The sequence below is a fragment of the Catellatospora paridis genome, assembly GCF_009720365.1.
Taxonomy (GTDB): Bacteria; Actinomycetota; Actinomycetes; order Mycobacteriales; family Micromonosporaceae; genus Catellatospora; species Catellatospora paridis.
The window spans coordinates 1-57,671 of the sequence record NZ_WBZD01000037.1 but is presented as its reverse complement, the minus strand read 5'-3'; the positions used below and the strand labels follow the sequence as shown (position 1 = coordinate 57,671).

Below are 57,671 nucleotides of genomic sequence, written 5' to 3'. Positions count from 1 at the left end.
TGGAAGTTCAGCGCGAGCTTCGCGCCGTCCGGGAAGGCCTCGGCGACCAGCCGCTGCCGGTCGATGGCGTACGCGATCGCCTGGCGCACCTCGGGTTTGGCCAGGGCCGGGTTGCCGCGCTGGTTGATCCCCAGGTACAGGGTGTTGAACGCGGGCCGGGTGAGCACGTGGAAGCCCTGCTCGGCCAGCGGCTTGCGGTCCTCGACCGCGACCAGGTCGTACCCGTCGATCTTCCCGTCGAGCAGCGCCTGCTTGCGCAGCCCCGCCTCGACGGTCTGGAAGACCAGGTGCCGCACCTTGGCGGCCGTGCCGTGGTAACCGTCGAACGCCTCCAGCTCCACCTTGCGGGCCGCCTTGTCCCACGACACGAAGCGGTAGGGGCCGGTGCCCACGGGCTTGTTCCCGTACGCCGGGTAGCGGCTGCCCCCGACGGGCTTGTCGGCCGCCTGCTCACGCAGCGCCTTGGGGCTGGAGATCGCGAACGACGGCAGCGTGAAGGCCGCCGGGAAGCGGCTGCTGGCCCGGGTCAGCGCGATCTCCGCGGTGGCCGGGTCGCGGGCCGTGCAGGACTTGAACAGGCTCGCCCCGAGCCGGCTGGACGCGTTCTTGGCGAACCCGCCGAAGACCACCTGCCAGGCCGCGCTGATGTCGCCGGCCTGCAGCGCGGCGGGCAGGCGATACCACCGGTCGAAGTTGGCGCAGACCGCCGCGGCGTCCAGCGCGGTGCCGTCGTGGAACGTCACCCCCGGCTTGAGGCGGAAGGTCCAGACCGTGCCCGTGCCGTCCACGGAGAAGGTCTCGGCCAGGCCCGGAGCCGCCACCGCGCCGCCCGGCTCCGCCTGCACCAGGGTCTCCAGCACCTGCCGGGTGACGCGCAGCGATTCGGCGTCCGGGGACAGGGCCGGGTCCAGGATGCGGACCTGCCCCATGGCGAAGACCAGGGTGTCCTCGGTGCTCACGGCCGGCGGCGGGCTGGACGCGGTGACCGGCGGGCCGCCCTTGTCGCCGGTGCAGCCCGCGGCGAGCAGCAGTGCCCCCGCCGAGACCGCCGCCGACCAGATCCGCCATCGTCGCGTGCGCATCGCGGCCACCTCTGTCCTATATGCGTGATTACTCGACGACACAGGGTCACCCGAGGCCGACCCTAACGGCGGTCGATGTGTCGTGGCACGCATGAGCGGGCAGTTGATACCGAACCGTTGTCCGCCCGCGGGTGGGACAGCACACGACATATCGCCCGACCGCACCGCAGCGCGCGCCGGTCCAGCAGGCCGGCGGTCATACCTGCGCGGTACGGTAGCGGGCGACGTTCGTAGGAGGTGTACGCCCCGTGGCACTGGCGCTGTATCGCAGGTACCGGCCTCGCACCTTCGCCGAGGTGATCGGCCAGGACCATGTCACCGAGCCGCTCATCCAGGCGCTCAAGAGTGGCCGGCTCAATCACGCATACCTCTTCTCCGGCCCTCGCGGCTGCGGCAAGACCACCAGCGCGCGCATCCTGGCCCGCTCGCTGAACTGCGCCAAGGGGCCGACCCCCGAGCCATGCGGCGAGTGCGAGTCCTGCAAGGCGCTCGCCCTCGACGGCCCCGGCTCGATCGACGTGATCGAGATCGACGCGGCCAGCCACGGCGGTGTCGACGACGCCCGCGAGCTGCGCGAGCGCGCGTTCTTCGCGCCCGCCATCAGCCGCTACAAGATCTACATCATCGACGAGGCGCACATGGTCTCGTCGGCCGGTTTCAACGCGCTGCTGAAGCTCGTCGAGGAACCGCCGGACTACGTCAAGTTCATCTTCGCCACCACCGAGCCGGAGAAGGTGCTCGGCACCATCCGCTCGCGCACCCACCACTACCCGTTCCGCCTCATCCCGCCCAGCGCGCTCCGGCCATACCTGGAGCTGCTCTGCAAGCTCGAAGAAGTCGTGGTGGAGCCGCTGGTGCTGCCGCTGGTGGTGCGGGCGGGCGGCGGCTCGGCCCGAGACAGCCTCTCCGTGCTCGACCAGCTCATCGCGGGCTCCGGACCGGGCGGGGTGACCTACGCCCGCGCGGTGGCGCTGCTCGGGGTCACCGACAACGCGCTGATCGACGAGATGGTCGACGCGCTGGCCGCGGGCGACGGCGCCGCCGCGTTCGGCGCCATCGACCGCGTCGCCGAGGCCGGGCACGACTCCCGCCGATACGCCAACGACCTGCTGGAGCGGCTGCGCGACCTGATCATCCTGCGGCAGGTGCCGGACGCCGCCGGCAAGGGCCTGGTCGACGTGCCGGAGGAGCAGCTGGCGCGGATGCAGGCGCAGGCCGCCCAGCTCGGCCCGGCCACCCTGTCCCGCTGCGCGGACATCGTGGCCAACGGGCTGGTGGAGATGCGCGGCGCGACGTCGCCGCGGCTGCTGCTGGAGCTGATCGCGGCCCGCATGATGCTGCCCGCCGCGGACGAGTCCGGCACCGCCCTGCTCCAGCGCCTGGAGCGGCTGGAGACCGGCTTCGTGCCCGGCGCGGCCGCCGAAGCCCCGGTCCGGCCCCAGGCCGAGGCGGGTCACGCCCAGCGTGACACCGGCCCGGCCCAGCGGGCCGCCCACGATGCTCCGAGCGCCGCCCCGGCCGCCACCGGCCGGGAGGCCGCACGGGCAGCCGCGGCCAGCGCCGCTGCGCACGACAAGGCCGGCTCCGGTCGCGAGGCCGCGCGGGCGGCCGCGGCCGAGAACACCGGCCCGGCCCAGCCGGACGATGGCCCGGCCCCCCAGGCCGCCGACCCTTGGACCTCGGCCGAACCGGCCCGCACGCCCGAGACTGCCCGTGCCGCACAACCCGCCCGTGCCGCCGAACCGACCCGGATGCCCGCGCCCGCCACGGCGAGCGCACCGGCGGCCGCCACGGAGGACGCGGCGGCGGTGCGCCGGTCCTGGGACGAGATCGTGCGGCTGGTCGGCCGCAGCAGCAAGAAGGCGGCGGCGTTCGCCCGCGAGGCGGTGGTGCGCGACATCGACGGCAACACGCTGGTGCTGCTGTTCAAGCACAAGATCCACGCGAACGGGGTGGAGAACGACCCCGCGCCGCTGATGGAGGCGGTGCACCAGGTGCTCGGCGGCAAGTGGCAGCTGCGCTGCGAGGTCGGCGGGGACCCCCGCGCCGCGTCGCGGGCCGCCGCCGCGGCCCCGGCCTCCGCGCCGCCGCGCAGCACCGCACCCAAGGCCGCCCCTGCGACCCGCGCGCCCGCGCCCACCGGCGACGACTGGCCGACCCCGGCCCGGGTCGGCGGCGCCGCACCGGCCGCTGCTCCCACGCAGGCCACGGGTCGGCGCGCACCGGCCGTCGACGACGGCCCTCCGCTGGAGGAACCGCCGTACGATCCCGAGTACGACGGCCCGCCGCCGCGCACCATCGAAGGGTTCGACCCCGGCGACGAGCCCACCGACGAGATCGTCGACGCCGCCGTCGCCCGGCAGACCACCGAGCAGGCTGCCGTCGAGTCCCTGCGCCGCAGTTTCAACCTCGAAAAACTCGACTGATCGGAACGCACACGAGCAGGGCCCCGAGAGGCGGACTCTCGGGGCCCTGCTCGTTCGTGCGGGACGGTCAGCGCTGCTCGCCGAGTGCCATCGGGAAGTGGCAGGCGGCCAGGTGACCGGCGTTGTCGTCGCCGTGGCGGACCAGCGGCGGCGGCGTGGTGGCGCAGATGTCCTGCGCCTTCCAGCACCGGGTGCGGAACCGGCAGCCCGACGGCGGGTTGATCGGGCTGGGCACGTCACCGGTGAGCAGGATGCGCTCGCGCTGGCCGCTCTCGCGCCGGCGCGGATCGGGCACGGGCACCGCCGACAGCAGCGCGGCCGTGTACGGGTGGCGCGGCGCGCGGTACAGCGACTCCCGGTCGGCGACCTCGACGATCTTGCCTAGGTACATCACCGCGACCCGGTCGGAGATGTGGCGCACCACCGACAGGTCGTGCGCGATCACCACGTAGGTCAGCCCGAGTTCGGTCTGCAGGTCCTCCAGCAGGTTGACCACCTGCGCCTGGATGGACACGTCCAGCGCCGAGACCGGCTCGTCCGCGATGATCATCTTCGGCTTCAGGGCCAGCGTACGGGCGATGCCGATGCGCTGGCGCTGGCCGCCGGAGAACTCGTGCGGGTAGCGGTTGTAGTGCTCGGGGTTGAGGCCCACGAGCTCCAGCAGCTTCTGCACCTCGCGCTTGACGCCGTGCTCGGTCTTCACGCCCTGGATCCGGAACGGCGCGCCGACGATGGCGCCGACCGTGTGCCGGGGGTTCAGCGACGAGTACGGGTCCTGGAAGATCATCTGCAGGTCGCGCCGGAACGGGCGGAGCCGTCCCTGCGACATGTGCGAGATGTCGCGGCCCTCGAAGTGGATGCTGCCGCCGGTCGGCTCGATGAGCCGGGTCAGCAGCCGGCCGGTGGTCGTCTTGCCACAGCCGGACTCACCGACCAGGCCGAGCGTCTCCCCCGGCAGCACGTCGAAGTCGAGGCCGTCGACGGCCTGCACCGCGCCCACCTTGCGGCGCAGCACGCCCTTGGTGATCGGGAAGTGCTTCTGCAGGCCGCGCACCGACAGCAGAGCGTTGTTGTTGTCGCTCATGCCTTCTCCTCGCTGCGCTCGTCGGCGGCATCGGCAGACGACATGATTCGCTCGCTCATGCCACCTCCTCGCTTTGCTCGTCGGAGGCGGAAGGCAGCTCTGACATGCTCGCCACGCTGTGCCCGCCGGTGCCCTCCAGGGTCGGCTTGATCTCGTTGTGCCAGATCTGCTGACGCACGTGTGCGGGCATGTGGCAGCGCACCCGGTGACCGCTGGTGCCGGTGAGCTCCAGCTCGGGCACGACCGTGTCGCTGGCTCCGCCGGTGCGCCCGTCGAAGGCGCAGCGCGGGTGGAAGGAGCAGCCGGACGGCACGTTGATCAGCGACGGCGGGGTGCCCTTGATGGGCAGCAGCCGCTCGGTGACCGGCTGGTCCAGCCGGGGCATCGAGCCGAGCAGGCCCCAGGTGTACGGGTGCTCGGGGTTGTCGAAGATCTCCGTGGCCGCGCCGTACTCGATGCACTTGCCGCCGTACATGACCAGCACGTCGTCGGCGAGTTCGGCGGTGACGCCCAGGTCGTGGGTGATGATGATCAGCGCGGAGTTGAACTCCTGCTGCAGATCGCGCATCAGGTCCAGGATCTGCGCCTGCACCGTCACGTCGAGCGCGGTGGTCGGCTCGTCGGCGATCAGCAACTCCGGGTCGCAGGACAGCGCCATCGCGATCATCGCGCGCTGCCGCATACCGCCGGAGAACTGGTGCGGGTAGTCGTCGACGCGCTTGTCCGGCTGCGGGATGCCGACCCGGGCCAGCAGGTCGATCGCGTGCTTGCGGGCGACCTTCTTGGACACCTTGTGGTGCACCCGGTACGCCTCGATGATCTGGTCACCGATGGTGTAGTAGGGGTGCATCGCCGACAGCGGGTCCTGGAAGATCATCGCCATCCGCTTGCCGCGCAGGCCGCGCACGGTCTCCGGCGACGCACCGACCAGTTCCTGGCCGTCCAGCCAGATCTCGCCCGACACGTTCGCGTTGCGGCGGTGGTAGATGCCGAGGATGCCCAGGCTGGACACCGACTTGCCGGAGCCCGACTCGCCCACGATGCCGAGCGTCTTGCCCCGCTCCAGCGAGAAGGACAGCCCGTCCACGGACTTGACCAGGCCGTCGTCGGTCGGGAAGTGGATCTTCAGGTCGCGCAGCTCGAGGAACGGCCGGGCGGTGGGATCCTGCCGAGGAGAGATCACGTTGTTCATGACAGCCTCACCCGCGGGTCGACCACCGCGTAGAGCATATCGACGATCAGGTTGGCGACGACGACGAAGAACGCCGCGAACATCGTCACGCCCATGATCTGTGGGAAGTCCTGCTTGTTGATGGCGTCGATGGCGAGGTAGCCGAGGCCCTTGAGCCCGAAGGTGCTCTCCGTGAGGATCGCGCCGCCGAGCAGCAGACCGACGTCCAGGCCGAAGATCGTGATGATGGGGGTCAGCGCGGCGCGCAGGCCGTGCTTGGTGACCACCACCCGTTCGTGCAGGCCCTTGGCCCGCGCGGTGCGGATGAAGTCCTCGCCCATCGTGTCGAGCATGCCCGCTCGGGTGAACCGCGCATAGGCCGCGGCGTTCAGCATCGCCAGCGTGATCCACGGCAGGATCAGGCTGTACGCCCACTCACCTGGATTGTCGGTGAAGTCGACGTAGGTGCCGCCGGGCGCGGTCAGGTCGAACTGGTAGCTGAAGAAGTAGAGGAACATCAGGCCGGTGAAGTACGGCGGCAGCGACACACCCGCCAGCGCGCCCGTCATCGCCGCCCGGTCGAAGAAGCTGCCCTTGCGCAGGGCGCTCAGCACGCCGACCGCGACACCCGTGACCAGCCAGAGGATCGACGCGCCCACGGTCAGCGAGACGGTGACCGGAAGCCGGTCCAGCAGGTCGTCCCAGACCGCGTGGTTGGTGCGGAAGGAGTAGCCGAAGCAGGGTGCGGCGCAGTGTTCGATGCCGGTGCCGTAGTCGTAGTCGGTGCCGACGAAGATCGCCTTGATCCAGTTCCAGTACTGCAGCCAGAGCGGGTCGTAGAAGCCCAGTTTCTCGGCGAACAGCTGCTGAGTGTGCTCGTCGGCGGTGCGGCCGAGGTATCGCGCGGCGAAGGTCTCGGGCGTGGCGCCGGCGAGGCGGGGCAACCCGAAGAAGATCAAGAAAGTCGCGATGCTGACGACGAGGAGCATCAGCGCCGCGCCGATGGTCCGGCGGATGAAGAAAGTGACCACGATTTCGGCTTGGGCAGCCGGTCCGGCCGGGCAAACGAGCCCGGCCGGACCGGCCACCCTGCGCCTTCACCTACCTTTGATGATTGCCAGGTGGGTTGGAGCAGGTGTGCTGGTTACTGCGCCACACCCATGGAGAGGTAGTCGTACTGACCGAACGCCTCGTTGACGAAGACGTTGGTCACGTTCTTGCCACGCAGCGTCAGGGCCTTCGCCCAGACACCGGGCAGGATGACCGCCTCTTCCATGACGCGCTTGTCGATCTGCGCCCAGAGCGCTTCGCGCTTCTTGACGTCGGTCTCGGCCAGCGCCTGGTCGATCATGGTGTCGACCTCGGGGATCATGACGGACAGGTTGGACGAGCCACCCGAGTCACGGATGACCCGGCTGTCCACGATCTGCGACAGGAAGCCGTAGCCGTCCGGCCAGTCCGCACCCCAGCCGTTGACCATCAGGCCCAGGCCGGTGGACGGGCTGTTGCGGTAGGACGGCTTGCCCGCGTACAGCGAGAAGTAGTCACCGGTCGGGAAGCCCTTCAGGGTGACCTTGATGCCCACGCGGGCCAGCGACTGCTGGAACGCCTCGGCGGTCGCCTTCTCCTTGGGACGCTCGGCCCGGAAGCCCATCGTCACCTCGAAGCCGTCGGCCTTGCCGCAAGCCTGCAGCGCCGCCTTGGCCTTGTCGAGGTCACCCTTGTTGTCCGCACCCGCCGGGTAGACGTTGGTCGGCGCGTAGCCCGGGATCTGCGGCGGCATGATGCTCGTGGCGATCTGGCCACCGGCGAACTCGCCACCGAAGGCGGCCTGGTACGAGGTGCGGTCCACCGCGTACATGACGGCCTCGCGGCACTCCTTCTTGTCGAAGGGAGCGACCTTGGGGTTGATCGAGGTGTACCACAGGCGGGCGACCGCCGGGTTGTCGGCGTACGCCTTGAGGGCGTTGTCCTGCAGCACCTTCGGCAGCGCGGCCGGCTGCACACCGGTGCCCGCGATGTCGACGTGCAGGTCACCCGAGATCAGCTGGTTGTCGATGTCGTCGGCGTTCAGGCCGATCTTGACGTCGTACGCGTCCGGCAGCGCCTTGCGGTTCGGGTCGGTCGCCTTGTCCCAGTTCGGGTTGCGCTTGAGCGTGAAGCCCTTGCCCGCCTCGTACTTGTCGAACATGTACGGGCCGGAGGAGACGACGTGCTCCTTGTACTTCACACCGGTGTCCTTCGCGGCCGGCACCGGCACGGTGGCCGGCAGCATCGCGAAGTAGTCGAAGCCGCCGAAGGCCTGCTTCAGGTGGAAGACGATGGTCTGGTCGTCCGGGGTCGTGATCGCCTTGGTGTCGGCGGCCTTGTCCTTGAACGGGCCCTTGTAGCCGGCCTCGAGGTCCAGGAAGTCGTTGAAGTAGGTGTAGCCGTTGACCAGCACCTCCTTGTCCATCGACCGCATGACCCCGTACTTCACGTCCTTGGACGTGATCGGGGTGCCGTCCTCGAACTTGACGCCGGCCCGCAGCTTGTAGGTCCAGGTCTTGCCGCCGTCGCTGGGCACGCCCAGGCTCTCGGCGAGGTCCGGAATGAGCTCGGCACTGGCAGCGCCCGGAGCCGCCTTGAACATGACCAGCGACCGGCCGTACAGGCGGAGCAGGTTCCAGGAGAGGCCGTAGTAGGTGTCGCCGGGGTCGACAGAGTCCCAGTCGGACGAGATGGCCATCTTGAGCGTGCCACCCGGCTTGTCAGACGGGTTGAACACCGAGGTGAGCGCCGCGTTGAACTCCGGCTTCACCTCCGGGGTCTTCGTGGTGTCATCACCGGAGCCGCAGGCTGCGGTCACCGCGAGTGCGAAGACGGCCGAGGCCGCCGCCAGCACCCTTCCCTTGTTTCTCACTAACTTCCTCCCTGGGGGGAGCGGTTCGTGTCTCGAACCGCGCTGTGGGTGGTGTTGCGTGGCTCGGGTCAGCGCTTGCTCTTGGGATCGAGCGCGTCGCGGAGTCCGTCGCCGAAGAGGTTGAAGGCCAGCACGGTGATGAAGATCGCCATGCCGGGGAAGAACATGAAGTGGACCACCGAGTTGCGTGCCGCGTCCGAGAGCAGCCCGCCCCAGGTGACTCCGGGCTCGCCGACGACCTGCCGCTGCACGCCGACGCCGAGGAAGGACAGCGCCGCCTCGAACAGGATGTTCGTCGGGATGAGCAGGGTGGCGTAGACCAGGATGGGCGCCACCAGGTTCGGCAGCATCTCCTTGACGATGATGTACGGCCCCCGGGCACCCAGGCTGCGGGCGGCGTCGACGAACTCGCGCTCACGCAGCGACAGCGTCTGGCCGCGCACGATGCGGGCGATGTACGGCCAGTTGAAGAAGCCGATGATGAAGATCAGCAGGGCGATGCGCAGCGAGTTGCCGGACAGCCCGAACGCCGTGTCGGGCAGCACGCCGACCAGCGCGATCGCGAACAGCAGCAGCGGGAACGCCAGGAAGACGTTCATCAGGAAGCTGATCACGGTGTCCGCGAGGCCGCCGAAGAAGCCGGCGATGACGCCGAGGGCGGACCCGATGACCACCGACACCAGGGTGGCCAGGAAGGCGATCAGCAGCGAGACCCGGGCGCCGTAGACGATCTCGCTGAACAGGTCGCGGCCGTTCTGCGGCTCCAGGCCGAAGAGGAAGTCGCCGCTGATGCCGCTGCTCTCGAAGAACAGGAAGTCGCCGCGGGGCAGGCCGCCCAGCTCCGCCGCCAGCAGGCTGTTGTCCTGGTGGAACTCGTTCGGCGGGTGGCCGAGCCAGCCCACGATCAGCGGGGCGAAGACCGCCATGAGGATCAGCAGGATCACCGTTATGCCGCCGGCCATGGCCGCCTTGTCGCGCTTGAGGCGCGTCCAGGCGATGCGGCCGAGGGAACGCCCCTCGATCGCCTTCGCGGGCGCCTTGATCCCCTCGGGGGCCGAGGTGTCGGTTCGCGTGGCCATATACCGGCTGCCTCCCTGCGGAGGCGACGACGTCGCACCGGTACGCCCGGACGGGCGGGTGGCGGTGCGCCGCGCGCGACATCCGCTCGGTTGTTACCTGCGTGATTCGCGCCGCCCGACCCTCTCTCCACCGTGGGGGCGGTCGGATGACAGGGCGACAGCGGTGGAGTGTGGTGCACGCCACCGCATGATCAGAGCATTCTTCGCAAGTTCGCCCGGCGTCAAGCTCACAGGGTGCCTGTAACCAAGTTCAGGCCGGTCCGTGATGAGGGCGTTATAAAAATAGGACGCCAGGTACGAAGAAAATCGCAGGTAAAAGCCAAGAAGGCATCGAGTTATGCGAATCTTTGTCGGACAGGGAGGCCGCTCAGAGGGTCCGTCGGCCCTCGAAAGCACGACCGAGAGTGATCTCATCGGCGTACTCGAGGTCGCCGCCGACGGGCAGGCCGCTCGCCAGCCGGGACACCGTGATGCCCATCGGCTTGACCAGCAGTGCGAGATACGTCGCCGTCGCCTCGCCCTCGGTGTTCGGGTCCGTCGCGAGGATCAGCTCGGTCACCTGACCCGAGCTGAGCCGGGCCATCAGCTCACGGATGCGCAGGTGATCGGGGCCGATGCCCTCCAGCGGATTGATCGCCCCGCCGAGCACGTGGTAGCGGCCGCGGAACTCGTTGGTCCGCTCGATCGCGACGACGTCCTTGGGCTCCTCGACCACGCAGAGCGCGTCGTCACGCCGCCGCGGGTCGCGGCAGATGCGGCACTTCTCCTCCTCGGCGACGTTGAAGCAGAGCACACAGAAGCGCACCTGCTCCTTGACCCGGGTAAGGGCGGCGGCCAGCCGCTTGATATCGGTCGGATCGGCCGCCAGCACGTGGAACGCGATGCGCTGGGCGCTCTTGGGCCCCACTCCGGGAAGCCGGCCGAGCTCGTCGATGAGGTCCTGGATCGCGCCTTCGTACACGGTCGGCCGGGCCTAGAAGGGGAGGCCCATGCCGCCGAGACCGGCGGACAGGGGACCCATCTTCTGCTCGGTGAGCTTGCGCACCTCGTCGGCGGCGTTGGTGAACGCGGCGGACACCAGGTCCTCCAGGGTCTCCACGTCCTCCGGGTCGACCGCCTTGGGGTCGATGGAGATGCCGCGGAACTCGCCGGAGCCGGTCATCGTCACGGTGACCAGGCCGCCCCCGGCCTTGCCGGTGACCTCGGCCTCCGCCAGCGCCGCCTGCGCCGAGGCGAGCTGCGCCTGCATCTTCTGCGCCTGCTTCATCAGCTGCTGCATGTTCGGCTGTCCACCCGGCCGCATCGCCGCACTCCCCTACCAGTCACCCGTCGGATTCGCCCTCAGCGTAGTCCCCGCCACCGTCACCGTCATTGATCATGAAGATGCGCGGCGTCGGGCGGGCGCGGGCATGAAAGGGCCCCCGTGCACCCGGTATTGCCTGCTTATCCTTGCTGCCTTCCGGCCCTGGGGAGGTTCACAGGGTGCCGCCGCACGGGGGCTACGCAACTGTACCCGGCGGGGGTGCACGTGCCGACCCCGACCCCGGTATGTATCCTTCTCGACGGAGGATTCGCCTAGAGGCCTAGGGCGCACGCTTGGAAAGCGTGTTGGGATAAAACCCTCACGAGTTCGAATCTCGTATCCTCCGCCACCAGCGCACCATACGCGCTACGCGAAGCCCCGGTCCCCTGTGGATCCGGGGCTTCCGCCGTTTCGGGGCTCCATCGTCACCGGCAGCCCGAGGCCGCAGTTCTGTTCCATGCGGGCCTTCTCCGGTGGACGGCCCTGCCGCAGTTTTCCGAGTGCGGACTTTCATCCCCCTCTGGGGACTTTCACCCGTTTAGCAGTGCATAAAACATCGCGAGACTGGATATAAACGGGCAAGGTGCAATGTGAATCGACCTCAGCGTGAGGTGGCAGTCACGGAATGTAGTCGTATAGTCGAGGACACGACCTCACCCCCGGTGGGAGTCGCCTCACAGGCCGGTGTCTTTAGGGGGACAGCCATGCGCGGAGCTTTCGCCCTCGCGACCGTCATGATGCTGGGTGCCGCGTGCGCCCAGGCGACACAGGCCCCGGCCACCCCCGAGCAGGGGGCGGTCGTCAGCGCCACGCCGGTCGTGCAGGGCCCGGACATCGTCCACCTGCAGGGTGTGCGGGACGTGCGCTTCGGGACCAAGCGCGCCGACCTCGAGCCCCGCCTGGACAGGTCGCGCTCCGGCTGCAGCACGCAGGTCACCGGCATGCCCCAGGGCAACCTGGTCTTCGCCGCCGACGACCGCCTGGTGATGATGTGGTTCGACGCGCCGCTGCGCACCCCGGAGGGCGTGCACACCGGCAGCTCGCTGGGGGACGTGCGGGCCGCGTACCCGGACGCCACGGTGCTGACGGCCCCCGCGGACAGCCACCGCTTCGACGGACTGCTGGTCACCCGGGGCGACCGGGGCTACCTGTTCCTGCACGACGGAACCGCCGTGCAGAAGGCCGTGGCCGGTTACGGCGAGTATCTGAGCCGGCTCTTCAATACCGGTTTCGGGGCCTGCTGAATCCTCGTGTAGAGTCTTCGGCGGTGGCGTGTCCGAGCGGCCTAAGGAGCACGCCTCGAAAGCGTGTGAGGGGGTAACTCCTCCGAGGGTTCAAATCCCTCCGCCACCGCCAACGGTGCAACGCCCGGCAGTCCTCCACGGACAGCCGGGCGTTCTCCTTTTCCCGCAGGACTTTCGGGCTCCCGGGCACGGTGCGCCGCGCCTATGATGCGCCTCACCCTCCGACGAAGGAGCGTTGTGCTGGCACAGGCCGCCCCGCCGCACCACCCGTCCCCGCCGCCCCGGTGACCCGCCGGCTGCACGGATACCAACTGCTCCTCGACTGGGACACCGACGAGCTCAACTACCTCTTCTACGAGACGGCGCGCGCCGAGTTCATCGCCCTGCGCGGCGAGGTGGAGGTCGTGAAGCCCGTCTCCGAGTGGTGATCTGCCGCCTGGGCCTCACCGCAGCGTGGGAAGATCGCCCTTATGAGTACGCATATCGGCGCCAAGCCTGGTGAGATCGCGGACCGGGTCCTCATGCCGGGCGACCCACTACGGGCCAAATGGATCGCGGAGAACTACCTCGAGGACGCCAAGTGCTACTCGACGGTCCGCAACATGTTCGGTTTCACCGGCACCTACCAGGGCACCCGGGTGTCGGTGCAGGGTTCGGGGATGGGGATGCCCTCGGCCTCCATCTACGCCCACGAGCTGATCAACGAGTACGGCGTGAAGACGCTGATCCGGGTCGGGTCCTGTGGAGCCCTGGCGGAGTCGCTGAACCTGCGTGACGTGGTCGCCGCGATCGGATCGAGCACCGACTCGAACATGAACCGGATGCGCTTCGACGGCCTGATCGACTACGCGCCGGTGGCGGACTTCGGGCTGCTGCGCAAGGCCGTCGAGGTGGCCGAGCAGCGCGGCGTCACCATGCGCGTCGGCCCTATCCTGGCCGCGGACGCCTTCTACACCGACCGTCCCGACCTGTACGACACCCTCGCCGACTACGGCGTGCTCGCGGTGGAGATGGAGTCGGCGGCCCTGTACACGATCGCGGCGCGCTACAACGCCCGCGCGCTGACCATCCTCACCGTCAGCGACCACATCAAGCGCGGCGAGGCCACCACGGCGCAGGAGCGCGAGCAGACGTTCTCGCAGATGGTCGAGATCGCGCTCGACACCGTCGTCGCCGCCTGACCCCACCCCGCACATACGACAAGGCCCCCGGCCGCGGAACGCTCCGCGGCCGGGGGCCTTCGATCTGCTCAGATCCTGTGCTCGAGGATCTTCATGTCGGGTGCCCGCAGCTTGGGCGAGTCGACGTACACCAGGTCGATCACCGGGTCGGTGAAGAAGACCAGCGGCGGCGTCAGCAGCGGAGGCTCGTCGGGCGTGTAGTCGACGTCCAGCACGCCGAGGGCCTTGCCCCGGAACCGGCTGGTGTAGAAGTACACCCGGTCGCCCTCCACCGTGAGCTTGGGCGTGGTGATGTCGGTGACCGCACCGTCCTTGCCGTACACCCGCAGCCGGAAGTCGTCGGTGTCCGACCTGTCCATGGAGAAGCGGAGGGTCCGCACGGTCCCGCCGTCCTTCGTGGGCAGTTCGACGATCCCGTCGAAGGTGAGCCCGACCATCGTCACCCGGCTGCCGGTCATCAGCCCCGGCCGCTCCGCGACCGCCTGCTGGCCGCGGGCGGCCTTGAGGGTCGGCGCGGGCGACGGGGTCGGGCTGCCGGACGGTTCGGCCGAGGCCGACCCGCTCGGCGACGGGCTGCCGGACGGCTGCGGGCTGCTGGACGGTTCCGGCTTCGGGGAGGCCGACGGCTTCGGCCCCCCGGTCGGCGACGGGTCCGGCTCCTCCGGGGAGGGGCACGGCTCCGGCGAGGCCGACGGGCTCGGCGACGCCTGGTCGGCGCCGAGCAGGCCGCCGACCGCGTCGAGGAGCCCGCCGACGACCTCGCGCACCGGCCCGGTCCGGGCCGCGGACTGCGGACCGCAGTCCGCGGCCCGCGCGGGCTGCTGCGCCACGACCAGGCTGAGCGCGCTGGCCGTCAGTGTCGCCACGGCGATCACCATGGCGGCGTGGCGCGGGCCGCCGCGGCGCTCGTCGACGACGGTCTCGTCGACGACGGTCTCGTCGACGGCGGGCTGCCGCGGGCCGGGCACACCGTCGCGCAGCGGGTTCACCGCGGGCGGCAGGGTGTCCGTCATCGGCCCGTCGAGCAGGCCGTCCATGTCCGCATGCTGGTCACCGTCGTCACCGGAATCCGGCTCGCCGTCAGTTGCCGGGTCGCCGTCGGCCGGGTTCCACGCGAAGATCAGGCCGCCGCCGGCGATGCCGAGCAGCGTCCCCAGGAACCAGCCGCCCAGGTTGACGGCCAGCAGCGAGTAGATCGCGACGAACACGGCGATCAGGCCGTAGAACATCCGCTGTGCGGGCGTGAACCAGGCCAGCAGGCCTGCCAGCACCAGCATCAGCGGGATGAGCAGCGCCTGGAAGCCGTTGATGCCGACACTGAGAGTGGCCCCGTCGAGGGTCATCTTCGTGGTGGCGATGATCTCCACACCGGCCAGTGCGGCCAGCAGCCCACCCCAGAACGGCCGGCTGCGCCGCCAGGCGCTGAACCGCTGAGATTGCCACAACCACAGGGTCACGGGTGCCTCCAAGAATCCCGGTGACCGGGAACGTGCCTAGCCAACACGTCCCCGGTCGAGAACAGCTCAGTCAGCGAAGCAGCCAGTGCTGTCCATGGAAACCGTCAGCGACAGCCCGTTCAGCGCGAAGGTGCCGGCCTGGGTCAGTCGCGCGACCTGCTTGACGCCCGCGATGTCGGCGCGGTCGGCCTCCTGGCCGAACAGGCCGGCCTGGCCGTGGTGCGGACCGCCGGCGGTCAGCTCGGAGGCGTCCGCACCAATGTTGATATTGGTGAAGACGGCGTCGCCCTCCAGCTTGTCCATGCCGATGAGCAGGTTCTTCGCCGTCACTGGCGCGTCCTTCTCGCGGCCGGCCCGGATGAACAGCGTGACGTCGCCCAGGCCCGGGATCGGCGTGGTCACCGACTGGCACAGGTTGGTCAGCGTCGCGTCCTTGATCGCCGACATCGCCACCGGGTGCGGCGTGCCGTTCTTCTCTTGGACCACGCTGCCGTACTGGCTGAAGCCCTTGGCCACCAGGACGTCCGCCGAGATCTTGGCGGTCTGCCCGGAGACGTGGAAGGTGACCGGGACGGCGCCGTTGGCCACGCCGGCCATCAGGCCGGAGACCGCGATGGTCGCCGGGATCACCACGGCGGCGAAGCGCCGCCATCTGGTACGCCCCAGTACCAGATTGCCTTGCGAGTCCTTCACAGGGACCTCCTCGCGATGGGGTTTGCCCCGCGGCGCACCGCCTGCGGGGTCTGTCTTCGCCGTGCGCAGGGTGAGACCGCGCTCGGGGTGCCGACGATGTTTCCGCCTTATGACGCGGACCACAAGGGCCAAGCTACTGACCAGTAACTGCGGGTGGCCGCCACGATCATTTGCAGTGACGCACCGTCGTGGAGCTCCCCGTTTTTCGCCCACGCTGTCCGCCTTGCCAGCCTCTGGCGTCACGCAGCGTCGACATTTACTGATCAGTAACGTTTTGATAACGCCGATCCGCGCAAACGGCCCCCATCGGCCGAACGGCCGGGTCCGGTCGCCGACCGGATCGAATATAGACAGCCGACCATGCGCGCGTCGCGGCCGACCCGATGACCTCGGCGTCATGGAGGGCGCGGCGGCTCACGGGCACACGCTGATGCGGCCGCCGCGCCCGGCGTACCGCCTACGCGTCCCTCGCAGCAGTCGGCACACCATCGGTCTCGACCCGTGGGGTGCGAGCCATGGGAGAGACCGTCATCACCATAAACGAGCTAGTTGACTATGTCTAGATATCCAGCTGAAGAGTTGATTCGGGGTGAGTGACGGTGATCTACTACTGAAGCGAGCCATGGGAGATGGTATGACCGCGAAGTACGAGCGGCTGGCTAACGCCATCCGCGAGAAAATCCGCTCGGGGGAGCTGAAGCCGGGCGACAAACTGCCGTCCATCAGCCAGATCCGAGAGGAGTACCAGATCAGCTACGGTTCGGTCCGCGGCGCGATGCTGGTGCTCAAGGCTGAGGGCCTGATCGAGGGACGCCAAGGGGACGGAGTCTTCGTCAAGGACCCCAACCGCAAGGACTGACCCCCTCCGCCGCCTGCACGCCCGCGCCGCCACCGGTGGTGCGGGCGCGGTGGCGTGTGCGCCGGATCAGCCGTGCCGGCGTCCTGGGCCCGGAAACGCAAACGCCCCCCTGAACATTTCTGCTCAGGGGGGCTTCTGTGCGCCCGAAGGGACTCGAACCCCTAACCTTCTGATCCGTAGTCAGATGCTCTATCCGTTGAGCTACGGGCGCTTGGTGCGGGATCAGCATACACGGCCGGATTCCCGGCCGTTCAGGTGGTCCTGCGCGGAGGCTCCGGGATTCGAACCCGGGAGGGGCTTTAAGACCCCAACCGCATTAGCAGTGCGGCGCCATAGACCGAACTAGGCGAAGCCTCCATGGCGGTCCCCAGGTTGCCCTGTTGACCACCGACGCAGAAGAATACCGTGCCCCCACGGCCTTGAGCAAAACGGATACCGTGTCGCGCGCGGGGACTTCCCCGAAGCGTGCTCAGCCATCCCTCTCACCCCACCGAGGACACATGCGCAGGACACCACTGCGCCGGCTCGGGCTCGTGTTTGCCACCGTGACGATCACCACCTTGGGATTGTCAACGCCTGCGCAGGCCGAACCCGACACCGGCACCATCAAGGGACACCTCACCGCGAACGGCCAGCCCGTCGCGGGCGTCCAGGTCGGCACGTACGGCCCTTCCTGGAGCAGCGCGGTCACCGACGCCGACGGCGCCTACGAGCTCACCGATCTCGACCCCGGCCCGTACGGGGTGCACTTCCGGGCTCCCGGGCGGCCCGAGCAGTTCGCCTACGGCGCGACCGACTGGGGCTCCGCCGCGGAGATCTGGGTGACCGCGGGCGGCGTCACCACCGTCGACGACGTACTGCTCCCGTACGCCACCTTCACGGGACGGTTCACCGACGCCAACGGCGAGGGCCTCTCGGTCAACGTCACCGCGACCAGCGACACCGGGCAGACCTCGGCGGTCTGGGCCGGTGACGGCAACTACACGCTCGGCGTCTTCCCCGGCCGGTACCGGATCCAGTTCCAGCGCGACTTCGGCGACCCGCAGTGGGCGTACGGCGCCCGCACCGCCGAGGCCGCCACGGTCTTCGACGTCACCGCCGGCCAGTCCGTGACCGTGAACGAGACGCGGCTGCCGATCGGCAGCGTCAGCGGCCGGATCACCACCGCGGACGGCGGGCCCGCCCCAGGCGTGCGCGTCGATCTGGTCGGCCGGGACGGCGTCGGCGGTCCGCTCGCGATCACCGACCAGGACGGCCAGTACCGCATCGACGACTTCGGCGGCGACTGGCGGCTGCGGTCGACCCGGGAGAACGGTCTGGTGCAGTGGTACCCGAACGCCTGGGACGAGAGTGACGCCGCCACCATCACCGTCACCCCCGGCACGGTGCTGCCGATCGACCAGCAGCTGCTGGCCACCGGCTCGCTGAGCGGCCGCTTCACCGACGCCGCCGGCACCGGGCTCGCCGGCGTCCAGGTCCAGCCCTCGTTCTCCGACGGCAGCTCCACCGTGCTGTGGACCTACACCGGTGAGGACGGCGGGTATTCCTTCCCCGAGCTGCGGCCCGCCGACTACGTCGTGCGTTTCGACGGCGCGCACGGCGTCGACCAGTACGCCCGTGGCAAGGTCACCGCGGCCGCCGCAGACCGGATCACCGTGGCCGCGGGGCAGAACGCGGTCGTCGACGACGTACGGCTGCCGACCGGCAGCCTGACGCTGCGCGCCCGCGACGCCGCCACCGGTCAGCCGATCGAGGATTTCTACGCCTCCTTCGGCGCCCAATCGCCGAACGCGGAGAACGGCGTCATCTCGGTGCCGGCGGTCCGGGCCGACACGTACCAGGCGCAGATCTTCGCCAACGGTTACCTCTCCGCCTCCGCCACCATCACCATCACGGCCGACGCCGAGACCTCGCTGACGGTCGACCTGACCCCGATGGCCCGGCTGCACACCAAGGTGGTGGACCGGGCGACCGGGAAGCCGCTGGCCGGCGTGTGCGTGCTGGCGCTCGACCTGGTGGCTCCGGCCATCGGCGACGGCTGCGAGCCGACCGACGCCTCCGGCGTGGTGAACCTCCCGGTCGACGCCGGCAAGCGGCAGCTGTTCGCGTTCCCGGCCGATGCCGCGGGCTTCGGCGCGCAGTGGGTCGGCCGGGACGGCGGCACCGGCGTGCAGCCGCGCGCCCAGGTGTTCACGTTCACGGCGGGCACCGTGACGACGGCGCCGACGATCCGGATGGACCGTGCGGGCGTCATCTCCGGCACGGTGACCAGCGAGACCGGGCAGCTGCCCGGGGGCACCGTCTGGGTGGTCGACCAGGAGTACAACACCGGTGGCGGCTTCGGCTACGCGAACTTCGAGGCGGACGGCCGGTACACGATCGACTTCCTCGGGCCGTACGAGTGGCCGCTGCTTTTCAAGGTGGACGGGCATGCACCGCAGTGGAGCGGCACCACCGGCAACCGGCTGCTCGCCGACAAGGTGAAGGTCAAGGCCGGCAAGAACACCCGGTACGACCACCGCATGGTGCGGGGCACCGAGGTCACCGTGAAGCTGCCCGGCGTGCAGGGCAACGGCTACATGGCGATGGAGAACACGGTGACCGGCGACTTCTCCGGGGGCACCTGGTCGGAGGCGCCGTTCGCGCAGGGCGTGACGTTCCGGGTGCTCGGCCCGCAGTTCGTGCGGGTGCGCTGGAACCAGGGCCCGCAGTGGCACTGGTACGGCGGGGCCGACCGCGAGCACGCGAAGACCGTGTTCGTCCCGGCGACCGGCAGCAAGGAGTTCGTGCTCAGCTAGGCGGGAGCGCGACAGTCGAGGGCCGGGGCCGAAGGGTCGCCGGCCCTCGTTCGTGCCGGGCGGCGCATCGACGGACCCGTTCGCTAGTGTGCGAGCCACATTCACGGGACCCTTCATCACCCGTGTGTGCACATCCCCTCTCACACCTTTGAGGACGTATGCGCAGACACACGCTGCGCCGGATCGGGTTGACGCTGCTCACCGTCGCGGTCGCCACCATGGGACTGACCGCGCCGGCACATGCCGAACCCGATACGGGCACCATCTCCGGCCGCCTCACCGACAACGGCGCACCCGTCCCGAACGCCTCGGTCGGCGCGTCCGGGCCGGGCTGGGGCGGCGCCGTCACGGACGCGGACGGCTACTACCGGATCACCGACCTGCCGCCGGGCGACGACTACCGGGTCGGCTTCTCCGTCGGTGTCCGCGAGACGCAGTTCGCCCACCAGACCCTCAGCTACGAGGCCGCCACCCTGTTCACGGTCACCGCGGGCGGCGAGACCGTGGTGAACGAGACCCTGCTGCCCGTCGGCACGATCACCGGCCGGATCAGCTACCCCGACGGCACCCCGCTGGCATACGGCCACCTGACCTTCCAGCGGACTGACGGATTCGGGCAGTGGCAGAGCGCGCAGGCGGACGAGGACGGCCGCTACAGCATCGAGCTGCTGGTGGCGGCCTACCGAATCTGGTTCTCCCCAGCGTTCGGCGGCGTGCGGACGCAGTACGTGCCGGGCACGCTCAACCCCGACCGGGCTGCCGCCTACCAGGTGGTCGCCCGCGAGACGGTGACCGTCGACGACACGGTGCTGGCGCTGGGCACGATCACCGGCCGGATCACCCGTCCCTACTACTTCGACACGGCGGGATACGACACGATCGTGGTGGAGGGCGTCGACGGCGAGGGCACCTTCACGGTCCACCCCGACGCCCGGGACGGGTACAGCGTCCCCGTGGCCGCCGGCTCCTACCGGGTGCGCATCGACCACAACGACCAGTTCATGCAGTACGTGCCGCGCAGCCGCACCCAAGCCGGCGCCCAGGTCTTCACCGTGGCCGCGAACGAGGTGGTCACGGTCGGCGACGAGGAGTTGCTGGGCATCGGTTCGCTGGCGGGCCGGTTCGCCGAACCCGACGGCACCGGCCTGACCGGTGTCCTCGTCACGGTCACCGACGAGTACGGCACGTCCGCGACCACCACCACCGGCGACGGCGGCACCTGGCGCGTCGACAGCCTGGTGGCCGGCGAGTACCGGGTCCACTTCACCGCCGCGGAACCGCGCGTCGACCAGTGGGCCCGCGGCAAGACGACCGCCGACGCGGCAGATCCGATCACGGTCCTGTCCGGACGCACGGTCGAGGTCGACGACACGAGGCTGACCTCGGGCAGTGTCCGGATCACCGCCCGGGACGCGGTCACCGGCGCACCGGTGCAGCACTTCGGGGTGCAGGTCGGGGAGTCGATCGGCACGACCGAGCAGGGCGCGGTGGTGCTCTCCGGCCTGCCGGCGGGCACCTGGCCGGTGACCGCGTGGGCGGACGGTTACCGGTACGCCGAGAACGCGGGCGAGGTGACGGTCTCGGCCGGGCAGGAGTCCTCGATCGAGCTGGCGCTCCAGCCGTACGCGAAGATCAAGGCGAAGGTGGTCGACGCGGCGACCGGCGCTCCGATCGCCGGTGTGTGCCTGTTCACCGCGACCGGTGACCGCTTCCGGTTGTTCCAGGGCTGCGCCGGAGAGAGCGACGGCAACGGCGACGTCCTGCTCAACGCCGTCGAGCCCGGCCGCTACCAGATCTTCGCGCTGCCCGACAACGGTTCGCCCTACGGCGCGCAGTGGGTCGGCCAGGACGGCGGCACCGGCGACCAGCGGGAGGCCAAGTCCTGGACGGTCACCGCAGGGCAGACCCGCGACATCCACCGGATCCGGATGGACCGGGCGGGCACCGTCACGGGTGTCGTCACGGGAGCCGACGGCGCCGCGGTCGGCGGGGGGCTGGTCTCGGTCACCACGCCGGTGATCGACAATGGAAGCCGCGGCGATGCCGCCATCGACGCCCAGGGCCGCTACACGATCGGTTTCCTCGGCCCGTACGAGTGGCCGCTGAGCTTCCAGACCGACTCCCATGCCTGGCAGTGGAGCGGAGGGCAGGCCAAGCGCCACGACGCGGTCACGGTGCGGGTGAGGTCCGGCCGGACGACCACGTTCGACCAGCGGCTCAAGCTCGGGACGGTGGTTCGGGTCACCGCCGCCGGCTCGCCCGCGGGCGGATTCTCGGTCGCCTACACCGTCGGCACCGGTGACGTGGCCGGCTATGCCCCCGTCCCGCAGGACGGCGGCGAGGCCGTGTATCGGGTGCTCGGCTCGCAGCACGTCAAACTCCAGTACAACGCGGGCTACGGCTACGAGCGGGGCTGGTACGGCGGCACGGACCTCGCCTCGGCGACATCGGTGCGCGTCCACGCCAACGGAACCCCGACGGTCCTGGCGTACCAGTACCACTGACAATCGGTCACGCAGGAGGGGCGGCGGCTGCCGCCCCTCCTGCGTCATCTCGCCGACAGGCGCCCGGCCAGCGCGCCGAGCACGACCGCTCCCGCCATCAGCCCGGTGAAGCACACCCAGGCAATCGGCCACGGGTTCGCGTCCGGCGCACGGTGCGTCAGGTACGACACGAGCAGCAGCGCCGACGGCACTCCCGCGCCGAGCGGCATCGCCTGCCAGGGCGGCACGCCCGAGCGGCCCAGCCACAGTCCCAGCACGAGCAGCACCAGCGCGAACACGACCACCGGCCAGGTGCGCACCGGCGTCGTCTCGATCAGCTCACCGGGGTGTTCGGGCCGGTTGCGCAGGTCCCACGGGATCAGCAGCAGGTAGGCCACGCCGGACAGCAGCGGGGCGAGCACGGTGGCGAGAGTCCGCATACCACCATGCTTACCCCGGGCCGGTGAAGATCGCTCAGATCCAGTCCAACTGGTCGGCGAGCAGGGCGTATCCGACGAAGGCGACGATGTCGAGCAGCGAGTGCGCGACGATCAGCGGACCGGTGCGCCGGTAGCGCAGGAAGAACAGCGCGAACACCACACCCATCACCGCGTTGCCGACGAACCCGCCGAAGCCCTGGTAGAGGTGGTACGCGCCGCGCAGCAGCGCGCTGGTCGCGATCACGGCGGGCACGCCCCAGGACAGCTGGCGCAGCCTGGTGATCAGGTAGCCGACGACGACCACTTCCTCCAGGATCGCGTTCTGCACCGCGGCCAGCAGCAGCACCGGCAGCGCCCACCACACCTCGCCGAGGCCTTCGGCGACGACCGTGGTGTTCAGGCCCAGCTCCCGGGCGGCCACGTAGAGGGCCAGCCCGGGGATGCCGATCGCGGCGGCGAGCAGCGCCCCGGACCCGGCGTCGAAGCCCCGGCGGGTCCCGTCGAGCCCGAGCAGGCCGCGAGCGCCGAATCGGCCGTCCCAGCCGGGCCCGCGGTTCAGCAGGTGGGCCGCGAACAGCGCCGGGACCAGCGCGAAGAAGATGCCGGCGAGCTGGAATGCCAGATCCAGCCAGGGCCGGTCCGGGGTGCGGGCGACGTTGAGTTCGGAGGCCTGCTGGTTCAGCGGGGCCGGGCGGGTCAGTTTGTCGACCAGCGACAGCGCCGACCAGACCGCGGAGTGCCCGAGCGAGACGCCGAGCAGCAACCAGACCTCGTTGCGCAGGACCGGGCGGGTGGGGGTGGAGATCCCCCGGACGAGCTCTTCAGCAGCCATGACACAAGAGGGTCGCACAGTCTGTGCGACGGGCGAACGCGCAGCGTTGACATCGTTACGAACGTGAGCGACCTTCAGCGGCTGTTGAAAGAAAGCTGGACACTTGTCGAGGAGCAACAGGACAAAGTGGCCGGCTACTTCTACGCGCGGATCTTCCTCAACAATCCGGGCGTGCGGGACATGTTCCCGGTGACCATGGACGTGCAGCGGGCGCGGTTGCTGGGGGCGATCGTGACCGCGGTGCAGTCCGTCGACGACCCGGACCGGTTCGACGAGTATCTGCGCTCGCTCGGCCGGGACCACCGCAAGTTCCAGGTGGTGCCCGAGCACTACGAGGTGGTCGGCGCAGCGCTGCTGGAGGCCATGCGCACGTTCGCCGGCCCCGAGTGGTCCTACGAGTACGACCAGGCCTGGCGCGACGCGTACGACGTCATCGCCCGCAAGATGCTCGCCGGCGCCTCGGCCGACAGCAACCCGGCCTGGTGGCACGCGGAGGTCATCGCGCACGAGCGCCGTTCGAGCGACATCGCGATGCTGACCGTGCGCCCGTTCCAGCAGCTGGAGTACCGCGCCGGGCAGTACCTGTCGGTCGAGGTGCCCAAGTTCCACCCGCGGGTGTGGCGCACCTACTCGGTGGCGAACGCGCCGCGCACCGACAACACGATGGACTTCCACGTGCGGGCGCTGGGCGCGGGCTGGGTCTCCGGTGCGCTGGTGCGCCGGGTGCAGGCGGGCGACCTGCTACGGCTGGCCGCCCCGATGGGCACCATGGTGCTGGACCGGCGGTCCACCCGCGACATCGTCTTCGTGGCCGGCGGCACCGGGCTGTCGCCCATCAAGGCGCTGCTGGAGGACCTGACCACGTTCAACCGGACCCGCTGGGTGCACGTCTTCTTCGGCGCACGCAACCGCGACGACCTGTACGACCTGGCGTCGCTGCAGGAGATGGCGGCGGCGTACCCGTGGCTGTCGATCGTGCCGGTGTGCAGCGAAGACCCGGGCTGGGGCGGCGAGGAGGGCTCGGTCACCGACACGCTGTCGCGGTTCGGCCCGTGGATGGAGCACGACTTCTTCGTGTCCGGGTCGCCGATGATGGTCCGCACCACGCTGCGCACCCTGTCGCAGCTGAAGGTGCCGCAGACCCGCGTCCGCTACGACGCCTTCAGCGAGCACTGAGCCGTTCCCGAACACACGAAGAGGCCCGCCGGTCCGGCGGGCCTCTTCGTGTCTCTCAGCGGGCCGCGACGGCCGGTGGCGCGGAGGTGAGGGCGCGGAAACGCCACTGCAGTTGGAACCGGGCGTTCAGCGACGGGTCCTCGGTGCGCCAGGTGAACACCGCGCGGTCGCCCTCCAGCTCGCGCACGATCGGCGTGCGCAGCGGGGCCTCCTCGGCCGCCATCGACGTCTCGACTCCCCACACCTGCGGGTCGAGCATGGCCGGGAACCGCATCTGCACCACCAGCCGCCGCGTGGGCAGCCGGACGGCCCGCTCGAACCAGGTGCCCCACTTCAGCTCGTCGACGCGGTAGCGGTACTCCACGGTGGTCCGTTCGCCCGGGTAGAGCGGGAAGCGGCCGTCGGCGTTCTCGAACAGCAGCCAGATCTCCTTGAACGCGTCACGGTCCTGCTTGGCCCGCCACACCATCGGCTCGGCGGCGCCGGGCTCGCCGCAGAACGCGACCAGGTTCAGCTCGTCGAGCCCGAGCGGGTAGGCCCGGTGGTGGGCGTTGGAGCGCTGTGGCTGGCCGGGATACCGGTCCACCGCGACCCGGATGAGGTAGCGCGTCACCGGCTCGTTGCCGGCGTTGTAGAGCGCGCGGCGCACGATGACGTGGTAGTCGCCGTCCACGTAGGTCAGCTGGGCTTCCTCCAGCTCGACGACGAGACCCGTGCCGGGTGGCAGCCACTGCGTGGGCACGGCGGGTTCCCTGGTGAGCAGGGTGGCCGGACCACGGGCCTGCCTGGCCTCCTCGTACTCCTGGAAGCGGCGCCAGATCGCGCCGCCGGCGTTGAGCACGGCCTCCGCCCGGCGGGCGAAGTCCTCGGTCGGCCGATGTCTTCGGCCCTCGATGTGGCTGATGTACGAGGGGTCGAACCCCATCCTGCTGGCGAGCTGCTTCTTGGTCATGCCGCGATCGATCCGCCACCGGCCGAGCTCGGCGGCGAACGCCTCGACGGCGCGTTCCACCGGCGAAACGCTCATGACCCTGCCCCGCTCCGCTCGGTCATGCCACACCTCGCCCCCTCCTCCGCTCGTCGTGACTCCTCATTCTTCGCGGCCGCTGGACCAGTTAATGAGAACTGCTGATTACCTGACAAAAACCTTGACAGGCGATCAAGAGACCAGCCGGTGCGTGAGGCCCCATAACCCCCGCAGAAAGTGACACACGGTGAGCGAAGTGGCGTAAACTGGCACCGGTCTGGTTAGCCTAGCCTTATCGGGGTACAGTGAGGTCAACCCCGTATGGGCTGGTGCATGTGCAGGAGAGGATCGGTGAGGAACGAGTGCGTACGCTGACGCCTCTGGTCCTGACCGACGCCCTGCGCCCCCTGACCGTCACCCTCAGTGCGGTGCGCCGTCGCCGAGGGTTCACGGCGGTGCACGGCCTGGCCGACCCGCTGCTGGTGACCGACGACGAAGGCTGGACCCCGGCGTCGCGGTTGCTCGACGGTTCCGCACTGCCCGCCCTGTTCGACACCGCCGTCCAGCGCTGGGGCGCGGCCCCGCACGCCGCCGCGACGCTCGCCTGGAAGTCGTACACCTACTGGGTCGCCATGCCCGCCGTGCTGAGCTGGGCCGCGGCCCGCCGGGTGCCGCTCGTCGACACCGACAGCACCCTGCTGCGCTTCGGCGGCGACGAGCCGGGCGCCGCCCTGGTGCAGGTCGGCCTGCGCGCGCCACAGGTCGCGGTGCTGCCCGACGACCCGCTGGCACATGCCGGCGTCCCCGGCATCACCGTCGTCTCCGACGAGACCCTGCTGCTCAAGACGCTGCGCAGCAGCCTGCTCGACCAGCACCTCGACCCGCTGTCCGAGCGCATCCGCGCCGAGGTCAAGGTCGGCCGGCGCACCCTGCTCGGCTCCGTCGCCTCCGGCATCGCGTACGCGGTGCTGCGCAGCGCGCCCGCCCTGCCGGGCTCGACCGCCGCCGACACCGCGCGGCAGCTGCTCGACGCGCTGGACCTGCGCGACCTGGTCGACATCGGCATCGGCGACAACGGCGAGCCCGAGGTCCACCGGCGCACCTGCTGCCTGGCCTTCACCCTGCCGCAGCCGAAGGTCTGCTCCGGCTGCTGCCTGCGCTGACCTTCGCCGTCTCCCGGCAAGGAACGCCCGTCTCACGAATCGGCTTCGTCGGGTCCGTCGACCACACCGCCGGGCAGCCCCGGCGGAATCCCCACCTGCTGATCCGCCTCGGTGCCGATCCCGGGCTTGTATCGTGGATTACCTGGTGGCACGCCCTCAGTGGGCCTCGCGGAACGGGCAACGCCATGGCTGACAGCAGCGCGCGGCAGTCCACCGCCATCAGGACACCGGACCAGCGCCTGCGGGTGTTCGTATCCTCGACCCTGGAGGAACTCGCCGCTGAGCGCGGTGCCGCCCGCGCGGCGATCGAGCAGTTGCGGCTGGCCCCGGTGATGTTCGAATCCGGTGCCCGGCCGTACCCGGCACAAGAGGTCTACCAGGCCTATCTTGCGCAGTCCGACGTCTTCATCGGTATCTACGGCGACAGCTACGGCTGGGTCGGGCCGGGCATGACGGTGTCCGGCCTCGAGGACGAGTTGCAGCGCTCGGCGGGCAAGCCGCGCCTGCTGTACGTCAGATCCCCGGCGCCGAGCCGGCAACCGGAGCTGGCCGGGATGCTCGACCGGATAAGGGCCGGCGGACAGGACGCGTACAAGAAGTTCACCGATGCCGCGCAGCTGCAGGAGCTGATCCTGACCGATCTGGCGACATTGCTCGCGGATCGATTCACCGAGCCGCGGCACGACGAGCCGCCCGGCGAAGCCCACGCCATGGCCATCCCGTCACCGGTCACGGCGCTGGTCGGCCGAGGCGACGACATCGACCGCATCGTCGGCCTGCTGGAGTCCGCCGAACGCCGCCTGGTGGTGCTCACGGGCACCGGCGGCATCGGCAAGACCCGGTTGGCGCTGGCCGCCATGGAACGCAGTGCGGGGCGGTGGCGCGACGGCGCGGCCTTCGTCGACCTGTCCACGACCACCGACCCCGAGCTGGTGCCCGACGCGATCGCGACGGCACTCGAACTGGTCGCACAGGGTCGGGAGCGGCCACTGGACACGCTGCGGCGACGGCTTTCCGACCGGGACATGCTGCTCGTGCTCGACAACTTCGAGCAGGTGCTGGACGCCGCGCCGGTGGTGTCCGAGCTGCTGCTGCAGTCACCGCGGCTGCACGTGCTGGTCACCAGCCGGGTGGTGCTGCGGGTACGCGGCGAACAGGACTGGCGGGTGGACCCGCTGCCGGTCCCGCCGGTGGACGGGTCGGTGGCGGAGCTGGCCCAGGCCCCGGCGCTGCGGCTGTTCGTCGACCGCGTACGCGACGTCCAGCCGGGATTCGAACTGACCGCCGAGAACGCATCGGCCCTGGCCGAGCTGTGCCGCCGGTTGGGCGGTCTGCCACTGGCGCTGGAACTCGCGGCCGCCTGGATGCGCCTGCTCACGGCCGAACAGATGCTCACCCAACTGTACGGGCGCCTGGAACAGCGGGGCGCTCTCGTCGACCTGCCCGACCGGCAGCAGACCCTCACCGACACGATCTCGTGGAGCTATGACCTGCTGCCCTCCTCCGCGCAGGAGCTGCTGGCACGGCTGTCGGTGTTCGCGGCGCCGTTCACGGTCGACGGGGTCGTGACCGTCTGCGGGACCGACCACGGTGACGTCGTCGCCGACCTGTCCGCGCTGCTGGACAGCAGCATGGTCGGCCCGGCGGAGCGCCCCGACGGGGAGCGCGGGTTCCAGCTGCTCGAGCCGATCCGCCGGTTCGCCGGCGCGCGGCTGGACGACCCGGACCACACCCTCGACCGTCTCCACCGGTATGTCCTCGACGTCCTCCAGGCGGCAACCGCCCGACTCGGCTCGCAGGACCTGCTCATGCGCCGGCTGGACAGCGAGCAGCCCAACCTCCAGGTCGTCATCGAGTGGGTCGGCCGCACCGGGCAGGCGTCCGGACCACTGCTGCGCGCCCTCGGCGACGTCTGGGTGTGGATGGTCGCGTGCGGCCTGCTCCGGCAGCACTCCGACCTGTGGCAGCGCATCCTGGCACTGCCGCGCAGCGGGCAGCGGACCGACGGCGACCGGCTGGCCATGCAGTGGCTGACCGCCCACCGGATGCTCAACGACGGAGCCTTCGCCGAGGCGGGCACACTGCTCGACCGGATGGTGCCGGACGCACGCCGGAGCGAGGCCCCGGCACAGGTCGCCCTCCTGCTCACGATGAGGGCGATCACCCTGCCGTACGCCGCGCGCAGGCAGGCCCGGGCACACCTGGAGGAGGCGCTGGCCCTGGCGCGCGGCGCCGACGACCCGCTCGTGTCGGGCTACGTCCTGTCCCACTACGGCCTCCTGCTGTGCGTCGGCGGCGCGACGGCACAGGCGCAGGAGCACCACCAGGAGACGCTGGACATCGCACGCTCGCTCAACGACCGGAACCTTCGCGCCGAAGCCCACTACGAACTGGCGCTGGACGTCATGCCCCGGGACGACTCGGGGCCTGCGCGTGCACACCTGGCCGTCGCGGTGGCCCACTACCGCGACCTCGATCACCTGGAAGGGCTGACCCGGTGTGTGGCCGCACTCGGCGCGCTCGCCCTCCGGCACGGAGACTGCCGGCTCGCCGCCCGCCTCCTCGGCGCGGCCGCCGCCACGCGTGACCACATCGGGCTGGCGCCCTGGCCGACCGTGCGTGAATGGGAACGCAGAACCGACGACCGGCTCAGGGCGGTCATGCCCGGTGACGCCTACCGCGGCCTGCTCGAGTCGGGCCGAAGCCTCACCATCACCGACGCACTCGCCGAGGCCGATGCACGGTGACCCCGGACGGCCGGGCGCAGGCACGCAGCCGCGTCGCATCCGCCGGCCGGCAGATTCCCTGAACTTCTGCCGCCTCGTCGGGCAATGACAGGTGTACGCAGTTCCCCGACCCACGAGGTGATCAGTGAAACTGCTCGCGTCCGCAGGGCCCGCAGTCGCGGACAACGCGGTCATCGAACGCTCCCACGCGAGTCCGGAGGAGTTCGCCGCGATCTACGACCGCCACGCCGAGGCCGTTCATCGATACCTGGCCCGCCGTGTCGGTCAAAGCGCCGCAGACGACCTCATGGCAGAGACGTTCCTCGAAGCGTTCCGTATCCGGGCACGGTACGACGCCGGTCGCGCCGACGCCCGGCCCTGGCTCTACGGCATCGCCACCAACCTCCTGCACCGCCACCACCGCGCCGAGACACGCCAGTACCGGGCGCTGGCCCGCACCGGCGTCGACCCCACCCACGACGACACCGACACGGTCGCCGCCCGGCTGGCTGCGTCGACTTCCACCCGCCGGATCGCCGCCGTGCTCGCCAAGCTCCCCATCGGCGAACGCGACGTCCTGCTCCTGGTCGCATGGGAGGACCTCGGCTACGCCGAAGTCGCCCACGCGCTGGACATCCCCATCGGCACCGTCCGCTCCCGCCTGCACAACGCACGTCGACGCCTGCGCAAGGCACTGGCCGACCTCAACCCCCTCGACCACAGCGACAAGGACTGACCGTGACTGAACTCGAACTGCTGCGCGGGCTCCGCGACGACGTCGCACCTGCGCGGCGAAGCGCCCTCGACCAGGGCCGCGCCCAGCTCCTCAACGCGATGACCGCACCCGCCCAGGCGGTCCCCCGCACGCCCGCGCCGCGATTCCGGCTGCGCTGGCGGATTGCCACCGCGGCCGCGCTAGCGCTGGTCGCCACCGCGATCGCCGCCCCCGCCGTCATCGGTGGTCGGGGCGCTGACAACCCCGACATCACCCGCACCGACGCCGTCTTCGTGCTCACCGCCGCCGCCACCGCCGCCGACGCCCAGCAGCCGGTCCCCGAACGACCGGACCAGTACGTCTACGTCGCCTCCACCGGCACCGTCCACGGCGAGACCTTCGCCTGCGAGCCTGCAGCGCGCACCGCGTGCACCACCGTCCCCGATCCCGACATGCGCATCGAGCGCCAGATCTGGGGCTCCGTCGACGGTACCCGCGACGGGCTGCTGCGTACGCGGGCCGACGGCGCACAGGGTTGGGACGAGTTCGCGCTCGAGAGCCCGGGCCCCCGCGCGTACCTCGACAACCTGCCCACCGACCCGCAGGCCATGCTCGCCCACCTGCGCGGCACCGTGTCAGGCAAGGATCGTAAGTACTCGGCCGCCGGCATGCAGGAGTTCAGCAGAGCACGCGACCTGCTCGGCGAGAACTACCTCCCGCCGGCCAGCCTGGCGGCCCTGTACCAGGCCCTCGCCACGGTCCCCGGCATCACCGTCACCCAGGACGTCACCGACGCCGCGGACCGCCTCGGCGTGGCCGTCGGCATCGACGTCCCCACCGCCCGCATCGAGCTCATCTTCGAACCCGACAGCTACACCTACCTCGGCTCGCGGGTCCTGAACCCGGACGGCACCATCGACCAGGAGACCGCCCAGCTGCGTATCGCCATCGTCGACCGGGTCGGACAGCAGCCGTAGAACACCGGTCACACCCGACCACGGTCGCACCCCGGCACGAAGTCAGGGCTGGTAGGAAGTGATCTTCCTACCAGCCCTGAGCTGAGTTTCTCGGCGGAGGGTAAGGGATTCGAACCCTTGAAGACATCGCTGCCTTAGTGGTTTTCAAGACCACCGCCATCGGCCACTAGGCGAACCCTCCAGGCGTATCGCCGACGACCAGTGTGCCAGACGAGTCGTCGGCCCGTCCGGACCGGTCTCGGGGCAAGATGGTCTGGTGCATGCCATGACGATCCCCGCCAAGGGTGAACTTTCCTGGTCAGAGGTCCCCGATCCGGTCCCGGCCGAAGGCGCGGTGCTGATCCGGACCGCCGCCACCGCGGTCAACCGGGCTGATCTGCTCCAGGTCGCCGGTGTCTACCCGCCGCCGCCGGGCGCGCCGCCCTATCCGGGGCTGGAGTGCTCAGGCGTCATCGAGCAGGGGGCCGGGCCGTGGCGGCCGGGCGACGAGGTGTGCGCGCTGCTCGGCGGGGGCGGATACGCGGAGTTGGTGGCGGTCGACGCGGCGCACGTGCTGCCGGTCCCGGACGGGGTGGACCTGGTCACCGCGGGCGGGCTGCCGGAGGTGGCCTGCACGGTGTGGTCGAACCTGACCATGGTGGCGGGGCTGCGGGCCGGGGAGACGGTGCTGATCCACGGCGGCGGCAGCGGGGTGGGCACGTTCGCGATCCAGTACGCCAAGGCACTGGGGGCGCGGGTGGTGGCCACGGCGCGGGCGGCCAAGCACGCCCAGCTTCGCGAGCTGGGCGCGGACGAGTGCCTGGACTACACCAGCGACGACTTCACCGGTGTGGGCGCGGACGTGATCCTCGACATCATCGGCGCGGCCTATCTGGAGCGCAACGTGCAGGCGCTGGCGACCGGCGGGCGGCTGGTGGTGATCGGGCTGCAGGGCGGCGCCAGGGCGGAGCTCAACCTGGGGATGCTGCTGGCCAAGCGGGCGTCCGTCGCCGCGACCGCGCTGCGCTCCCGGCCCGCGGCGGAGAAGGCCGCGATCGTGGCCGGGGTGCGGGAGGACGTGTGGCCGCTGCTGGCCTCGGGGGCGATCCGCCCGGTGGTGGATCGCGCGCTGCCGTTGACGGAGGCCGCCGCCGCACAGCGGATCGTCTCGGCCAACGAGCACGTCGGCAAGGTGCTGCTGGTGGCTAGCCCTGCTTCGGCAGCGGGCGCAGGCGCTCCCGCATGAGGATCAGCAGGGCCTCGATCCCGTCCATCGCGGTGATCTTCTTGCCCTCTTCGCGGGTGCGGGCGGTGTAGCTGATCGGCACCTCGTACGGCCGGTTCTTGCGGCGCAGGAGCTTGCCGGTGACCTCCGCCTCCATGCCGAAGCCCTTGGACTTGACGTCCAGCGAGCGGTAGAGCTCCAGCGGCATCAGCTTGAAGCAGGTCTCCAGGTCGCCGATGTACGAGTTGAACAGCACGTTGGCGAACAGCGTGACGCCCTTGTTGCCCATCACGTACCAGAACGAGAAGGCAGCGTGGCCGCCGAAGCTGCGGTTGCCGTAGACGACCTTGGCGCGGCCGTCGAGCACGGGTTCGAGCAGCTTCGGGATGTCCTTGGGGTCGTATTCGAGGTCGGCGTCCAGGATGACCATGTAGTCACCGGTCGCGGACTCGACAGCGGTCCGGATGGCCGCGCCCTTGCCGGCGTTCTTCGCGTGGTGGAAGGCCTGCAGCCGCGGGTCGTCGCAGGTGTCGAGGATCTCGGCGGTGCGGTCCTGGCTGCCGTCGTTGACCACGACCAGCTCGATCTCGCACGGATAGTCGACGGCGAGTGCCTGCTTGAGCGCCTCGCCAAGCCGGGCCTCTTCGTTGTAGACCGGCATGAGGATCGATAGCTTCACGGGGCTCTCCGCTGCTGACACTGGCTGGACCGGCCGAGTCTAGCCCTTGTGACGGGTCCCCGCACATCTGGCGAGGTCAGTACGGTGTGACAAAAAGGAAGAGCACCTTCTTAACGGCATACGCACATGAAGGTGCCCTTCCTCACTCGCGGGGTTCAGCGGGCGAGCGGGATCACGATCAGCCGGGCGGTCGGGACGTCGCCCTCCTTCGGCCCGGCCAGCGCCACCTGGGCGCCGGCCTTCAGCTCGGTGGCCTGGATCGTCGCCCGCTTCTCGACCACCCGCAGCTTCTCGCCGAAGTGCCAGGTCTGGGTGTATCCATCGGCGGACTTCACGGTGATCGAACCGGCGTCGACGGCGGTGACGACGCCGCGCTGGACGAGCACGGTGACGGGGCCCTTCTTCGTCTCCACGACGGCCTCGCCGTGCTGCACGTCGCGGCGCAGGGCGACCCGTAGCGCGTGCCGCTTGCGCCAGTTCTGCAGCCGGTTGTCGAGCTTGTCCTTGGCCGTGGGCGCGGGCGAGGCGGTGGCGTCCAGGTCGCTCTCGGCGGCGACGAGGTCGACGGGTTCGACGCCCATCGCGGCGAGCGCCTCGGCCTCGACCGAGGCGACCAGTCCGGTGGCGGCCGCCGGGATGTCCGACGGGCCGCAGGCGGTCAGGCCCAGCAGCGCGGTCAGACCCAAAGCGACGGTGAGGCTGAGTTTTCTCATGACCGCAGCCTGCCCGGCCGTCACGCGGGCGCGGTCAGGCCGACGTTCGGGGCAGGTAAACCGTGAACCGGGCCCCGCCCTCGGCCGCGTGACCTGCCTCGATGGTGCCGCCGAGGCGGCGGGCCAGCCCTGCTGCCAGGGCCAGGCCCAGGCCGCTGCCGGTCTGGCGTACGCCCTGGTAGCGCTGGTGCAGCGCGCCGCGCTGGAAGGCCACGGCCAGGTCGTCGTCGGTGAGTCCGGGGCCCCCGTCGCGGACCTCGATCGCGGTGCGGTCGGGCAGCGGGCGCACGGCGACCACGATCGGGCGGCCCGGTGGCACCACCCGCAGCGCGTTCTCGACCAGGCCGTCGACGATCTGGCGCAGGCGCAGCGGATCGGTGTGCGCCCACACCTCCCCCGGCGGGACCTCCGCGCGCACCGGCACGCCCGCCTGCGCGGCTCGCGGCCCGAACGCCCGCTCGGCGGAGGTGGCCAGGGAGACCAGTTCGACGTCGGCGAGCTGGATGGCGAAGTCGGCGGCGTCGAGCCGGGCGAGCGAGAGCAGGTCGGCGACGAGCCGGTCCAGCCGTTCGGCTTCGGCGAGCACGGTCTGCCCGACCTCCTGCGCGCTGTCGGGGCCGACGACCCCGTCGGACAGCGCCTCGGCGTACCCCTTGATGGTGGTCAGCGGGGTGCGCAGCTCGTGCGATATGGACAGCAGGAACTCGCGCTGGCGTCCCTCGCTGGTGGCCAGCGCCTCGGCCAGTTCGTTGATCGAGTGGGCGAGCCGTTCCACCTCCTGTGGCGCCTCGGCGGCCAGGCGCACCGTGCGGTCGCCGGAGCTGAGGCGGGCCGCGGCGGTGGCCGCGTTGCGGATCGGGCGGGCCAGCCGGCGGCCGAGCAGCACCCCGGCCAGCACGCCGGCCCCGAGCCCGGCCAGCAGCGGCAGCCAGAGGTTGCGCAGCACCTGGCGGCTGATGCCGGTCGCGGCGGGCCGGGCCAGCACGACGCCGTCACCGCCGCCGAGCGGGCGGCCTTCCACCATGGACAGCCGCCCGCCGACCACCGCCGGCCGCTCGCTGACCGGCTTGCCGTCCGCGATCTGCTGCACCACCCGGGCGGGCAGCCCGGGCCGGTCGGCCGCGCCTGACGTGATCAGGTATGCGCTGACGTCGCCGTCGAGCTTGCGCAGCTGCTCGATCAGCTTGGCGTCCGCGGTGGGGGCCCGGCGGGAACGCAGCACCTGGGCCACCACGTCGGTCTGCGAGGCCAGCCCTTCCTGGGCGGCCCGCTCGGTGGCACGGGCGGCCAGCGGCACCGCGATCAGCGCGGTGACCACGAGCGTGATCAGCGCGACGATCACCCCGGCGAGCACCGCCCGGGTGGTCAGCGTGCTGGTGCTGGCGGTGGGCCGCGGCGGGGCGGCGAGCACCCGGATCGGCACGGTGAGATCGGCGCGGCGGTCAGGCATCGGCGGTGTACCCCACGCCCCGGACCGTGCGCACGATGTGCGCGGCCTCGCCGAGCTTCGCGCGGACCTGCGCCACGTGCACGTCGACGGTGCGGGTGCCGCCGTGCGCGGCGTACCCCCAGACGGCGGACAGCAGTTCGTCGCGGGTGTAGACCCGGCCGGGCCGGCTCATCAGGTGCGCCAGCAGGTCGAATTCGGTGCTGGTCAGGTGCACGGTGACGCCGTCGACGGTGACCTCGCGCCGGGCGGGGTCGAGCCGCACCGGGCCGACGGCGCGGCTGCGGTCGGGCTCGGGCGTCCCACCGGAGCGGCGCAGCACCGCCTTGAGCCGGGCGACCAGCTCTCGCGGGCTGAACGGCTTGGTCAGGTAGTCGTCGGCCCCCAACTCCAACCCGACGATGCGGTCGACCTCGTCGTCCCGGGCGGTGAGAAAGATGATCGGCACCCAGATGTCCTCGGCGCGCAGCCGCCGGCAGATCTCCGTCCCGTCCATCGACGGCAGCGCGATGTCCAGCACACACGCGGTCGGCCGCAGCCGCCGCGCCGCGGCCAGCCCCGCGGCCCCATCGGACTCGACCTGCACGCCATACCCGTCACGCTGCAGGTACAGCCGGATCAGATCCGCGATGGGCCGCTCATCCTCGACAACGAGCACCAGCCCCTTCTCACTCACGCCGCCATCATGTCCGACCCGTGTACGAACCACGTAAGCCCACCGCAAACCTTGCGCCCCACCTGAAAAGACGATCTTGCGCGAGCTGTGGGTGTGACACGCCTATATCGGGCGTATCGCCAACAGTTCGCGCAAGATCGTCGGGATCTTGACGGGGTTCGGGGGGTCAGGCGCCGACGAGGTGGTCGGCGAAGGAGGCGTAGGAGGTGGCGTTCAGGCCGGCGGTGCGCTGGGCGATCAGCTTCGGCTTGAAGACGTGGGAGAACAGGGCGTCCAGGTGCCAGACCTGCTTGGGGTGCCCCGCGTGGATCCAGAAGCGCTCCCGGATGCCGTCGACGGCGGTGGCCGCGAACTCGATCGCCGACAGGCGCGGGTCCGGGTGCCAGGTGACGTTGGCGAGGTGGCGCAGGTCGGTGTTCAGGTGCAGGCGGAGCCGGCGCAGGATGCGGCTCTCCTGAGTGATCACCAGCCGGCGGTACGTCAGCAGCATCAGGAACTCGCGACCGAGCGGGCGCTCGGGGCGTAGTGCGCGGGCGACGAGCACCGTGGCGTCACCGGCCTCGACACAGCGCCGGAAGATCGGCATGTGTCGGCTGACCGTGGCCATGGGAATGCCGGCTTCGCCGGTGGCGGGAAGGAACGTACGCGAGAAGACGTCCATGTAAGGAGCAACGAGCGCGCGTGACACACGTCACGCGAGTCACTCATGCGATCGATCGCGACCCCTGTCGATGGATGCATTTTCCCTGGTCAACGCATCAACGATAGAGCCACTGTCACACCCATGAGGCCGAGGAACGTCAGCACCAGCACGGCCGTCTGCACCAGGGTGCGGTGCTCCTTCGGCGCGTACGCCAGGCCGGCGCCCACGATCGCGCCGGTGACGAGCCCTCCTAGGTGACCGGCGATGCCGATACCCGGGATGGCGAAGGAGATCGCCACGTTCACCACGATCACCGGGATGATCGCCGAGGCGTCCCGGCCCAGCCGCTTCAGCACGAAGAAGTAGATGGCGAACAGGCCGTAGATCGCGGTCGAGGCGCCCGCGCCGACCCCGTTGGCGCTGAAGATGTAGCCGGCGACGTTGCCGCCGATGCCGCAGAGCAGGTAGGCCGCCGCGAACCGGACCGGGCCCAGCGCCGCCTCCAGCGGTCGGCCGAGCACCCACAGCGCCCACATGTTCATCGCGAAATGGATGATGCCGTAGTGGATGAACATCGCGGTGAACAGCCGGTAGTAGCCGCCGTCGTCCAGTCCCGGCCAGACCGAGCCGTATTCCGGCAGGGCCCCCGCGTACACCGCGTGCTGCGGGCCGACGGTGATCGTCTCGCCGAGGACGCCGCCGATGAACTGCCACTCGGTCAGCGGCGAGAACAGGCCGCCGCCGAAGATCGCGGGCATGCCCACCAGCAGCGCGCCGGCGATGAGCGCCAGCGCGTTGAGCCCGATCAGCGTCTTGGTCACGTAGCCGTGCATGCCGACCTGTGAGCCGCCGAAGTGGGTCAGCGCCGGGCGCTGGGTGCGCCGGCCCTCGGCGACGCAGTCGGGGCAGTGGTGGCCCACCGATGCCGGGATCATGCAGTCCGGGCAGATGGGCTTCTCACATCTGCTGCATTTCAGGTGCGTCTCCCGCCCCGGGTGGCGGTAGCAGCTCGGTACGGGCGGCAGGCCACCCTGGGGTGCGGGAGACGTCATGGATGCGAGATTAGCGCTCGATGTCGATTCGTTCGATGATGATCGCTTCCCGCGGCCGGTCACCGGCGTCGGTCGGCGAGCTGGAGATCGCGTCCACGACCTTCTGCGAGTCCGCGTCGGCGACCTTGCCGAAGATCGTGTGCTTGAAGTTCAGCCAGTTCGTGGCACCGGTGGTGATGAAGAACTGCGAGCCGTTGGTCTTCGGGCCGGCGTTCGCCATCGCCAGCAGGTACGGCGCGCTGAAGCTGAGTTCCGGGTGGAACTCGTCGTCGAAGGTGTATCCCGGGCCGCCACGACCGGTGCCGGTCGGGTCGCCAGTCTGGATCATGAAACCGTCGATCACACGGTGGAACGGCGTGCCGTCGTAGTACGGACCGGTGATCGGCTGACCGGTCCGCGGGTCGGTCGCCCCCTCCTTGGTGCCCTCGGCCAGCTCCACGAAGTTCTTCACGGTCTTCGGGGCGTGGTTCGGGTAGAGCTCCAGGCGGATGGGACCGGCGCTGGTGTGCAGGACGGCGAAACGGGCGTCAGCCACGTCTAACTCCTGATATTCGAGTGGTTGGTTACCGACAGATTCTCCCATGTGCCCGTTCCGGGTGTGCGATGGCGTCCGGCGAGGCAGGATGGCAGGCAGGGACATGAACGGGGCGCGCTTTCGTCGTGACGGCGCGCCCTGCGATACCACCGCACGGGCGCGGGGGCGCCTGGAGCGATCGTCTGTCTCGCGCGGGGGTGCGGGGCAGGAAGGCGGGGGAAGATGCTCGGATTTCACAAGAAGACGCGCGCGGAGCTGATGCGCGAGGAAATGGGCCAGAGCTGGGACCATTTCCTGCAGGCGGCGACACACGCCGCCGGCGGGGTCGGGGCGTCGTTCGGCCCGACCACCGGTCGCATGCGCCGTGTCACCTCGCGCGGCATGGATTCGACGATGTCCGCCCTCACGCCGCTGGCTGCGGCATACCGGGAGGGCGCCACCGACGCCATGAACGCCGGCAAGAAGGCGCACGCCAAGGCGCGCAAGCACAAGAAGGGGGGCCACGTGTCTCGCAGTGGCAACACGGGGATGCTGATCGGGCTGCTCGCCGCGGGCGCGGCCGTCGGCATCGCCGGTGCGCTGGTCATGAAGCGCCGCCGCCAGCAGCAGTGGTCGGAGTACGACCCGAGCCAGGCGCTGGAGTCGATGCGCTCGGAGACCAAGTCGATGACGGACAAGACGGCCGGCAAGGCCGACTCGGTGATCGACAAGGCCACGCACCACACCAGCAAGGCCATGGACAAGACCGCCGAAAAGCTGCACGAGGCGGCGTCCTCGCTCAAGGGCGGCGGCCGCGACACCATGAAGTCGAAGGTCAACGACGCGGCGGAGGCGGCCAACGACGCCACCGACAGCTTCGCGTCGAAGTACTCGTCCAGCGGGTCGAAGAACAGCCGGATGTGATCGGCTGCTCGCGCTCGACTGTCAAGAAGGGCACCTTCTGCAACGCATAGCGTGCTGCGCTACTGCTCGGATCGCTGCCGCGAGCCGACGAAGGTGCCCTTCCCGTTGTCAGAGCCAGCCGGAGCGGCGGAGCATGCGGTAGACGGCGAAGGACGCCGCCAGCATCACCGACAGCGCCATCGGGTAGCCGTACTTCCAGTGGGTCTCCGGCATGAAGTCGAAGTTCATGCCGTAGATGCCCGCGATCGCGGTGATGACCGCCGCGATACTCGCCCAGGCGGCGACCTTGCGCATGTCGTTGTTCTGGTCGACGGTCACCTGCGCCAGCCGCGCCTGCATGATCGAGATCAGCAGGTCGTCGAAGGAGCTGACCTGGTCGACCACCCGGGCCAGGTGGTCCTGCACGTCCCGGAAGTACTTGCGAAGTTCCTTGGTGACCTCAGGGGTGTCGCCGATCAGCAGTTGCAGCGGCCGCTGCAGCGGCAGCACCGCCCGCTTGAACTCGACCAGTTCCCGCTTGAGCTGGTAGATGCGCTGCATCCGGCCGCTGGAGTCGCGCGCGAAGACGCTCTCCTCGATCAGGTCGACGTCCTGGCTGATCCCGTCGGCGGCCTCGACGTAGAGGTCGACCACGTGGTCGAGCACCCCGTAGGCCACCGCCCAGGGCCCCTGCTTGAGCAGTTCGGGCCGCGCCTCCAGGTGCTCGCGCACCGGCTTGAGCCGGCAGGCCTCGCCATGGCGTACGGAGATCACGAAGTCCGGCCCGATGAACAGCATGATCTGACCGGTCTCCACCACCTCGGAGTGCTCGGTCAGCTCCTTGTGCTCGACGTAGCGCGCCGCCCGCAGGGCCAGGAAGTGCACCTCGCCGAACTGCTCCAGCTTGGGCCGCTGCCCCGCGCTGACCACGTCCTCCACGGCCAGCTCGTGCAGGCCGAACGCGTCGGCGATGCCCGCCATCTGCAGCTCGTCGGGGGCGTGCAGGCCCAGCCACACGAACGCGCCCCGCTGCCGGCGCGCCTGCACCAGCGCCTCCCGGTAATCGGCGGCCGCCGGCTGGCGGATGCCGTCGAGGTAGATGGCGCAGTCCACGATCGCGTCGCGGCGCTCGCCCGCCTGCGCGGGCACCGGGTGGGCGTCGGCGTCGCCGCTCAGCCCGACCAGGCGCCCCATCACGCGGGCGGGGGCGGTGAAGGCGCGGGTCAGGCGATCGCCGTTGGAGGATCGCCGGCCGTTGTCGTCTCGCATGTCGTCAACCACGACCGCCCCCTTCACCAGGTCGCCGACTGCCGGAGACTCCGTCAGACAGGCTACTTGGCGCGAATACCGCCGGCGGTCCGACCGTGATCGTGAGTGGACCCGGCGCGGCGGAGGAAAGAGGCGCCGGGTGGACCACGTGCCGCTATCGGGGGGAATGCGGCTCGGTCCACCCGGCGCCGGAACGCCACCCGGGGTGGGGGGTGGGTGACGCTCCTTTTCATTGGGGGCGGGGGCAATGCGGGCGGGGGCCCCGCGCCACGAGGTCCGGATCACCACGGCGTGCCGTGTGCTCTTCACTCGGTCGGCGACGGGCGCCCGACGCATTGTGATCCTCGTAACCTCGCGAGGGGAACCCCACCCGCCCCCGATCTGACTGTCAGAAATGCGACAGAAGGGTGGTCGGATATCCGAACCGTCGGATCAACCGCGAACGGCGTCGATGGCCTCGGCGAGCCGGCGTACACCCTCGTCGATCTGGTCGGCGGTGACCGCGCTGAACGCGAGCCGCAGCGAGTTCTCGCCACCCTCCAGCAGGAAGTCCGAACCCTTCACCACGGCCACGCCGCGCTCGGCCGCCGCCGGCAGCACCTTGTCGACGTGCACGTCGGACGGCAGGTCGATCCAGAGGAAGTAACCGCCGTCGGGCTCGGTGAACGACACCCCGTCGATCCGCTTGCGCAGCGACTCCGCCAGCACCGTGGCGCGCTCGGCCAGCGCGGCGCTGACCGTGGCCACGGAACGGTCGATGTCGCCGGAGGCGCAGAACTCGTACACGATGCCCTGCGCGACCTGGCCCGCGGAGATGTAGAGGTTGGTCGCCTTGCCCGCGATGGCGTCGATCAGCGGCTTGTCGCCGACCAGGTAACCGACCCGGACCCCCGGGCACACCGTCTTGGTGAAGGAGCTGGCGTGCACGACGACGCCCGCGGTGTCCAGCGACAGCATCGTCGGCAGCGCGTCGCCCCGGAACCGGATGTCGACGTACGGGTCGTCCTCGAAGATCGTGAAGCCGAACTCCTGCGCCAGCGCGAGCAGCTCGTGCCGCTTGGCCTCGGACAGCGTCACGCCCGCGGGGTTCTGGTAGTTCGGGATGATGTGCGCGAGCTTCGGGCGCACCCCCGACTCCAGCAGGGCGCGCAGCTCGGCGGTGTCGATGCCGTCCGGGTGCAGCGTCACCTGGTGCACGACCGCGCCGAGGTTCTGCAGGTTCAGCAGGGTCCGGTCGTAGGTCGGCTTCTCCACGACGACGTGGTCACCGGGCTTGACGAGGTGGTTGAAGAGGAACGCGTCGGCCTGCAGGGAGCCGTTGGTGATCAGCACCTGGTCGACGGCCACCCCGTGCTTGGCGGCGATCCACTTGCGGAGCGGGCCGTAGCCGTACGAGTTGCCGTACGCGGTGAGGCCGGCCGGGTCGGTGGCGAAGGCGCGGACAGCCGCGGCGCTGAGCCCTTCGACATCGACGATGTCGAGGCTCGGAGCGCCCCGGGCGAACGAGATGAGCTGCTCGGCGGTCATGTTGACAGGTTAATGCGACCGAAATGCGAGACCGCTCCACCCGCCCCTTCGTGTCATCCGGCATGATCACGACGATCCTTGCCGGAACCGGGGTCGATCGCCGGAAGAAGGCGCGCGAAGACCCCGGTCCCCGCAAGATCGTCGTATGCGGTCAGACGGAGGCGGCGGCCTCGGCGCGGCGCAGCGCCCAGACCCGCATCAGGTCGCGGACCGAGATGATGCCGAGCACCTCGTCACCGTCGAGGACGACCAGGTGGCGGAACCCGCCGCGGGCCATCGCCATGGCGGCCTCCTCGAGGCTCCAGTGCGGCGCGGCGTAGACGACGTCCCAGGTGATGTGGTTGGCGCACTGCTCCACATCCGGGTCGAGGCCGGAGCCGATGGCGTTGAGGACGTCGCGCTCGGTCATGATGCCGAGACCCTCGCCGTCCGGATCTATCACGATCGCCGAACCCACCCGGCGCATCGCCATGAGCTGAGCCGCCTGGCGCAACGTGTGCTGTGGGCCGACCATCAGGACCGGCTTGCTCATCGCCTCACGAACGTGCATCGCGTGCGCCTGTGCAGCGTTAGCCATATGCAATCACCCCTTCGGAACGCAACCCCATTGAAACGCACCGTACGGACATCTTGGGCCGGGTTGTGGGCAACTCACAAGACTTGTTATAGGTCGCGGCTTGTGCTGGCTCAGCCGCCACGCTCGGGTGCAGTAGCCTTCACCAGCGACGAGACACCTCCACGACCCCCCTCGAAGGAGCCACCATGATCGGTATGGTGCTGGCCGCCGGCGCTGGACGCAGGCTGCGCCCCTACACCGACACGCTGCCCAAGGCCCTGGTGCCGGTGGACGGCGAAACGACGATCTTCGACATCGCCCTGCGCAACCTGGCCAAGGTCGGGCTGACCGAGGTCGTGGTCGTGGTGGGTTACCGCGCGGAGGCCGTCGAGGCCCGCCAGGCGGCGCTGGAGAGCAAGTACGGCGTCACCCTCACCCTCGTGCACAACGACAAGGCCGAGGAGTGGAACAACGCGTACTCCCTCTGGCTGGCACGCGAGCACTTCGCCCGGGGTGTGCTGCTGGTCAACGGCGACACCGTGCACCCGGTCTCGGTCGAGCAGACCCTGCTGACCGCCATGGCCAGCGACGAGCACGCCGACGCGGGCATCGTGCTGGCGCTCGACGACCACAAGACGCTCGCCGACGAGGAGATGAAGGCGATCTTCACGGCGGACGGCCGCTTGGAGAAGATCACCAAGCTGATGGACCCCGCCACCGCGCACGGCGAGTACATCGGCGCGACCCTGATCCGCCCTGAGGCCGCCGAGGCGCTGGCCGACGCGCTGCAGGCCACGTTCGAGCGGGACCCGAACCTCTACTACGAGGACGGCTACCAGGAGCTGGCGAACCGGGGCGGGGTCATCCGCGGCGCGTCCATCGGGCAGATCCCCTGGGTAGAAGTCGACAACCACGCCGACCTGGCCCGCGCGCGGGAGATCGCATGCCACTACTGACCCGCTCGGTGCAGACCCCGCTGAGCATCGACGTCCGGCGGGGCGCCGTCGCGGGGCTGGCCGCGCTGCTGGCCGACCGGCGCATCTCCGCCGGCGGCGACGTGGCGGTCGTGGTCGGCCCGGGTCAGGGACAGCGGATCGTCGACCTGATCGGGCCCTCGCTGGACCGCGCCGAGTTCATCAACATCGAGGGCGGCACCCTCGAATCCGCGCTCGACCTCGGCCAGCGGCTGCGCGGGCGCAACTACGACGCGGTCGTCGGCATCGGCGGCGGCCGGACCATCGACACCACCAAGTACGCGGCCTCCCGGTACGGCATACCGATGGTCAGCGTGGCGACCAGCCTCGCCAACGACGGCATCGCCTCCCCCATCGCCACGCTCGACCACGACGGCGGTCGGCCGTCCTACGGCGTGCACATCCCGCTGGCCGTGGTGGTGGACCTCGACTTCGTCGAGTCCGGGCCGGACCGGCAGACCCGCTCCGGCATCGGCGAGACGCTGAGCAACGTCAGCGCCATCGCCGACTGGGAACTGGCCCACCGGGTACGCGGCGAGCCCGTCGACGGCCTCGCGGTGGCGATGGCCCGCTCCGGAGCCGAAGCGGTGATCAACCACCCGGGCGACGCCACCGACGACGTGTTCGTGACGCTGCTCGCCGAAGCCCTGATCACCACGGGCCTGGCCATGGCCATCTGCGGCACGTCCCGCCCGTCCAGCGGCGGCTGCCATGAGATCTCGCACGCGCTGGACATCCTCCGGCCGGGCACCGCGGCACACGGCGAGCAGTGCGGCGTCGGCGCCCTGTTCTGCACCTACCTGCGGGCGTCCGTCGACAAGGTGCACGAGGCTCGGTTCGCCCAGCTCAGCGCCTGCCTGAAGCGTCACGGGCTGCCGCGTACGCCGGCCGACCTCGGCATCAGCGACGAGCAGTTCGTCGACGCGGTCGAGTTCGCCCCGCGTACCCGGCCCGACCGGTACACCATCCTCGAACACCTCGACCTCAGCCGCGACGAGCTGGGCGAGCGGGTGGCAGACTACGCGGATGCCGTCCACTGACACGCTGACCACGCCCCGTCCCCGGGTCGCCGACTTCTACGCGGTGAACCGGGGCGGCGGGCTGTTCTCCGAGGCGTTCAGCCAGCGCCTCGGCGCGGTGTTCGCGCTCGTCGCGGCCCGCACCGGGCTCAAGCCGACGCATCTGACCCTGATCAACCTGGTGCTCGGCATCACCGTGTCGGTGGTCCTGGTGCTGCGCGCGCAGGACGGCACGTCCGCGATCACCCCGCTGTACGGCCTGCTCGCGCTGCTCGGCTGGCAGGTGGCGTACTCGCTGGACTGCGCCGACGGGCAGCTCGCCCGGGTGACCGGCCAGCGCAGCCCGGCGGGCGCCCGCATCGACATCCTGTGCGACGTTGCCACGCAGATCCTGCTGGTCACCGCGCTGGTGTCGGTGGCCCGGCCGCCGCTGTGGCTGGGCGCGCTGTTCGCCGGTTCCTGGATGGTCAATCTCGTCACCAGCGTGCTCGCCAGCGCGGGCGACGCGAACTCGATGGTCACCTCGACCTCGCTGCCGGTGCGCATCGTGAAGCTGGTGCGCGACTACGGTGCGGTCATCTTCGTCGCCGGGCTGGTGCTGACCCTGGCCCCGGCGTCGACGATCTGGTTCGTCGCCGCGTTCACCGTGGTCAACTTCGGCTTCCTGCTGGCCAGCATCACCTTCACGGCCCGTACGGCGCTCCGCGGCTGACCGCCCGCCTGCAGCAACTCTTCGAGACTTGCGCTCTCAGACGGGTTCTGAGGGCGCAAGTCTTTAAGAGTTGCACCTGGTGTGGGCGGGGTCAGGGGCGGCGGAGGGCGGTGTAGACGTCGATGAGCTGGGATGTGACCACGTCGGGGTGGAAGGTGTCGAGGTAGCGGCGGCGGGCCACGTCGGTGAGGGTGGGGGCGGCCTTGAGGGCGTCGGGCAGGGCGGCGGCCCAGTCGTCGACGGTGGGCGGGACCGCGAACCCGGCGTTGTCGATCAGGTACGGGATGCCGCCGAGGTTCGTGCCGATCACCGGGCGGCCGTTCGCCAGCGCCTCGAGGATCGCGGTCGGCAGCACGTCGTGCCAGGTCGACGGTACGGCGACCATGGCGGAGGTGCGCAGCGCCGCCCGGACCCCCATCCGGTCCATCGGGCCGAGGTACTCCACGTCGGCGCGCTCGGCGGCCACCTGCTCGGCCAGCGGGCGCAGCTCGCCCTCGCCGGCGATGCGCAGCCGGCCCAGCGCGCCGTCGGGGTGCCGTCGCCACGCGTCCAGCAGCAGGCCCAGCCCCTTCTCCGGGGACAGCCGGGCCGCGAAGAGCAGGCCGTCCCCGGCCGCCGGGGGCGGACCCGGGTCCTCGACCGCGTTCGGCTTGACCGTGATCTGGCCGTCGGTGATGCCGTAGTCGCGCAGGTGGTCGGCGATGGCCTCGGTCAGCGCGATGTACCGGTCGACCGAGCGCCAGGTGGAGCGGTGCACCGCCAGCGTGGTCGCCATGATCGCGCTCTGCGCGGTGGACCCGCGGTAGCACTTGTGCTTGATCGCGGGCAGCGCGAACGCCTTGCCCCGGCACTCGTGGCAGGCGTGGCCGTCGCGGAAGTACAGGCCGGGCGCGCACACCTGGCGGTAGTTGTGCACCGTCTGCACCACCGGCACGCCGTGCGCGTGCGCGGTGCGCACCACCCAGGGCGACAGCAGGGGGTATGGGTTGTGCAGGTGCAGCACGTCCGGGCGCTCCTCGCGGAGCAGCCGGGCCAGGTCCTTCTGCGCGGACGGCGCCCAGATCGGGGAGATCGGCAGCAGCACCTTCTGCGCGGCCGACAGCGACGGGATGTCGTCCGAGCTGCGCAGGAACGGCAGCACGGTGATCCCGGCCGCCTCCAGCTGCGCCATCTCGAGGTCGACGATGACGTTCTCCCCCGAGGGCAGCTCGGAGCGGTACCGATTGTGGGCGACCACGACCTTCAACGGTTTCCCTGCTCTCTGCTCGGCTGACCATAGAACGGTAGCGTTAGCGCCGTGCCCGAGTTGCCCGAGGTGGAGGCGCTCGCCGCGTATCTGCGCGAGCGAGCGGTAGGCCAGCGCGTCGAGCGGGTCGACGTGTCGGCGATCAGCGCCCTCAAGACGTTCGACCCGCCCCTGTCCGCGACCCACGGACTGACGATCACCGGTGCCGGCCGGCACGGCAAGTTCCTCGACATCGAGCTCGGCGATCTGCACCTGGTGATCCACCTGGCGCGCGCCGGCTGGCTGCACTACCGGGACGCGCTGCCGGACACCCTGCTCAAACCGGGCAGCGGGCCGATCGCGCTGCGGGTGCGGCTGAGCGACGGGTCGGGCTTCGACCTGACCGAGGCCGGCACCCGCAAGAAGCTCTCCGCGTATCTGGTGACCGACGTCGACCAGGTGCCCGGCATCGCCCGGCTCGGTCCGGACGCGCTGGGCCTGGACCTGGCGGGCCTGACCGAGGTGCTGCGGACTCGTAACTCCCAGATCAAGGGGGTGCTGCGCGACCAGCAGGCGCTCTCCGGGATCGGCAACGCGTACTCCGACGAGATCCTGCACGTGGCGCGGCTGTCGCCGTACGCGCGGGCGGACCGGCTGACCCCTGCACAGCTGGCGGACCTCCACCAGGCGATCCAGCAGGTGCTGACGGAGGCGCTGGCGCGCTCGGTGGGGCAGAAGGCGGCCACGCTGAAGGCGGAGAAGCGGGCCGGCCTGCGGGTACACGGGAGGACTGGGCAGCCCTGTCCGGTCTGCGGCGATACGGTGCGTGAGGTGTCGTTCGCCGATTCCAGCCTGCAGTACTGCCCCACCTGTCAAACCGGTGGAAAACCGCTCGCAGACCGCCGACTTTCCAAACTCCTGCGCTAGTGTCACGCACAGCCCAGTTCGTATAGTGTCCCGGTCCTGGAGTCTTCGGACGCATCGGCAATACGGTGTCTCCGCCGACCCCGGACAAACCATGCGAGACTGAACGTTGTGGGCGACACCCGTCCTGCCGCACGTTCCGACCGCAGGGCTACAGCACCTGCCGGCGCCACCGGGCAGGAACGTGACGCACGGGAGGACCCAGGTGAGGTGACGACGAGCCTGAAGCACCCGACCACCGTGCCCAAGCGGTCGAATGTCCCGGATTACGTAGCCGACCGATACGAGTTGCCCCCCGTGCCGAAGACCGACGGCGTCGCCCGCAACGCGTTCGCCCGGTCCACCGCGCGCCGCGCCCGCTGGCACCGGCCCTACATCCTCTGCCTGGTCATCGGCGACTTGCTCTGCGCCGCGGCGGCCAGCTGGACCGCCATCACGCAGTTCGAGAGCAACCGGGTCACGTCCGGTTTCGACCGCGAAATCCAGTTCCAGCTGGTCGCGTACGCCTTCATGCCGCTGATCTGGCTCCTGCTGCTGTGGGCCAACGGCGCCTACGACCGTCGCGTCATCGGGCTGGGCACCGACGAGTTCAAGCGGGTGTTCCGGTCCACCATCGCCGTCGCGGCGACCGTCTCCTTCTTCGCCTTCGGTTTCCAGAAGGGCGGCCCCGGCGAGGGCCTGTCCCGCGGCATCGTCGCGTTCGTGATCATCGCCGCGATGGCCTACATCTTCGGCATGCGATTAATGGCCCGCCGCGCGCTGTACGTGGTGCGCCGCCGCGGCAGGCTGGCCACGTACCGGATGCTGCTGGTCGGTTCGCTGCCCGAGACGCTCTTCGTCTACAAGGTCGTCTCCCGCAATCCGAAGGCCGGCCTGGTGCCCGTCGCCATCCACCTCTCCGAGCACCTGCCTGCGTCCCGGCGCGCCCAGGCCCCGGTGCCGGTGCACTACGGCCGCAACCTCGTCGACCTCGTGCACGAGCTGCGCGCCGACACCATCGCGGTGTGCGGCTCGGCCGGCGCGGAGCCCGACGAGCTGCGCCGCCTCGCCTGGCAGCTGGAGGGCACCGGCATCGACCTGGTGGTCGCGCCGCAGCTCACCGACATCGCCGGGCCCCGGGTGCACATCCGCCCGATCGAGGGCCTGCCGCTGCTGCACGTCGAGGAGCCCAAGCTCTCCGGCATGGCCTGGCTGGCCAAGAACCTGCTGGACCGGATCGCCGCCTTCTTCGGCCTGCTGCTGCTGACCCCGCTGCTGCTGGTGATCTCACTGGCCATCTCGATCACCGACCGCGGCCCGGCGTTCTTCCGGCAGCTGCGGGTCGGCCACGAGGGCCGGGTGTTCAAGGTGTGGAAGTTCCGCACCATGTACACCGACGCCGAGGAGCGCAAGAGCAAGCTCGAAGCCCAGAACGAGGGCGACGGCATGCTCTTCAAGATCCGCGACGATCCGCGGGTCACCCCGGTCGGGCGCTTCCTGCGGGCCAGTTCGATCGACGAGCTGCCGCAATTGATCAACGTGCTCAAGGGCGAGATGTCGCTGGTCGGGCCGCGCCCGCTGCCCGCCGACGACGGCGACTACCTCGGCGACGTACGCCGCCGGCTGCTGGTGCGCCCCGGCATGACCGGCCTGTGGCAGGTCTCCGGCCGCTCCGACCTGAGCTGGGACGAAGCGGTCCGGCTGGACCTCTACTACGTCGACAACTGGTCGCTCGCGTACGACCTGAGCATCCTGTGGCGCACCGTCGGTGTCGTGCTCCGCCGCAAGGGCGCGTACTGACCCAACACGAATAAGGCCGGACAGCTCAGTGAGCTGTCCGGCCGTTCGCTGTCACGAGAAGAGCTCGGCCACATCCAGCTGGTACACGAACGGGATGGAGCCACTCATCGCTCCGGTGCGTTTCTCCTCCACCAGGTAGCCCGTCGGCCGAGGCTCAGTGAGCACCAGGATCTCGCGGGCCCTCGGATCCACGATCCAGTACTCGGCCACTCCGACCATGGCGTAGCCAGCGCGCTTGACCACCACGTCGTTGCTTGAGTTACTCGGAGAGACGATCTCGATCACCAACTTGGCCGCGGCCGGTGACAAGGCCGGCAGTGAGGTGCCCAGCAGGTCGGCATCGAAGACCACCAGGTCCGGGATGAAGTAGGAGGTGCCGTCGCCACGCAGCACGCCGACGTTCTCGCAGACTGCGAGTGTGTCCGGCGCCTGCCGCTCCAGGCTGCGGCGCAGTCGGTAGACGAGGTTGGCGTGCGGAAGCGGCGGCGGTGGGGTCACGAGCAGGGTCCCGTCGAAGATCTCGTACCGGTAGCCGTCGTCGGGCGAGTCGAGCAGGTCCTCGAACTGCCAGGCGCGCAGCGGCTGAGGCCGGAGCAGCGGATGGGTCATCGTTGTCACCCGTCCTCTCTATCGGTGCCCGTGTGACATCTCCAGAGTGCAGCACGAATCTGCGGTTGAGGAAGCTTCCCCAGGTCAAATGAAGGACTCCGGGTGCGCACGGCGACGCCTTCAAATCAGACCCGCGCACAAGTCCTTCACAACTGGGCCTGAGGATATGCACAGGTGACCGCTACAGTCCCTGGTCATGAGTGAACGTCGCGTCCTGGTGGTGGAGGACGATCCCACCATCGCCGGGTCGGTGATCGCCCGGCTGCGGGCCGAGGGTTTCGCGGTCGCGCACGCCGGGACGGGTCCGGCCGCCGTGGAGGCCGCGGGGCGGCTCAAGCCCGACCTGATCGTGCTGGATCTGATGCTGCCGGGCTTCGACGGGCTGGAGGTCTGCCGCCGGGTCCAGGCGCAGCGGCCGGTGCCGGTGCTCATGCTCACCGCCCGCGACGACGAGAACGACCTGCTGGTCGGGCTCGCCGTGGGCGCGGACGACTACCTCACCAAGCCGTTCTCGATGCGGGTGCTCGCCGCCCGGGTGCACGCGCTGCTGCGCCGGGCCGACCGGTCCACCGCCCCGGACGCGCCGCTCAAGCTGGGCCCGCTGGAGATCATCCGGTCGGAGCGGCGGGTACGCCGGGACGGGGCCGAGGCCCACCTCACCCCGACCGAGTACGACCTGCTCGTCTATCTCGCCGAGCGGCACCGAGCGGTGCTGCCGCGGGAGCGGCTGCTGGCCGAGATCTGGGGCTGGGCCGAGGGCTACGGCACCCGCACGGTCGATTCCCACATCAAGGCGCTGCGCCGCAAGCTGGGGGCCGACCTCATCCGCACGGTGCACGGAGTCGGATACGCCCTGGAAGCCGAAACCACGTGATCGAACGCGTCCTCGACTGGCTCACCCACCCCATGTACCGCGTGCTGGGGCCGCTGATCGTGCTGTCCAACCGGGCGCTTGACCGGGTGCCCCGGCCACTCGACCCGTTCCGGTCGATCAAGCTGAAGCTGGCCATCCTGCTTGCCATCTCCGGCGCGACCGGCCTGGTGGTGTTCTGGGGCCGGCTCGGGTTCGTCAACTGGCCGGTCGCCTTCTCCGCGGCCCTGGTCGGGCTGATCACGCTGCAGGTGCTGGCGCACGGTATGACCAAGCCGCTGCGCGAGATGACCGCGGCGGCGCGGGCGATGGCCCGCGGCGACTACAGCCGCCGGGTGCGCGCCACCAGCCGGGACGAGGTGGGCGAGCTGGCCCGCGCGTTCAACCTGATGGCGGCCGACCTCGCCGCCAGCGACCAGCAGCGGCGCGAGCTGATCGCGAATGTGTCGCACGAGCTGCGTACGCCGATCACCGCCCTGCACGGGGTGCTGGAGAACATCGTCGACGGCGTGAGCAGCGCCGACCCGGCCACGCTGCGCACCGCGCTGGCGCAGACCGAGCGGCTGTCCCGCCTGGTGACCGAGCTGCTGGATCTGTCGAAGGTCGACGCGGGCGCCTCGGCGCTGCGCCGGGTGCCGATGCCGGTCGCCGAGTTCCTGGCCCGGGTCGTCGAGGAGGCGAGCCTGAACGCGCCGGCGACCCGGTTCCGGCTGCACGACGTCGTCCCGCACACCGTCAACGCCGACCCGGCGCGCCTGCACCAGGTCTTCGCGAACCTGCTGGAGAACGCCGCCCGGCACAGCCCGGCCGGCGGGCTGGTCACCGTCAGCGCCCACCCCACCGGCGCCCATACCGTCTTCGAGGTGCTCGACCAGGGGATGGGCATCGCGCCCGCCCTCCGGGAGCGGGTCTTCGAGCGTTTCACCAGAGGCAAGAGCGCCGAGTCGTCAGACGGCGGCACCGGTCTCGGCCTCGCCATCGCCCGCTGGGCGGTGGAACTGCACCACGGCACGATCGCGATCGTCGACCCGCCCGGCGGGATCGGCTGCCGCGTCCGCATCACCCTGCCCCAGAAGCCCGTACCTCATCAGTCGCCCGCAGAAGTCGGAGCCAACGATGTCAGACACCTCTCCGGACAACCCACCGCAGCCTGACGAGCCGTCGCCACCTGCCGCGGAGGCGGCCGTGCCGGCGAAGAAGGCACCGGCCCGCAAGCGCACCCCCGCCAAGGCGGCGGCCAAGGCCCCGGCCACAGCCGACGCCGCCGAGGCGGAGCCGACCGGCCCGGCCGCGGCCGCCACCGACGACGCGTCCAGCGAGGACCCCGCGGCAGGCGTACCGCAGACCGTGGACGCGGCGGATGCGGGCACGTGGGCCGCGCCCGACGCGGTGGCCGAACCCGCTGCGGCTGCCGAACCGGCTGCGGCCACGTCGGCTCCGGCGACCGCACCCGCGGCGACCGGGGCCGCGCCCGTGGCGACCGCCGCGGTGCCGCCGCAGACCTACCCGGCCGACATGGCCCGGTTCTCACCGCTGCCGCCGCCTCCGCCTGGCTTCCTGCAGACGCGCTGGCAGGGGCCCGACTACGCGGGCGGGCCGGCAGCCTGGATCGCCGCGCTGATCGGCGGCCTGGCCACCGCGATCGCGCTGCCGCTGAGCCGTCCCGGCATCGGCTGGCTGCTGGTCGGCCTCGTCATGACGGGCGCGGTCTGGCACGCGGCGCGGTTCGGCCCGAAGCCGGACACCCGGATCGAGCGCTGGGTCCGCGTCGGCTGGGCGGTGCTCGCCGTGGCGCTGCTGGCCGTCGGCACCTTCCGCGACGCGGGCTGGCTGTACGTTTTCTGCGTCCTAGGCGCGCTGGCCTGCGGTTCGCTGGCGGTGGCCGGCGGCCACTCGGTCCGGGCCGTCGTGGTGGGCGCGCTGGCGCTGCCGCTGGCCTTCTTCCGGTCCATCCCGTGGCTGTCCAGGGGCGCACGCGCCTGGCAGCAGACGCGGGAGAAGAGCGGCACCGCGGGCCGGATCGTGCTGTCCCTCGTGGTGACGTTCGTGCTGCTGGTCGTCTTCGGCGCACTGTTCGCATCGGCGGACGCCGCGTTCGCGACCATGCTCGGCGACATCCTGCCGGAGATCAACGCCCGCGCGATCTTCCGTGGGGTGCTGTACACCGTGATCGGCGGCCTGATCACCGCCGGTGCGATCTTCACCGTGCTGGCCCCGCCGGACCTGTCCGGGCTGGAGCGGCCCGCCACGCGGCGCATCGGCCGCATCGAGGTCGCGCTGCCGCTCGGCGGCCTGGTGCTGCTGTTCGGCGCGTTCGTGGTGGTGCAGCTGCGCTTCATCTTCGGCGACAAGGCCTACATCCAGAAGACCAGCGGGCTGACCTTCTCCGAGTACGCCGTGCAGGGCTTCGGCCAGCTGCTCGTGGTGACCGTGCTCACCCTGGTCGTCATCGGCCTGGTGTCGCGCTGGGCGTCGAAGGAGACCCCGCAGGACCGGGTGCTGCTGCGCACCCTGCTCGGCGCGCTGGTGCTGCTGAGCATGGTGATCGTCGGCTCGGCGGTCTGGCGCATGTGGCTCTACCAGAACACCTACGGCTGGACCCGCGAGCGCCTGTTCTTCGGCTCGGTCGAGCTCTACCTGGGCGGCGTCTTCATCCTGATCGCGATCGCCGGGTGGAAGCTGCGGGCCTCGTGGTTCCCCCGCGCGGCGGTGGCCGGCTTCGCCGGGCTGCTGCTGTTCCTGGGCGCGGCGAACCCGGAGCACTTCATCGCCGAGCAGAACGTCGAGCGCTTCCAGAAGATCGACTTCTGGTACCTGCGGGCGCTGGGCCCCGACGCGGCACCGGCCCTGGCCCAGCTGCCGGAACCGTACCGCAGCTGCGCCCTGAGCTGGATGATCCGCGATCTGAACGGCAACCCGGACCAGTGGTACTCCTGGAACCTCAGCCGCGCGCACGCCCGAGAGCTGCTGGACGACATCCAGACCATGCCCGCCGGCCGGGCCTGCACCGAGTCCGAGAACCTCAACTCGCGCAGGTAGTCCACGGCCTGCCCGTCGCCTCTCGCACGGGGCGACGGGCGGGCGCCGCGCGTCTACAGTCGGACGCGTGATCCCCGACAGCGCATTCGCCCTTCAGGGCCTGGTCAAGAGGTTCGACACCAAGGTCGCCGTCGACGGCGTGGAGCTGGCCGTGCCGGCGGGCTCGTTCTTCGGCCTGCTCGGGCCGAACGGGGCGGGCAAGACCACCACCCTGTCCATGGCGGTCGGCCTGCTGCGGCCGGACGCCGGCCGGGCCCTGGTGCTCGGCCACGACGTGTGGCGCGACCCGGTCCGGGCCAAGTCGCTGATCGGCGTGATGCCCGACGGCGTACGCCTCTTCGACCGCCTCGACGGCACCGAACTGCTCACCTACCAGGGGCTGCTGCGCGGCATGGCGCCTGACGTCATCGACGCCCGGGTCACCGAGCTGCTCGACGTGCTCGCGCTGACCGACGCCGGGCGCACCCTCGTCATCGACTACTCGGCCGGCATGAAGAAGAAGATCGCGCTGGCCTGCGCGCTGCTGCACGCGCCCCGGCTGCTGGTGCTCGACGAGCCGTTCGAGGCCGTCGACCCGGTAAGCGGCGCGGCCATCCGCGACATCCTCACCCGCTACGTCGCCGGCGGCGGCACCGTCATCTTCTCCAGCCACGTGCTGGAGGTGGTGGAGCGGCTGTGCAGCCACGTCGCGATCATGGCGAACGGCCGGATCAGCGCGGTCGGCACCCTTGACGAGGTGCGCGACGGGCGGACCCTGGAGGACGCGTTCGTCGCGGTGGTCGGCGGGCGCGTGTCGACCGGCTCGGAGCTGTCATGGCTCTGACCTTCGCCCGCCTCAAGCTGCGCGTGCTGCGCAACGGTTTCCGTGGCCGCCCCGGCAAGGTGATCCTGTTCGTGATCGGCCTGCTCTCGGCCCTGTTCTACGGCGTGCTGGCGGCGCTGTTCTTCCTGATCCCGTTCGTGTCCAACGCGCCTGACTGGGGCGCCGTGATCCCTGCGTTCGCCGGGACCGTGCTGGTGCTCGGCTGGATCCTGATGCCCCTGGTCTGGTTCGGCGTCGACGAGACCCTGGAGCCCGGCCGGTTCGCCCTGCTCCCGCTGCCCCGGCCGACGCTGCTGCGCGGCCTGCTGATCGCGGCGCTGCTGGGCGTGCCCGCGTTCGGCACGCTGCTGGCGACCTCCGGACTGGCGATCGGCGCGGGCGTGGCCGGTGGGCCGCTGCCCGCCCTGGTCGCGGCCGTCGGAGTGGTGCTCGGCCTGCTGCTGTGCGTGGTGGTGAGCCGGGCCGTGACCAGCGGCTTCTCCCGCGCGCTGCGGGCCCGGCGGACCCGCGACCTGGCCGCCGTGGTGCTCGCGGTGCTCGCCGCGTCGCTGGGTCCGATCCAGTTCCTGCTCACCTCGGGCGCGCAGCAGGTCGGCACCGAGCGGCTGACCGCGTTCGCCGACGTGCTCGGCTGGACCCCGCTGGCCGCGCCGTACGTGGTGGGCCTCGATGCGGTGCACGGGGACTGGGCGGCGGTCGCGGGGCGGCTGGCCATCACGGTCGGGACGGTGCTGCTGCTCATGTGGTGGTGGTCGAGTTCGCTGGAGTCGGCGATGGTCGGCACGTCCGCGGGTGGCGCGGTGCGGGTGCGGGCGGCCACCGGCGCGCCGGTCGCCCGGTTCTTCGGCCGGGCCCGCCTGCCACGCACCCCGTACGGCGCGATGGTGCAGCGCGAGCTGCGCTACTGGGTGCGCGACGTGCGGCGGCGGGCCAGCCTGATCACGTTCGCGGTGATCGGGGTGTTCCTGCCGGTGGTCACGAACCTGGGGCCGAGCGCCGACGGCAACATCGCCGCGCAGAGCGTGCACGGCGGCTCGATGGTGCTGGTCGGCGCGCTGGCCGGGCTCGGCATCGCGAACCAGTTCGGCTACGACGGCACCGCGTACGCGATGCACGTGGTGGTCGGCGTGCCGGGCCGGGTGGAACTGCGGGCCAGGGCGGTGGCGTACTCCTGGTACATCGTGCCGCTGCTGCTGGCGCTCGCCGTGCTGAACGCGGCGCTGCGCGGGGACCTGCTGCTGCTCCCGGCCATGGTCGGGACCCTGTTCGCCGCGTACGGGACCGGCCTGGCCTGCGCCACGCACGCGTCGGTGTGGGCGGCGTACGCCCTGCCGGAGAACCAGAACCCGTTCGCGATCAACACGGGCACCGGCGTCGCGAAGAGTCTCCTGGCGATGGCCGCCTGGTTCGCCGGCATGGTGCTGGCCGTGCCGGTGCTGCTGCTGGTGCTGCTCGGCGGCTCGGTCGGCGCGGCGCTGGCGCTGCCGGTCGGCCTCGCCTACGCGGCGGGTGCGATCTGGCTCGGCGTGCTCACCGCGGGTGACATCCTCGACCACCGGCAACCCGAGTTGCTGGCTGCGATCACCCCGCGGACATGAGGCGTTCACCTACGAATCGTCGGCCCGTGGTGCAGCTCACCGAATAATCGTTGGTGCTAGTGGGGCTCCATGCGCTGTAATAGTTGGTATGAGCATCATGAAGAAGATGCGGACGCGGAGCCGCAGCGCCGAGCAGATCCACCTCGAGCGCACCCACGCCGAGCGCGCGCAGCGTCGCCGCGCCGCGGAACTCGGTGACCCCATGGCAGCCGTGTTCGTACGCCTGCACTGAGACGTTTCTCCTCCTCCAAGAGCGTTGCGGCCCCTGTCGCGCCATCCGGCGACAGGGGCCGCAATGCGTCCACGGTCCTGGCAGGCAGCCAACGTGAACCCGCCTCCCCGTATTCCGGTCGCGCGGGAGTACCGGTACGGTGGGCACGGCCGCCACCCCTCGGCTCATGACCCCTGCGTTCCTTCCGCTCGGCGTCTCCCAGGGCTGGCGAAACAGAGGGAGGCGTGCGCGTATGACGTCCGAGGCACCGCAGCAGTCCGGCTGGCCGCCGGCTGACTCAGCCGAGCGCAAGAGCGGGTTCGGCCTGTTCGAAGCGCCGCCGGCGCCCGACGAGTTCCCGGTCTTCACTCCATACGGCAGCACGCCGGAGGAGTCGTTCCCGCCGGACTCGGTCGCCGACCAGGCACCGCCCGCGTTCAGCGGATTCCCGGCCGAACCGGCCGCCGCGGCCCCCACGGGCGACGAGGCGCCGTACGTGCCGGCCCCGGCCGTCGTGCCGATCCCCGGCGTGCGCCACGAGATGTCGTCGTCGTTCGCCGCGCACGAACCCTTCGTCACCTCGGCTCCCCCCGCGGAGCCCGACTGGTCGACGCCGCCGGCGCAGCCGGACTGGGCCACGTCGCAGGACTGGTCCACCCCCGCGGAGCAGCCGTGGCAGCCCGAGCCCGCCGCCGAGCAGCCGTGGCAGCCGGCGGCAGCCGCGCCCGCCGCGGATCAGGCCTGGCCGGACTACTCCGACTTCGGCAAGCCGCAGGAGCAGCCGCCCGCGGCGCCCACCTTCGAGCAGCCGCCGGCCGAGCCGGCCAACGCCTCGGGCTCCTGGGCCGCCTTCGCCGCCGGTGAGTCGCCCAAGCCCAGCGCCCCGTCCGGCCCGTGGACGCCTCCGCCCGCGGTCGCCGCGCTGATGGACCCCGAGCCGGAGACCCCGGCTGCGCCGGCCTACGAGCCGCCGCCCGCCTACGAGCCCGCCCCGGCGCCGTACGAGTCCTCGACGTACTCGTCGACCTCGCCGTACGAGCCCGCCGCGCCCGCTTACGAGCCGACGCCCGCGCCGTCCTACGAGTCCTCCTCGTCGTACGAGCCCGCTCCTTCTTACGAGCCGACGCCCGCGTCGTCGTACGAGCCCACACCGTACGAGCCGACTCCCTCTTACGATCCCGCGCCGTCCTACGAGCCGACGCCCGCCTCGTCGTACGAGCCCGCTCCTTCTTACGAGCCGACGCCCGCGTCGTCGTACGAGCCCACACCGTACGAGCCGACTCCCTCTTACGATCCCGCGCCGTCCTACGAGCCGACGCCCGCCTCGTCGTACGAGCCCGCTCCTTCTTACGAGCCGACGCCCGCGTCGTCGTACGAGCCCGCGTCGTCGTACGAGCCGACGCCCACGCCGTCCTACGAGCCCGCCTCGTCCTACGAGTCGGCTGCCGCCGCGGCTCCCGTGAGCCCGCCGCCGACCGCAGGTCCGGTCAGCTCGCCGCCCGCGTCGACGACGCCGGTGAGCACTCCGCCGGCCATCCCGGTCACCCCGCCGCCCGCCGTCGCACGCGCCGCCGCCGGAGTCGCCTCCGCCGCGGTGCCGACCGCCAGCCGGGTGAGCCCCGCCGAGGACGTGCCCGCCGCGCCGCCCAAGGCCCAGGGCCGGGTGTACGGCTCCGCCGCGGTCTCCGCGCCTGCCGAGCCGGAGGTTGCGGCGTCCGCTCCGATGTCGCCGCCTCCCCCGCCGGCGCAGCCCGCGGTCGGCGCCGCGCGGGCCACCGCACGGGTGACCGTACCCAGCGCCCAGCCGGTTCCGGCGGAGCAGCCCGCCGCGCCGCCGATCGCCCGCTCGTCCACCGTGTACGGCGCGCCCGCCCGCTCGGCCGAGCATCCCGCCCCGGCCGCGGCCCCGGCCGCGCCCGAGCACGCCGGCCCGCAGGGCGGTGCCC

49 protein-coding genes, 5 tRNA genes, 1 other RNA gene and 2 pseudogenes (1 of these 57 running past the window's edge) are annotated in these 57,671 nt (G+C 70.7%); 28 read left to right on the top strand and 29 right to left on the bottom strand.

Features of this window, described 5'->3' with window-relative positions; all coding sequences use genetic code 11:
- Positions 1-1,082, bottom strand: the 5' portion of a protein-coding gene (locus tag F9C41_RS35645; RefSeq protein WP_155391259.1) for an ABC transporter substrate-binding protein. The gene continues 589 nt to the left of window position 1, outside the view; only the first 1,082 of its 1,671 coding nucleotides appear in the window; it begins with the start codon at positions 1,080-1,082; its stop codon lies off the left edge, out of view.
- Between the two features lie 248 nt (positions 1,083-1,330).
- Between F9C41_RS35645 and F9C41_RS35640 the strand changes: the two genes are divergently transcribed.
- Positions 1,331-3,508 (top strand): DNA polymerase III subunit gamma and tau, encoded by a 2,178-nt coding sequence (locus tag F9C41_RS35640; RefSeq protein ID WP_155391258.1) that lies wholly within the window; start codon positions 1,331-1,333, stop codon positions 3,506-3,508.
- Positions 3,509-3,575: 67 nt separating this feature from the next.
- Here the strand turns inward: F9C41_RS35640 and F9C41_RS35635 are convergent, their stop codons facing one another.
- The 8 genes from F9C41_RS35635 to ffs form a co-directional block, all read right to left on the bottom strand.
- Entirely contained in the window at positions 3,576-4,592 is a 1,017-nt protein-coding gene (locus F9C41_RS35635; RefSeq protein ID WP_155391257.1) for an ABC transporter ATP-binding protein, read from the bottom strand.
- 55 nt (positions 4,593-4,647) lie between these two features.
- Positions 4,648-5,784 carry an ABC transporter ATP-binding protein gene (locus F9C41_RS35630; RefSeq protein ID WP_155391256.1) on the bottom strand — a complete coding sequence of 379 codons (1,137 nt, stop codon included), beginning with the start codon at positions 5,782-5,784 and terminating at the stop codon, positions 4,648-4,650.
- The gene (locus tag F9C41_RS35625) at positions 5,781-6,794 is read right to left on the bottom strand and encodes an ABC transporter permease (protein WP_155391255.1); all 1,014 of its coding nucleotides are present in this window, start codon (positions 6,792-6,794) and stop codon (positions 5,781-5,783) included. The genes F9C41_RS35630 and F9C41_RS35625 overlap by 4 nt, the downstream gene beginning before the upstream one ends.
- A 113-nt stretch (positions 6,795-6,907) precedes the next feature.
- On the bottom strand, positions 6,908-8,665 hold the full coding sequence (locus F9C41_RS35620) for an ABC transporter substrate-binding protein (protein ID WP_155391254.1): 1,758 nt from the start codon (positions 8,663-8,665) through the stop codon (positions 6,908-6,910).
- Between the two features lie 68 nt (positions 8,666-8,733).
- Complete coding sequence (locus F9C41_RS35615; protein ID WP_155391253.1) at positions 8,734-9,744, bottom strand: ABC transporter permease; 1,011 nt, start codon at positions 9,742-9,744, stop codon at positions 8,734-8,736.
- Positions 9,745-10,111: 367 nt separating this feature from the next.
- The gene (gene recR, locus F9C41_RS35610; RefSeq protein WP_155391252.1) at positions 10,112-10,705 is read right to left on the bottom strand and encodes a recombination mediator RecR; all 594 of its coding nucleotides are present in this window, start codon (positions 10,703-10,705) and stop codon (positions 10,112-10,114) included.
- A gap of 12 nt (positions 10,706-10,717) precedes the next feature.
- On the bottom strand, positions 10,718-11,023 hold the full coding sequence (locus F9C41_RS35605) for a YbaB/EbfC family nucleoid-associated protein (RefSeq protein WP_230690250.1): 306 nt from the start codon (positions 11,021-11,023) through the stop codon (positions 10,718-10,720).
- 130 nt (positions 11,024-11,153) lie between these two features.
- Positions 11,154-11,249: signal recognition particle sRNA small type (ffs, locus tag F9C41_RS35600), an RNA gene on the bottom strand.
- Between the two features lie 59 nt (positions 11,250-11,308).
- On the opposite strand from ffs, the gene F9C41_RS35595 reads away from it, so the two are divergent.
- From F9C41_RS35595 to deoD, 5 genes are all read left to right on the top strand, one after another.
- Positions 11,309-11,396: transfer RNA gene (locus F9C41_RS35595), tRNA-Ser, on the top strand.
- Between the two features lie 355 nt (positions 11,397-11,751).
- Complete coding sequence (locus tag F9C41_RS35590) at positions 11,752-12,291, top strand: hypothetical protein (RefSeq protein ID WP_155391250.1); 540 nt, start codon at positions 11,752-11,754, stop codon at positions 12,289-12,291.
- A gap of 22 nt (positions 12,292-12,313) precedes the next feature.
- Positions 12,314-12,403, top strand: a tRNA-Ser gene (locus F9C41_RS35585).
- Positions 12,404-12,575: 172 nt separating this feature from the next.
- Positions 12,576-12,719 carry a hypothetical protein gene (locus F9C41_RS35580; protein WP_155391249.1) on the top strand — a complete coding sequence of 48 codons (144 nt, stop codon included), beginning with the start codon at positions 12,576-12,578 and terminating at the stop codon, positions 12,717-12,719.
- A 42-nt stretch (positions 12,720-12,761) separates the two neighbouring features.
- Positions 12,762-13,472, top strand: coding sequence for a purine-nucleoside phosphorylase (gene deoD / locus F9C41_RS35575; protein ID WP_155391248.1), 711 nt, complete (start codon positions 12,762-12,764; stop codon positions 13,470-13,472).
- Between the two features lie 68 nt (positions 13,473-13,540).
- Here the strand turns inward: deoD and F9C41_RS35570 are convergent, their stop codons facing one another.
- Together F9C41_RS35570 and F9C41_RS35565 are read right to left on the bottom strand one after the other, a co-directional pair.
- Positions 13,541-14,929 (bottom strand): DUF6114 domain-containing protein, encoded by a 1,389-nt coding sequence (locus F9C41_RS35570; protein ID WP_155391247.1) that lies wholly within the window; start codon positions 14,927-14,929, stop codon positions 13,541-13,543.
- Between the two features lie 66 nt (positions 14,930-14,995).
- Positions 14,996-15,622, bottom strand: a complete 627-nt coding sequence (locus F9C41_RS35565) for a DUF6230 family protein (RefSeq protein ID WP_196280092.1) — start codon at positions 15,620-15,622, stop codon at positions 14,996-14,998.
- Between the two features lie 634 nt (positions 15,623-16,256).
- Between F9C41_RS35565 and F9C41_RS35560 the strand changes: the two genes are divergently transcribed.
- Positions 16,257-16,481 carry a winged helix-turn-helix domain-containing protein gene (locus F9C41_RS35560; RefSeq protein ID WP_144119775.1) on the top strand — a complete coding sequence of 75 codons (225 nt, stop codon included), beginning with the start codon at positions 16,257-16,259 and terminating at the stop codon, positions 16,479-16,481.
- Between the two features lie 138 nt (positions 16,482-16,619).
- On the opposite strand, the gene F9C41_RS35555 is transcribed toward F9C41_RS35560, so the two are convergent.
- Positions 16,620-16,692: transfer RNA gene (locus F9C41_RS35555), tRNA-Arg, on the bottom strand.
- A gap of 55 nt (positions 16,693-16,747) precedes the next feature.
- A tRNA-Ser gene (locus tag F9C41_RS35550) sits at positions 16,748-16,838 on the bottom strand.
- Positions 16,839-17,041: 203 nt separating this feature from the next.
- On the opposite strand from F9C41_RS35550, the gene F9C41_RS35545 reads away from it, so the two are divergent.
- Both F9C41_RS35545 and F9C41_RS35540 read left to right on the top strand, forming a co-directional pair.
- A complete protein-coding gene (locus F9C41_RS35545; RefSeq protein ID WP_196280091.1) occupies positions 17,042-19,279 on the top strand; it encodes a carboxypeptidase-like regulatory domain-containing protein in 2,238 nt (745 codons plus the stop codon).
- A 158-nt stretch (positions 19,280-19,437) separates the two neighbouring features.
- Complete coding sequence (locus F9C41_RS35540) at positions 19,438-21,783, top strand: carboxypeptidase-like regulatory domain-containing protein (RefSeq protein ID WP_155391245.1); 2,346 nt, start codon at positions 19,438-19,440, stop codon at positions 21,781-21,783.
- A gap of 44 nt (positions 21,784-21,827) precedes the next feature.
- Here the strand turns inward: F9C41_RS35540 and F9C41_RS35535 are convergent, their stop codons facing one another.
- Both F9C41_RS35535 and F9C41_RS35530 read right to left on the bottom strand, forming a co-directional pair.
- The gene (locus F9C41_RS35535) at positions 21,828-22,202 is read right to left on the bottom strand and encodes a hypothetical protein (RefSeq protein WP_155391244.1); all 375 of its coding nucleotides are present in this window, start codon (positions 22,200-22,202) and stop codon (positions 21,828-21,830) included.
- A gap of 34 nt (positions 22,203-22,236) precedes the next feature.
- Positions 22,237-23,034, bottom strand: a complete 798-nt coding sequence (locus F9C41_RS35530; RefSeq protein ID WP_155391243.1) for a CPBP family intramembrane glutamic endopeptidase — start codon at positions 23,032-23,034, stop codon at positions 22,237-22,239.
- A 63-nt stretch (positions 23,035-23,097) separates the two neighbouring features.
- Here F9C41_RS35530 and F9C41_RS35525 point away from each other — a divergent pair, with 63 nt between their 5' ends.
- A complete protein-coding gene (locus F9C41_RS35525) occupies positions 23,098-24,210 on the top strand; it encodes a globin domain-containing protein (protein ID WP_155391242.1) in 1,113 nt (370 codons plus the stop codon).
- A 73-nt stretch (positions 24,211-24,283) separates the two neighbouring features.
- Here F9C41_RS35525 and F9C41_RS35520 read toward each other — a convergent pair.
- A pseudogene (locus F9C41_RS35520) lies at positions 24,284-25,237 on the bottom strand (helix-turn-helix domain-containing protein); the annotation flags it as partial.
- 311 nt (positions 25,238-25,548) lie between these two features.
- On the opposite strand from F9C41_RS35520, the gene F9C41_RS35515 reads away from it, so the two are divergent.
- The 4 genes from F9C41_RS35515 to F9C41_RS35500 all read left to right on the top strand — a co-directional run bounded on the left by F9C41_RS35515 (position 25,549) and on the right by F9C41_RS35500 (position 30,758).
- Complete coding sequence (locus F9C41_RS35515; RefSeq protein WP_230690268.1) at positions 25,549-26,340, top strand: (2Fe-2S)-binding protein; 792 nt, start codon at positions 25,549-25,551, stop codon at positions 26,338-26,340.
- Between the two features lie 185 nt (positions 26,341-26,525).
- Positions 26,526-29,087, top strand: coding sequence for a DUF4062 domain-containing protein (locus F9C41_RS35510; RefSeq protein WP_155391241.1), 2,562 nt, complete (start codon positions 26,526-26,528; stop codon positions 29,085-29,087).
- 124 nt (positions 29,088-29,211) lie between these two features.
- Positions 29,212-29,802 (top strand): RNA polymerase sigma factor, encoded by a 591-nt coding sequence (locus tag F9C41_RS35505; protein ID WP_155391240.1) that lies wholly within the window; start codon positions 29,212-29,214, stop codon positions 29,800-29,802.
- Between the two features lie 2 nt (positions 29,803-29,804).
- Positions 29,805-30,758, top strand: coding sequence for a CU044_5270 family protein (locus F9C41_RS35500; protein ID WP_155391239.1), 954 nt, complete (start codon positions 29,805-29,807; stop codon positions 30,756-30,758).
- A gap of 94 nt (positions 30,759-30,852) precedes the next feature.
- On the opposite strand, the gene F9C41_RS35495 is transcribed toward F9C41_RS35500, so the two are convergent.
- Positions 30,853-30,939, bottom strand: a tRNA-Ser gene (locus tag F9C41_RS35495).
- 75 nt (positions 30,940-31,014) lie between these two features.
- Here F9C41_RS35495 and F9C41_RS35490 point away from each other — a divergent pair.
- On the top strand, positions 31,015-31,983 hold the full coding sequence (locus F9C41_RS35490; protein ID WP_155391238.1) for an NAD(P)H-quinone oxidoreductase: 969 nt from the start codon (positions 31,015-31,017) through the stop codon (positions 31,981-31,983).
- Here the strand turns inward: F9C41_RS35490 and F9C41_RS35485 are convergent.
- The 7 genes from F9C41_RS35485 to F9C41_RS35455 form a co-directional block, all read right to left on the bottom strand.
- Positions 31,943-32,641: a glycosyltransferase family 2 protein gene (locus F9C41_RS35485; RefSeq protein ID WP_155391237.1), complete on the bottom strand. Its 699-nt coding sequence runs from the start codon at positions 32,639-32,641 to the stop codon at positions 31,943-31,945. The two genes, F9C41_RS35490 and F9C41_RS35485, sit on opposite strands and share 41 nt — an antisense overlap.
- A 155-nt stretch (positions 32,642-32,796) precedes the next feature.
- Positions 32,797-33,354 carry a hypothetical protein gene (locus F9C41_RS35480; RefSeq protein ID WP_155391236.1) on the bottom strand — a complete coding sequence of 186 codons (558 nt, stop codon included), beginning with the start codon at positions 33,352-33,354 and terminating at the stop codon, positions 32,797-32,799.
- A 34-nt stretch (positions 33,355-33,388) separates the two neighbouring features.
- A complete protein-coding gene (locus F9C41_RS35475) occupies positions 33,389-34,804 on the bottom strand; it encodes a sensor histidine kinase (protein ID WP_155391235.1) in 1,416 nt (471 codons plus the stop codon).
- Positions 34,797-35,477, bottom strand: a complete 681-nt coding sequence (locus F9C41_RS35470) for a response regulator transcription factor (protein ID WP_155391234.1) — start codon at positions 35,475-35,477, stop codon at positions 34,797-34,799. Before F9C41_RS35470 ends, F9C41_RS35475 begins: the two co-directional genes overlap by 8 nt.
- 166 nt (positions 35,478-35,643) lie before the next feature.
- Positions 35,644-36,138, bottom strand: a complete 495-nt coding sequence (locus F9C41_RS35465) for a hypothetical protein (RefSeq protein ID WP_230690249.1) — start codon at positions 36,136-36,138, stop codon at positions 35,644-35,646.
- Between the two features lie 89 nt (positions 36,139-36,227).
- Positions 36,228-37,172 carry a rhomboid family intramembrane serine protease gene (locus F9C41_RS35460; protein ID WP_155391233.1) on the bottom strand — a complete coding sequence of 315 codons (945 nt, stop codon included), beginning with the start codon at positions 37,170-37,172 and terminating at the stop codon, positions 36,228-36,230.
- 10 nt (positions 37,173-37,182) lie between these two features.
- Positions 37,183-37,707 (bottom strand): peptidylprolyl isomerase, encoded by a 525-nt coding sequence (locus tag F9C41_RS35455; protein WP_155391232.1) that lies wholly within the window; start codon positions 37,705-37,707, stop codon positions 37,183-37,185.
- Positions 37,708-37,929: 222 nt separating this feature from the next.
- Here F9C41_RS35455 and F9C41_RS35450 point away from each other — a divergent pair, with 222 nt between their 5' ends.
- A complete protein-coding gene (locus tag F9C41_RS35450) occupies positions 37,930-38,610 on the top strand; it encodes a hypothetical protein (RefSeq protein WP_155391231.1) in 681 nt (226 codons plus the stop codon).
- A gap of 108 nt (positions 38,611-38,718) precedes the next feature.
- Here the strand turns inward: F9C41_RS35450 and corA are convergent, their stop codons facing one another.
- The 3 genes from corA to F9C41_RS35435 all read right to left on the bottom strand — a co-directional run bounded on the left by corA (position 38,719) and on the right by F9C41_RS35435 (position 41,935).
- Positions 38,719-39,858 carry a magnesium/cobalt transporter CorA gene (gene corA, locus F9C41_RS35445; RefSeq protein ID WP_155391230.1) on the bottom strand — a complete coding sequence of 380 codons (1,140 nt, stop codon included), beginning with the start codon at positions 39,856-39,858 and terminating at the stop codon, positions 38,719-38,721.
- A 432-nt stretch (positions 39,859-40,290) separates the two neighbouring features.
- Entirely contained in the window at positions 40,291-41,385 is a 1,095-nt protein-coding gene (locus tag F9C41_RS35440; protein WP_155391229.1) for an aminotransferase-like domain-containing protein, read from the bottom strand.
- Positions 41,386-41,536: 151 nt separating this feature from the next.
- Positions 41,537-41,935: a CBS domain-containing protein gene (locus tag F9C41_RS35435; RefSeq protein WP_120321578.1), complete on the bottom strand. Its 399-nt coding sequence runs from the start codon at positions 41,933-41,935 to the stop codon at positions 41,537-41,539.
- A gap of 212 nt (positions 41,936-42,147) precedes the next feature.
- On the opposite strand from F9C41_RS35435, the gene F9C41_RS35430 reads away from it, so the two are divergent.
- The 3 genes from F9C41_RS35430 to F9C41_RS35420 are packed head-to-tail and all read left to right on the top strand — an operon-like array spanning position 42,148 to position 44,646.
- Positions 42,148-42,897, top strand: a complete 750-nt coding sequence (locus tag F9C41_RS35430; protein WP_155391228.1) for a phosphocholine cytidylyltransferase family protein — start codon at positions 42,148-42,150, stop codon at positions 42,895-42,897.
- On the top strand, positions 42,885-43,955 hold the full coding sequence (locus F9C41_RS35425) for an iron-containing alcohol dehydrogenase family protein (RefSeq protein ID WP_155391227.1): 1,071 nt from the start codon (positions 42,885-42,887) through the stop codon (positions 43,953-43,955). Before F9C41_RS35430 ends, F9C41_RS35425 begins: the two co-directional genes overlap by 13 nt.
- A complete protein-coding gene (locus F9C41_RS35420) occupies positions 43,942-44,646 on the top strand; it encodes a CDP-alcohol phosphatidyltransferase family protein (protein ID WP_155391226.1) in 705 nt (234 codons plus the stop codon). The genes F9C41_RS35425 and F9C41_RS35420 overlap by 14 nt, the downstream gene beginning before the upstream one ends.
- Before the next feature lie 91 nt (positions 44,647-44,737).
- Here the strand turns inward: F9C41_RS35420 and F9C41_RS35415 are convergent, their stop codons facing one another.
- Entirely contained in the window at positions 44,738-45,892 is a 1,155-nt protein-coding gene (locus F9C41_RS35415) for a glycosyltransferase family 4 protein (RefSeq protein ID WP_155391225.1), read from the bottom strand.
- Positions 45,893-45,943: 51 nt separating this feature from the next.
- Here F9C41_RS35415 and F9C41_RS35410 point away from each other — a divergent pair, with 51 nt between their 5' ends.
- Together F9C41_RS35410 and F9C41_RS35405 are read left to right on the top strand one after the other, a co-directional pair.
- Positions 45,944-46,798, top strand: coding sequence for an Fpg/Nei family DNA glycosylase (locus tag F9C41_RS35410; RefSeq protein ID WP_155391224.1), 855 nt, complete (start codon positions 45,944-45,946; stop codon positions 46,796-46,798).
- Positions 46,799-47,005: 207 nt separating this feature from the next.
- On the top strand, positions 47,006-48,574 hold the full coding sequence (locus F9C41_RS35405; protein WP_155391223.1) for a sugar transferase: 1,569 nt from the start codon (positions 47,006-47,008) through the stop codon (positions 48,572-48,574).
- A 51-nt stretch (positions 48,575-48,625) separates the two neighbouring features.
- Here the strand turns inward: F9C41_RS35405 and F9C41_RS35400 are convergent, their stop codons facing one another.
- A complete protein-coding gene (locus F9C41_RS35400) occupies positions 48,626-49,183 on the bottom strand; it encodes a Uma2 family endonuclease (protein ID WP_155391222.1) in 558 nt (185 codons plus the stop codon).
- Positions 49,184-49,379: 196 nt separating this feature from the next.
- Between F9C41_RS35400 and F9C41_RS35395 the strand changes: the two genes are divergently transcribed.
- The 7 genes and pseudogenes from F9C41_RS35395 to F9C41_RS35370 form a co-directional block, all read left to right on the top strand.
- Positions 49,380-50,057: a response regulator transcription factor gene (locus F9C41_RS35395; RefSeq protein ID WP_120317501.1), complete on the top strand. Its 678-nt coding sequence runs from the start codon at positions 49,380-49,382 to the stop codon at positions 50,055-50,057.
- Entirely contained in the window at positions 50,054-51,208 is a 1,155-nt protein-coding gene (locus F9C41_RS35390) for a HAMP domain-containing sensor histidine kinase (protein ID WP_230690248.1), read from the top strand. Before F9C41_RS35395 ends, F9C41_RS35390 begins: the two co-directional genes overlap by 4 nt.
- Positions 51,171-53,093 (top strand): DUF4153 domain-containing protein, encoded by a 1,923-nt coding sequence (locus tag F9C41_RS35385; RefSeq protein ID WP_155391221.1) that lies wholly within the window; start codon positions 51,171-51,173, stop codon positions 53,091-53,093. The genes F9C41_RS35390 and F9C41_RS35385 overlap by 38 nt, the downstream gene beginning before the upstream one ends.
- A gap of 67 nt (positions 53,094-53,160) precedes the next feature.
- Complete coding sequence (locus F9C41_RS35380; protein WP_155391220.1) at positions 53,161-53,916, top strand: ABC transporter ATP-binding protein; 756 nt, start codon at positions 53,161-53,163, stop codon at positions 53,914-53,916.
- A complete protein-coding gene (locus F9C41_RS35375; protein ID WP_155391219.1) occupies positions 53,907-55,514 on the top strand; it encodes an ABC transporter permease in 1,608 nt (535 codons plus the stop codon). The genes F9C41_RS35380 and F9C41_RS35375 overlap by 10 nt, the downstream gene beginning before the upstream one ends.
- A 106-nt stretch (positions 55,515-55,620) precedes the next feature.
- A complete protein-coding gene (locus tag F9C41_RS41925) occupies positions 55,621-55,746 on the top strand; it encodes a hypothetical protein (protein ID WP_269059019.1) in 126 nt (41 codons plus the stop codon).
- Positions 55,747-55,978: 232 nt separating this feature from the next.
- A pseudogene (locus F9C41_RS35370) lies at positions 55,979-57,671 on the top strand (hypothetical protein); the annotation flags it as partial.

Coding starts and splice junctions, on each gene's coding strand:
- F9C41_RS35635 (WP_155391257.1), bottom strand. CDS start 4,592: ATGAGCGACAACAACAACGCTCTGCTGTCGGTGCGCGGCCTGCAGAAG.
- F9C41_RS35630 (WP_155391256.1), bottom strand. CDS start 5,784: ATGAACAACGTGATCTCTCCTCGGCAGGATCCCACCGCCCGGCCGTTC.
- F9C41_RS35615 (WP_155391253.1), bottom strand. CDS start 9,744: ATGGCCACGCGAACCGACACCTCGGCCCCCGAGGGGATCAAGGCGCCC.
- F9C41_RS35605 (WP_230690250.1), bottom strand. CDS start 11,023: ATGCAGCAGCTGATGAAGCAGGCGCAGAAGATGCAGGCGCAGCTCGCC.
- F9C41_RS35590 (WP_155391250.1), top strand. CDS start 11,752: ATGCGCGGAGCTTTCGCCCTCGCGACCGTCATGATGCTGGGTGCCGCG.
- deoD (WP_155391248.1), top strand. CDS start 12,762: ATGAGTACGCATATCGGCGCCAAGCCTGGTGAGATCGCGGACCGGGTC.
- F9C41_RS35560 (WP_144119775.1), top strand. CDS start 16,257: ATGACCGCGAAGTACGAGCGGCTGGCTAACGCCATCCGCGAGAAAATC.
- F9C41_RS35540 (WP_155391245.1), top strand. CDS start 19,438: ATGCGCAGACACACGCTGCGCCGGATCGGGTTGACGCTGCTCACCGTC.
- F9C41_RS35535 (WP_155391244.1), bottom strand. CDS start 22,202: ATGCGGACTCTCGCCACCGTGCTCGCCCCGCTGCTGTCCGGCGTGGCC.
- F9C41_RS35530 (WP_155391243.1), bottom strand. CDS start 23,034: ATGGCTGCTGAAGAGCTCGTCCGGGGGATCTCCACCCCCACCCGCCCG.
- F9C41_RS35510 (WP_155391241.1), top strand. CDS start 26,526: ATGGCTGACAGCAGCGCGCGGCAGTCCACCGCCATCAGGACACCGGAC.
- F9C41_RS35480 (WP_155391236.1), bottom strand. CDS start 33,354: ATGAGAAAACTCAGCCTCACCGTCGCTTTGGGTCTGACCGCGCTGCTG.
- F9C41_RS35475 (WP_155391235.1), bottom strand. CDS start 34,804: ATGCCTGACCGCCGCGCCGATCTCACCGTGCCGATCCGGGTGCTCGCC.
- F9C41_RS35465 (WP_230690249.1), bottom strand. CDS start 36,138: ATGGACGTCTTCTCGCGTACGTTCCTTCCCGCCACCGGCGAAGCCGGC.
- F9C41_RS35460 (WP_155391233.1), bottom strand. CDS start 37,172: ATGACGTCTCCCGCACCCCAGGGTGGCCTGCCGCCCGTACCGAGCTGC.
- F9C41_RS35450 (WP_155391231.1), top strand. CDS start 37,930: ATGCTCGGATTTCACAAGAAGACGCGCGCGGAGCTGATGCGCGAGGAA.
- corA (WP_155391230.1), bottom strand. CDS start 39,858: ATGCGAGACGACAACGGCCGGCGATCCTCCAACGGCGATCGCCTGACC.
- F9C41_RS35440 (WP_155391229.1), bottom strand. CDS start 41,385: ATGACCGCCGAGCAGCTCATCTCGTTCGCCCGGGGCGCTCCGAGCCTC.
- F9C41_RS35435 (WP_120321578.1), bottom strand. CDS start 41,935: ATGCACGTTCGTGAGGCGATGAGCAAGCCGGTCCTGATGGTCGGCCCA.
- F9C41_RS35430 (WP_155391228.1), top strand. CDS start 42,148: ATGATCGGTATGGTGCTGGCCGCCGGCGCTGGACGCAGGCTGCGCCCC.
- F9C41_RS35425 (WP_155391227.1), top strand. CDS start 42,885: ATGCCACTACTGACCCGCTCGGTGCAGACCCCGCTGAGCATCGACGTC.
- F9C41_RS35420 (WP_155391226.1), top strand. CDS start 43,942: ATGCCGTCCACTGACACGCTGACCACGCCCCGTCCCCGGGTCGCCGAC.
- F9C41_RS35400 (WP_155391222.1), bottom strand. CDS start 49,183: ATGACCCATCCGCTGCTCCGGCCTCAGCCGCTGCGCGCCTGGCAGTTC.
- F9C41_RS35395 (WP_120317501.1), top strand. CDS start 49,380: ATGAGTGAACGTCGCGTCCTGGTGGTGGAGGACGATCCCACCATCGCC.
- F9C41_RS35385 (WP_155391221.1), top strand. CDS start 51,171: ATGTCAGACACCTCTCCGGACAACCCACCGCAGCCTGACGAGCCGTCG.
- F9C41_RS35375 (WP_155391219.1), top strand. CDS start 53,907: ATGGCTCTGACCTTCGCCCGCCTCAAGCTGCGCGTGCTGCGCAACGGT.
- F9C41_RS41925 (WP_269059019.1), top strand. CDS start 55,621: ATGCGGACGCGGAGCCGCAGCGCCGAGCAGATCCACCTCGAGCGCACC.